The following is a 40607-nucleotide window of genomic DNA, read 5'->3' on the forward strand; positions in this document are numbered from 1 at the left end:
CCCAGCGCGCTGGTGCTGGACGATTTGTGCGACAACCCTTCGGCGCGGACGGCGCACTAAGCCCTAAGCCCTAAGCCAGCAATTGCGCGGGGTTGGCCTGCAGCTTGTCAAGGGCATCTCGGGTGGCACGCTGGGTGAGTGGCTCGGCCTCTTGCGGCTCCAGCAGACCGCCTTGCAGGTAAGCAGCCAGTCGCACCGTTTGCAGCAGGTAACTGTGCCCCACGCTGGTGGCAAACAGGTGCAAATGCCCCATCGGGCTGCGCCAGGCATATTGCACCTGAGAGGTTTGCCCGTTGAACTGCAGCGTGAACCACGCGCCCAGATCGAGCTCATGCGCCCAGGCCAGCATCACAGCACTGGCCTTGCCGCCACCTTCCAGAATCACATCAAGCGCGGAGGCATCGACATCCAGCAGCTCCTCTATGCTTTGGCTGTCCAGCGGCAGCTCTTGTGCATCGTCGTCACCAATGTAGTCTTCGAGGTTGGCCAGGCGAGCTGCCAGCGCCTGAATTTGCTCGTCTGCAATGGCTTGGGTTTTGGACATGAAGGCCTCCACCAGCACAGCACTGACACGTTTGATGTGGTCCTCTTGCTCGGCCGCAGGCATATTCAAGAGGGTCAAGCCGTCACGCAGGCATTGCAACAAGTCTGGCAAATCTGATATCACCCGTGCCCGGTCAGCACGGTTGGGCTTGGCACTGGCCGCCCAAATCAGGTCTGAGGCGGCTTTTTTCAGGACCAAAGTGTCTTCATGCTTGCTGCCTTTGCGCACCGCTGAGAGCGCCAGCACTTCAGCCCACACCTTGAACAAAAAGTCGCGAATTTCATCGCGCACTGGCATGTCTTTGAGCTGGTTGCGCAGCTCAATGGTGAATTGAATCGCCAGCGTTTCCTTTTGCTCCACCTGCTGCGCCACGCCCACCAGCTTTTGTGTCACCGGCTTGTCTGTCAAGTGCTGTTTCAGAAACGCTTGAAATTCTTCGTAGACCTTGGCATACACCTTTTGCCCGGTCTCTGGGTACTGCTCGATGACTTGCACCACGCGTTTGATCTCAGACTCCAGCGTGGCGCTGCTGATGCCACTGGCATCGAAACCCATCACACACGAGCCCATGCGGTCGATCAACAGGCGCGCCGGGTGGTCGAGCTTTTGAAAAAAAGCCGGCTCTTGCAGCGACAGCCGCAGCACCGGCATTTGCAAGCGGGCAAACCAGACCCGTACGCCAGGGGGAATGCGGTCTTCTTGCAAAATGGCCTGAAACATCAACGCCACCAGCTCGATGATGGCTTTTTCAGCCTCGGTGCTCGCCTGATTTTTAAGCGCGGCAGACTGCTGGCGCAGTTGCACCGCCATTTGTCCCACCACTTCAGGCGCCACAACTTGCCCCGCTGCGCCCGAAGACACCCAATACCCCTCGCCCAACACCGGCTGCTGCGCCACCGCCGCCAACAAGGCCTCAGAGGGTGGGCTGGCGTACAGGATGGGCGCGTCGTCGGCTCTGGGGGCTACCCGCGAGGCTGGTTGCGCCAGCGCGCGCGCCGACGGGTGGGCACTACCACCCACCCATTGGCCAATTTGATCCAACAAACCTTGCGCCCGCGCACTGCGCCAGTGGTGACCCGGTGGCAGGGGCGCATGGTGGCCTGAAGGCGCTGCGTTGCCCTCAGCGCGTGCCGACCAGCCATCCTCACCCGCCACGGGCGCAGGCGCCACCGGGCGTGCCGGCTTGGGCGCGGCGAAGTCAATCACCGGCAACACCCCTTTGTCAATCAGCAGGGTGTTGCATTGGGCGTAGGCGGCTTGCAGGTGGTGCGCCAAATGGCGCTGAACCACATCGGCCACCGACTGCCAGGCCTCTTGGCTCAAGCCACACGCAACCCAGTGCTCTACCAGCGGCAACAGCAGGGCTTCGGGGTGCACCAAGTCCTGCGCAGGCAAATCGCGTTCGCCTTGGAGTGACTTCAAGCGCTTGCGCAGGTCGTTGACCTCTTGCGCGGCGTGCTCCATCAAGTTCAAGGCCAACCGAGAGGCCAGAATTTTGTTTTCAACCACCTCGGTGCCGACCAACTCAAACACACCATCTGAGGCTGCTTTGGCCGCGTGACGGGTGGGCTGCAGGGTGTGTTGCCAGGCTGCGGCCACCGCCTCATGCCATTGGGTTTTGTGGCGCTGGTAGTGCGCCCAGGTGTCACGGCGCTGCTGCGCTTCACGCCAGGGCACAGCCTCGTCCATCAGCTCGGTCAACCGCGCTTGCACCACCGCCAACAGGCTGAGCAGGGCTTGATCGGCCAGCGCCACCAACCGCTGGCGCACCTGAAGTGCCAGTGTTTGGGCGGCTGCAGACGGTAATTTGGTCACTTCACACCTGAAAGAACTTAAAGAACTTAAACGCTGGCGCCAGCGTTGGGGTCGTTGGGATCAAGGTCTTTTTTGACCACAGTGCCCTTGACCAGGTCTTCGCGCTGGATGCCCAACCACATGGCAATGGCCGCAGCCACAAACACCGACGAGTAAATGCCAAACAAGATGCCAATGGTCAGCGCCAGCGCAAAGTAGTGCAGTGTGGCACCCCCAAACAGCAACATCGACAACACCATCATTTGCGTGGAGCCGTGGGTGATGATGGTGCGGCTGATGGTGGAGGTGATGGCGTTGTTGATGATCTCCACCGTGTTCATTTTGCGGTAACGGCGGAAATTTTCACGAATCCGGTCAAAAATCACCACCGACTCGTTCACCGAGTAGCCCAGCACCGCCAGCACTGCGGCGAGCACCGGCAACGAAAATTCCCATTGGAAAAAGGCAAAAAAACCAAGAATGATGATGACGTCGTGCAAATTGGCAATGATGGCGGCCACGGCAAACTTCCACTCAAAGCGCACCGCCAAGTAAATCATGATGCCCACCACCACAAACGCCAGCGCCTTGAGGCCATCAGCGGCCAGTTCGTCACCCACTTGCGGCCCCACAAACTCAGTGCGGCGCATGGTGGCTGAGGGCTCAACCGCTTGCAAAGCGGTCATGACCTGGGTACTTTGCTGCGCAGAACTGACGCCCTTTTGTGCCGGCAGGCGAATCAGCACATCACGCGCGGTGCCAAAGTTTTGCACCTGCACATCTTGAAAACCCAATTTGCCCACGGTGTTGCGCACGCCGCCCAGATCAACCGGCTGGGCGTAAGTGACCTCCAACAAGGTGCCGCCGGTGAACTCGACCGACAGGTGCAAGCCGCGCGAGAACAAAAAGAACACCGCCGCCAAAAAGGTCACCAGTGAAATCAGGTTGAACACCAGCGCATGCCGCATGAACGGAATGTCGCGTTTGATCCGAAAAAATTCCATGCTGTTTCTGCCTTATTCAGTCTTGAGGGCGCTGCCGCCATCGGGTCGCCAGACCGTGCCAATCGACACCGTTTTCAGGCGGTTTTGACGGCCATACCAAAAATTGACCACCCCGCGTGAGAAAAACACGCCAGAGAACATGCTGGTCATGATACCCAGCACGTGCACCACAGCAAAGCCGCGCACCGGTCCTGAGCCAAAAGCCAGCAGCGCCAAACCGGCAATCAAGGTGGTGATGTTGGAGTCAAAAATTGTGGCCCAGGCACGGTCGTAACCGGTGTGAATGGCGGCCTGCGCGGAAGCCCCGTTGCGCAGCTCTTCACGAATGCGCTCATTGATCAGCACATTGGCATCAATCGCCATGCCCAGTACCAGCGCCATGGCAGCCATGCCAGGCAGCGTCAAAGTGGCTTGCAGCATGGAGAGAATGGCCACCAGCAGCAGCAAATTGAACGCCAGCGCAATGCTGGAAAACACGCCAAACAGCATGTAATACAGGCACATGAACACTGCCACCGCCACAAAGCCCCAGGTCACGCTGTTGAAGCCCTTGGCAATGTTTTCCGCCCCCAGGCTCGGGCCAATGGTGGTTTCTTCGATGATTTCCATCGGCGCAGCCAAGGAGCCTGCGCGCAGCAGCAAAGAGGTGTCGTTGGCCTCGGTGGTGGTCATGCGGCCTGAGATTTGCACCCGCCCGCCACCAATTTCGGTGCGAATGACGGGCGCGGTCACAACCTCGCCCTTGCCCTTCTCAAACAACAAAATGGCCATGCGCTTGCCCACGTTTTCACGCGTCACATCGCGGAAGATGCGGGTGCCTTTGGCGTCAAGGTTGAGGTTGACGGTGGGTTCTTGGGTTTGGCTGTCAAAACCGGGCTGGGCATCGGTCAGGTTTTCGCCGGTCAAGATGACTTGTTTTTTGACAATGACCGGCTGACCATTGCGCTCCAGATAGCGCTCCGAGCCAAAAGGCACCACGCCCGTGCCCAGCTCGGCACTGCGCGCTTCGGCGGTTTCGTCAACCATGCGCACTTCAAGCGTGGCGGTGCGCCCCAAAATGTCTTTGGCTTTGGCGGTGTCTTGCACGCCCGGCAGCTGCACCACAATGCGATCCAAGCCCTGCTGCTGAATCACCGGCTCGGCCACGCCCAGCTCATTGATGCGGTTGTGCAGCGTGGTGATGTTTTGCTTGAGAGCCTGGTCTTGGATGCGCCGTGCCGCCTCGGGCTTGATGGTGGCGGTGAGTTTGAACTCAGCGCCGTTGGGTGCCTCGGTGACTTGCAGGTCGGCAAATTGATCCAGCACCAGGTTTTTGGCTGCGGCCAGTGTGGTGGCATCGCGCAGATTGACCTCGATGGTTTGGCCGTTGCGATTGATGCCGCTGTGGCGAATGTTTTTCTCGCGCAACGTGGTGCGCACATCCCCCGCCAGCGATTCGGCGCGTTTGGTCAGCGCGGCTTGCATGTCGACCTGCAGCATGAAGTGCACGCCCCCGCGCAAATCCAGCCCCAGGTACATGGGCGAGGCTTTCAGGCTGGTCAGCCAAGCGGGTGAACGTGTCAGCAGGTTCAAGGCCACCACATAGCCGGGGTTGGTGGCATCGGGCACCAGCGCTTTCTGGATGGCGTCTTTGGCTTTGAGCTGGGCGTCGGTGTTGGCCAGGCGCACCTTGATCGAGCCCGCATCCAGGCTGACCAGATCGGGGCTGACGTTGGCGGCTTTGAGCGCGGCCTCTACCTGCATCAAGGTGGCGGCATCCACCTTGACCATGGGCTTGGCGGCTGACACTTGCACGGCCGGAGATTCACCAAAAAAATTGGGCAGCGCATAAAGCCCGCCCACCACCAGTGCGACCAAAATGATCACATATTTCCAAACCGGGTAACGATTCATGATCGCCCTTTACACATCACATCCCACCAGACACGCCAACCCGACCGGGCTGGCACAGCACATTCGCAATTTCTGCAAGCCTTACTTGATGCTGCCTTTGGGCAACACTTGCACCACCGCGCTGCGCTGCAACATCACCTCGACACCGTTGGCAATTTCAATGTGCACATAGGTGTCGCCCAGCTTGCTGACCTTGCCCAGCACGCCACCGGCGGTGGCCACTTCGTCACCCTTGGCCAGGGCGTCGATCATGGCTTTGTGCTCTTTGGCTTTTTTCATTTGCGGGCGAATCATCACAAAGTAGAGCACCACAAACATCAGCACCAACGGCAACATGCCCATCAGGGACGACTGCAAGTCGCCGCCAGCGGCAGCAGCGGCGGGAGCGGTTTGGGCAAAGGCAGAAGAAATAAACAAGGCAAACTCCAGATTTTCAATTGAGGTAGAGGAACACACTGACCCGCAAAAACACATCGTCCAACGGCAGCTGCAAAGCCGGACATTGTATGCGGGTGCTCACAGCGCAAGCGTTGTGGGGAGTTGCTCGGTCACGCCCTGATCTGTGCCAGCAATGCCTCCCAGCGCTGTTGGGCGGCTTGCATGTGGCGCAACTTGACGTGACCAAAGCCACGAATGTCTTGCGGCACAGCCATCAATTGACAAGCAATTTGATAGCTATTCATGCTTATTTCATAAGGTCTAGAGGCCAATAACTTATATATTTCTTGCAGCGCAACCAGGTAACGCTCAAGCCAGGCGCGCTCCTGGCGGCGCTCCGCGCTGTAGCCAAACACATCCCCAACCGTGCCGCGCAAACCTTTCAGGCGAGCCAACACTTTGAACGCGGTGAGCACCCAGGGGCCAAAGCGCTGTTTGACCAGTTCACCCTGGTCATTGGTTTTGCCCAGCAAGGGCGGGGCCAGGTGAAAGTGCAGCTGGTAGTCGCCCTCAAACTGCTTGGCCAGCTTGGCGGCAAAACTGCCATCGGTGTACAGGCGCGCGACCTCGTATTCGTCCTTGTACGCCATCAGCTTGAACAGGTTGTGCGCCACCGCTTCGCTCAACGCGGTTTTGCCCAGCAAGGCATCCACGCGCTGCACCTCGTCCATCATTTTTTGATAGCGTGCGGCGTAAGCTGCATCCTGGTAAGCGGTCAAAAATGCCACACGTTTGGCGATGACATCGGCCAGGGCAGGCTTTTTGACAAACTCGATCACTTGTGCGGTCTGCAGCAGCGCCTGCACCGCTGTCAAGTCGTGCGCGCAGTGGCGACCCCACTCAAACGCCGCCTGGTTGTTGGCCACTTGCACACCGTTGAGCGCCATAGCACGCAGCAAGGCGGCACGGCTCAAAGGCACTCGACCTTTTTGCCAGGCGTAGCCCAGCAGCAAAGGGTTGGTGTAAATCGCGTCGCCCAGCGCCAGCGTGGCGACCTGCTCGGCATCGAACACGCCCAAAGCCTGCGCGCCTACATTGGCAGCAATAGCCGCCTCGCAGCCACCTTCTGGAAACTGCCACTGCGGGTGGTGCACAAACGCTGCCGTGGGCGTGGCGTGGCTGTTGAGTGCCACAAAGGTGCGCCCATGCTGCATCACATTCAGCGTCACCTTGCTGGCCGCCACAATGGCATCGCAGCCAATCACCAGGTCGGCACGGGCGGTGTCCACCTTGCTGGTGTAAATGGCCTCTGCGGTGTTGGCCACCTGGACAAAGCTCCAGGTGGCACCGCCCTTTTGCGCCAGGCCACCGGCATCTTGCGTGACCACACCTTTGCCGTCCAGATGTGCCGCCATGCCCAGCAGCTGGCCAATGGTGATGACCCCGGTGCCGCCGACACCGCCCACCACCATGCCCCAAGCCGCATCTGTGGCGGGCAACACCGGCTCTGGCAACGCGGGCAAGGCCTCCAGGCTGCCCTGCTGGTCTTTTTTGGGTTTTTTGAGCTGCCCGCCTTTGACGGTGACAAAACTCGGGCAAAAGCCTTTGACGCAGCTGAAGTCTTTGTTGCAGCTGCTCTGGTTGATGGTGCGTTTGCGGCCAAATTCGGTCTCAAGCGGCTCAATGCTCAGGCAGTTGGACTGCTCGCCGCAGTCGCCACAACCTTCACACACCAACTCGTTGATGACCACCCGTTCATCGGGCTCTGTGAGCGTGCCGCGCTTGCGTTTGCGGCGTTTTTCGGTGGCGCACATCTGGTCGTAGATGATGGCGGTGGTGCCTTTAAGCGCACGAAATTCGCACTGGATGCGGTCGAGTTCATCACGGTGTTGCACGGTCACGCCGGGCGACAACACCACGCCAGAGTATTTTTCAGGCTGGTCGGTCACGATCACCAGTTTGGCCACGCCCTCACTCACCAGGCTGGCCATGATTTGCAACACGCTGTGGCCCTCGGGGCGCTCACCCACACGCTGGCCGCCGGTCATGGCCACGGCATCGTTGTACAGCACTTTGTAGGTGATGTTGACCCCGGCGGCAATGCTCTGACGAATGGCCAGCAGGCCGCTGTGAAAGTAAGTGCCGTCGCCCAGGTTGGCGAACACGTGGGTGTCGGTGCTAAAGGGTTGCTGCCCCACCCAGGCCACACCCTCGCCGCCCATCTGGCTGAAGGTGCTCGTTGACCGGTCCATCCACACCGTCATGTAATGGCAGCCAATGCCCGCCAGCGCGCGTGAACCTTCGGGCACGCGGGTGCTGGTGTTGTGCGGGCAGCCGCTGCAAAACCAGGGCAAGCGTTCACCGGTGTCGGACTTGATGGCCAACGCGCCGCGTTCTTTGGCCGCCAGCAGCGCCAGATGCTGCTCCATGCGTTGCGCCACGTCATCGGGCACACCCAGTTTTTGCAGGCGCTTGGCAATGGCCTTGGCCACCAGACCCGGGTTCAGGTCGGCATTGGCACGCAGCAAGGCACTGCCGCCCGGGTTGGGCTGGCTCCATTCGCCACCCGTGCCATCCGCATCGTCGTCAAACTTGCCCACCACGTTGGGGCGCACGCGCCAGTGGTACAGCTCTTCCTTGAGTTGGTATTCAATCACCTGGCGTTTTTCTTCCACCACCAGAATCTCTTGCAGCCCCTGGGCGAAGTCGCGCGTGCCGCTGGCCTCCAGCGGCCAGACCACGTTGACCTGGTGCAGGCGCAGCCCGATGCGCTGGCAGGTGGCCGCATCCAGCCCCAAATCGGCCAGCGCTTGCCGTGTGTCATTGAACGCCTTGCCGCTGGCGATGATGCCAAAGCGGTCCTGGCTGCCCTCGATGACGTTGTGGTTGAGCTTGTTGGCGCGCACATAGGCCAGCGCGGCGTACCACTTGTAGTCCATCAACCGCGCTTCTTGGTCCAGCGGCGCATCAGGCCAGCGGATGTGCACGCCGCCAGCAGGCATGGCAAAGTCTTCAGGCATGACGATCTTGACGCGGGTCAGACTGACATCGACCGAGCTGCTGGACTCCACCACCTCCTGAATCGTCTTCATGCCCGCCCACACACCCGAGAAACGGCTCAGCGCAATGGCGTGCAAGCCCATGTCCAGAATGCCCTGCACATCCGACGGAAAAAACACCGGCAGGCCGCAAGCCTTGAAGATGTGGTCGCTCTGGTGCGCAGCGGTCGAGCTTTTGCTGACATGGTCATCCCCCGCCACCGCCACCACGCCGCCATGCACCGCCGTGCCGGCCATGTTGGCGTGTTTGAACACGTCAGAGCTGCGATCCACGCCCGGGCCCTTGCCGTACCAGATGCCAAACACGCCGTCGTATTGCTTGCTTTGCGGATACAGGTCGAGTTGCTGCGTGCCCCACACCGCGGTGGCGGCCAGCTCTTCGTTCACGCCGGGCTGGAACACGATGTGCTGCGCCTGCAGATGCTTGCGCGCGGCCACCAGCGCCTGGTCGTAGCCACCCAGCGGCGAGCCGCGGTAACCGCTGATGAAGCCGGCGGTGTTGAGCCCAGCCAAGGCATCGCGCTGGCGCTGCAGCATGGGCAGACGCACCAGCGCCTGCACCCCGCTCATGAAGGCGCGGCCCTGGGTTTGGGTGTATTTGTCGTCCAGGCTGACGCTGGGTTGGGCAGAGAAAGACGGGGGAAACGGTGCGTTCATGGCCATGCTAAACCCAACAAAAACGCCATCCAGAAGCCGTGCTGCTGGATGGCGTGATTCAAATCATTTATATGCGTTTTAAGCCTCTAGAGCTTATAGATAAAGCTTAAGTAGCTATTTATTAAATAGCTATTGAATCAATGCGTCAACACCTTGCGAATGGTTTGAGCCAGTTCGTCGGCAACAAATTTGGCCACATAGGCATCGGCGCCAACTTTCTTGACGTGCTCTTCGTTGGTGGTGCCTGTGAGCGAGGAGTGAATCACCACTGGAATGCCGCTGTAGCGCGGGTCTTGCTTGATGTTGCGGGTGAGTGTGAAGCCGTCCATCTCAGGCATTTCCAGGTCGGTCAGCACCAGAGCGACTTTGTCTTTGATGGTTTGACCGCGCGATTCGGCCTCGGAGGCCATGGCTTTGAGGCGATCCCACGCCTCTTGACCAGATTTGGTCATGATGAACGGCACGCCCATTGATTTGAGGCCTTGTTCAATCATCATGCGCGCCACCGCAGAGTCGTCGGCAGCCAGCACCACCGTACCGGGCGGGATATGCAGCTTGCTCTCGGAGGAAACCTCCACTTGGTGTGCTTCCGGGAACACATCGCGCAGGATTTGCTCCACATCCAGCACCTGTGCCAGGCGGGTGTTTTCAGCGTCGCCATCGAGCCGGGCAATGCTGGTGACGAGTCCGCCGCCACGGCCTTCGGCAGACAGCACTTGCTTCCACTCCAGGCGCACGATCTCATTGACCTCTTCCACGGCAAAGGCTTGCGTGGTGCGGGCAAATTCGGTCACCAACAAAATACCCAGCCCCTTGGTGGGGTTGGTGCCCACCAGCTGCGGCAGGTTGATGACGGTGATCATCTGGCCGCGGATGTTGGCCACACCCATCACCGAGGGCGGCGAGTTGACCATGGCCGTGACCTCGGGCATGACCAAAATTTCACGCACTTTGAACACGTTGATGCCAAACAGTTCGCGCTTATCGGTGCCAGGCGCTTCACCCAAACGAAACAGCAGCAGCTCAAACATGCTGTTACCGGCCAGGTTGGTGCGCTCGTCAATGTCGCGCATGGTGGATTTGTGGCTGGATGTGCTCATAGGAAATTCCGGTCAAAGGGGTGAAATAAAACCGCGTAATGGGTATGGTAACGCCATCAGCGTGGCCGCGGCCACAGCACCCACAGACGCAGCGGTTGGTTGAGCTGACCCGCCAGCTCACCCGCTGCAGTGCCCCAGCCGGCAAAATAATCGGCGCGTACCGCCCCCCGAATGGCACTGCCAGTGTCTTGCGCCAGCACCAGCCGCTGCAGCGTGAGCTGACTGCCTTCAGAGACCAGCCAGACCGGCGTGCCATAAGGAATGCTTTGGGGGTCGACCGCAATCGAGCGACCGGGCGTGAGCGGCACTCCTTGGGCACCTTTGGGGCCAAAACCACTGTCAAAGCTGTTCAAAATTTCTTCTTTGAAAAACACCACGCGTGGGTTTTGCCACATCAGCTCTTGCGTGCGCTGCGGGTTTTGCAGGAGCCAGGCGCGAATGCCTGGCCAAGAGGCATCACGCAGTTCGCCCTGGTCAAGCAGCCATCGGCCAATGCTCTTGTAGGGCTGGCCGTTGTTGCCAGCGTAGGCCAGCCGCACCCACTGCACGCGGCCATCGGCCTCGGTCAGGCGCAACCGACCCGAGCCTTGAATTTGCATCAACATGGCCTGCACTGGGTCGGCCACATAGGCTATGGCGCGCCCGTTGAGTGCGGCTTGCGCCTCAGGCCGGGTGTCGATGTCTTGCCGGGTGAACCACGGTGTGCGGGCGTTCAAGCCCACCGGGGGTTGAAACAATGGCACCTCAAAACCGCGGCTGGGGCGGCGCCGAGCCTCAAACTCTGGCTCGTAGTAGGACGTGAGCAGCCCGCTGCTGCGGCCTTGCAGCGACTCGACCCGGTAGGGCACAAACTGCGCTTGCAACCACTGCAGTTGCTCTTGTGCAGTGGCAATGCTCAAGGCGCGCACCTGTGGGCACAGCGCGGCAAACACATCGCCCGGGCGCTCACAACTTTTAAGCCAGGCGTTCCAGGCTTCAAACAGGGTGTCGGTCTGCAGGCCGGGCAGATCAGTCCACGGCACGGCCACCCAGCGGCTGCTGCCACGCTGCAGGGGTGGCAGGGTGCTGAGGTCGGGCACGTCCAAAGCGGCTTCAGGCACGGATGTGGGTGGCGCAGGCTCAGCAGTGGCAGGCACGCTGGCGGGTGGCTGCACCGGCGCGCTGCCGCAAGCCACCAGCAGGCTGGCTGCCAGTGCCAGAACCACATGCTTTGGCAGCACTTGCCAGTGTGTGTGGACAGCGCCCCTCATAGCACGCGGTGCTGCAGTGCAGGCAAACGCTTGCGGCAAGCGGTCAGGGTGGCCATGTCGAGGTCTGCCAACACCACGCCTGCACCCTGGGCTTGCTGCGCCAACACCTTGCCCCACGGGTCGACCAGCATGGCATGGCCCCAAGTGTGGCGCTGATTGTCATGCATACCGCCTTGCGCGGCAGCGGCCACATAGGCCAGGTTTTCAATGGCGCGGGCGCGCAGCAACACCTCCCAGTGGTCTTGGCCAGTGGTGTAAGTAAAGGCGCTGGGCACCAGCATCAGGTGCGCGCCAGCGGTGGCGTAATGCCGGTAGAGCTCGGCAAAGCGCAGGTCGTAGCAAACACTCAGGCCAATGCGCCAGGTATGGCCGTCACGTGAAGGCAGGTCAAACATGGTGGGGTGCTGACCTGCGCGCAGCACCAGAGACTCGTCATAGCGCTCCGTGCCGTTGTCAAACCTGAACAAATGCATCTTGTCATAGCGCGCCACACGCAGGCCTTGTGGTGAATACACCAAACAGCTGTTGAACACGCGCTCGGTGTTGCCCACACCATCGGTCTCGGCGCACAGAGGAATCGTGCCCCCCACCAGCCACACGCCCAACTGGCGCGCGGTGTCTGCCAAAAATTGTTGCAACAGGCCTTGGCTATCAGGCTCGGCCAGCGGCAATTTGTCGCGGTCGTGGTGACCCATCCAACAAAAATATTCTGGTAACACCAGCAGTTCGGCGCCCGCCTGTGCGGCTTGGCGCAACAAGGTGGCGGCCTGCTGCAGGTTGGTCTGGACGTGGGCACCAGAGACCATTTGAATGACGGCAAGGATCATGGCTTTGTGTCTTTAGAGGGGTGGGCGTGGTTGACTTTGGTGACTTGCGGGTCGGTCCAGGAGCCGGTCACATGCAGCTCCTGGGTGTTGGATTCAATCAAGGGGCGACGCAAAAAAAGCTGTGCCAAAAACGAGCCCAGCCCCACGGCCGGGTTGATGACCGAGGCAAGCAACGAGGCCGTGCCGGCATTGATCTCGGGTACCACCACCACTTTCAGGTCTTGGGTTTCACGGTCAATGTCAGCCTGGCCTTCCATCAACACGGCGGCGTTGACACCTTTCATTTGCAGGTTGTTGGTGTGGGCAATGCCTTGCACCACGGTCACGTCGCCACGCAAAAAATCAAATCTGAAACCTTCACTGAAGACATCGCGGAAATCAAGTGTCAGCCGCCGAGGCAAGGCTTGCAAGCTCAACACACCCAGCAACTTGGCAATGCCGGGGTCGGCTTTGAGAAATTGGCCGGCGGTCATGTTCACGGTAAAAGCGCCCCCCAGCGTGGGGTAATCGAGCTTGAGCGGCGAACCGAGCCAGGCCACCTGGCCTTCCAACTTGCCACTGGCCTGGCGCACCACATCTTTCATGCCCAGGCGTGCCAGCAACGCACCGCCATCAGCCACATCCAGTTTGAAGTTGAGCACGGTGCGCCGTCGCTCGCTGGGGTTGCTTGTTCTCTGGGGTGCGGTGGTGGGCTGCAGGCGTGTCCAGTTTCCGCTGGCAGTCAAGGTGGCCTCTGGCGTGTGCAAATTGAACTGGTTCAGCCGCCATTCAGGCACACCCGGTGAGGCCGGGGTGGCATTGGCCATGCGGTTGAGGGCTTGCACTTCCAGCCGCCCCATGTGTTTGCCACGCAGCTCAAAGTCGTCCACCACAATGTCGAGTGCAGGCACGCTGGCCGGTTGGGCATCCAGCATGGCTTCAACCTGGGTGGCTACAGATGGGGCAATGCTGAGGTGTTGCAGGCGCGCATAAACACGTCCGGCGCTGCTATTGGCATCTGTCCCTTGGGTGGGACGATATTCAAGGTAGCCATTGAGCTCGTTGGCATGCAGGTTGGCGCGCCACAGCGCCCCTTCCCGGCTGCCGCCCGCAACCAGCTGGTTAAAGGTGCGTCCGGCCACCTGCAACACATCGGCCTGCAGCGCCAACGTGCTTGGCAAATAAGCCATGGCCTCAGTGTGGTCACCATAGGTGGCCGCCAAGTCAGCAAACACCGCTTGCCAGGCATCTACATCCAGAAACGGCAAGTTGAGCTGGGCAAACACGCCTTGGGTTGGCATGGGCCAGGTTTCTTGCGCATTGGCATCCAGGCTGACCGCGCCACGTGTCACCCGGGCAAAGGCGCCCGAGAGGTTTCGCTCATACACGGCGCGTCCCACCCCAGCCACACTCAGGCTTAACCGGTCTGACTGCGCTGAGGCTGCGGCATCACCCGAGGGTGAAGCAGAAGTCAACTCGGTTTGAATGCGCAGTGGCAGCACTGAGGTGGCGTTTTTTTGCAGGGGTGCGGGCAAATTCAAGGCCATGCCTTGCAGGGTGCTCTGAATCAGCAGCTCCGGCTGACCCTGCCGAAATCCCAAGCGGGCGGTGTAGCTGGCGCTGCCCACTGCACGGTTTGCCAAGTGGGTGACCCAACCCAATTCTTTGGCTTGTTGCAAGCCCTCAGCGCTGACGCTGCCAGTTGCCACAATTTGGGTGGGCGCGCGCTGTGCGGTGGCCAGTGGCGAGAACACTAGGCCACCGTCCAGCAGGACATCACCCCCCAAGGCGCGCGCTTGCACACCTTTCAGGTCCAAACCACTCTGGCTAAAGTTCAACTGCCCGCGCACACGGCTGAGTTTGGGGGTGTCGGGGGTGATCTGCAGGTCGTTGCCGCTGAACAAAACACTGCCACGCACCTTGGACTGGTTCAAATGGGCGATCGGCAAGCTCAGTTGAAGGCTGGCTTGCGCCGCCCCGCTGCCTTGAGCTTGCGCCAGTGCAGCGCTGGTAAGGTCTTTCAGGGGCGAGGCGTTGATGACTCTGAGCGCATCGGGCACGCTGCCTTTGAGTACCGCATTGAGGTTGACCGTGGTGTGCAACAGGTCTGGAATCGTCACGTCTGCGCTGCTGATGTGCACATCAGGCGCTTGTGCAACGACAGCGTTGGCGTTTTTAACTTGCAGTTGGGTGCGGTCAATCAACAGCTGCCCACTGACGTCTGCCAACGTGAGCCAAGGCAATTCGTCTGCAGGTTGCAGACTGCGTGGCACAAATGTCAACGCGCCGTGCTGGATGTCAGCACTGATTTTGAACTGGCCTTGGCGCAGATCTGGCTGCGGCATGTTTTGGATATCGCCCTTGATGGCAAAGCGCACGTTGTTGGCTTGCCCAGCCGTGATGGCTTCACGGACGTAATCACGGGCACGTTCATCCATCAGCAGCGGCAGGTAGCGATGCACCTTGGTGCCATCCACTTGGTTGAGCGTGGCCTGCAGATCCAGCACGCCAGGAAAGCGGCTGTGATTGGGCGACGTGGTGGCGTCTGAGGTGTGCCATTTGACTTGCGCCGTGCCTTCGCCGTCTGCATTGGCAAAACGCACGTCATTGGCCTGCACGGCGAGCTGATCGCCCTTGACCAGCCAACGCAACTGCGCTGCAAAGCGTGACACATCCACCTGACTCTGCTGCAACACGCCTGGCAAATCAACGGTGCCTTGTTCAAGCTGCAGATCAACCTTGCCGCCGAGTTGATTCAACTCAAAATTTGCATTCAGGCCACTGACACCCGGCTGCCCATTGACAGCGGCCACGGTGAGCTGGCTCAACTGCCCCTGGGCGGTGTAACTTTGCAGAGCGCTCAAGGCGCCCTGCCAGGTCAGCGCCAGCTTGTTCGCATTGCCCTGGGGTCCATACTGAAAGAGTTGGTCGCGCCACAGGTCAGGGATGGGCAGTCGTTGCAGCAGTTGCGCCAGGGTCGCCAGATCAAGCCGATCTGCCTGAAATTCGCCCCGTGGCGCAATGGCACCTTCACCGCCCAGATACATCACATGCACGTTGCCGCCAGGCCAGTGCAACCCATCAGTCGCATCAAAGGTCAAGTTGTGCGCAGAGGCTTCAAAACCATTGGCCAGCTCGCGCCCAGCCACGCGCCCTTGGACATGTTGCACGGTTAGGGGCGGCAGATTTTTGTCGAGCGTCAAGTCAACTTCTTCCAAGGCCATGTCCGCCGTGACACCCGTGAACTGACCTTGACTCACGTCTAGCCATGCTCGCAGAGCACCCCGGCCTTGTCTGACGTCCACCTTGAGATCAACATGGCGCTGCAACGCGGAGAGATCAACCCGCTCAAACGCTGTGTACAGCTGACCCTCCCAATCTTGCCAGCGCCCGTTCTGGCGCGTGAGCAGCGGCTGCATGAATTTACCGCTCACACGCAAGCGATCTCCCCAAATTGTGGGCGGTGTGGCTTCCAGGCGCAGGTCATGGCGCCGACCAGAATTGCGCACCCACAGGTTCACATCGGTGAGTTCAATGGCATCGGCATTTCGCGTCTCGTCCGTCCAGTGCACGCTGCCACCTTGAATGGCAAATTCAATTTGCGAAAAAAACCAGTCTTGAAGTGGGGCATGCAAGGTGGAGGTGCCCGCCACATCCATGCCCGCCACGGTGATGCGGCCGTCTTTGAAGCGCCGCACTTCAAGTTGCGGAGCGTCAATGACCATTTGCTCAAACCCCAATCGCCACAGTGAGCGCACCGAAACGGCCACCTGGACTTTCGGCAGCTGGAGCACCGCACGACCTTGGTTGTCGTACAAAGCAACCTGCTCTAGCTCAAAAGATGGGATGAAACTGTTGGTTTTGGAGGCCAAACGCGCTACCCGCACCTGCAACCCTATGGCTTGCGTGGCTCGCGCTTCCAGCCAAGGACGAAAATTGTCGATTCGCGGCACAATCCACCAATGCAGTGCACCCCAGGTCAAGCCCACGACCAACCATGCCAACACCACCAAGCCGAGCATCACGTGCGTCAGAGCCGACCAGATTTTGAGTAAGTGAGACGGGGTTGGATGCACATTGAGACCATGAATTGACAACATCAGAATTATGACCCGCCCATCCCTTGCGCTGACTTCACGCTTTGCCCAGCGCATTCACCGCCGCTACGCGCAACAGCTTGATTTTTTAGCCCCTGGCTGTCCTGGCACTACTGACATTGAAGCGCTTTTTGCGTCGCTGACGCAGCAAGGACAAAGTTGTGCCAATGCCCTGCGCATCACGCGTCAGCTGGTTTTGCTCAGGCTGCTGACACTCGACTGCGATCAACAGTTAAGCCTGTCGCAAGTGACCCAATGCATGACCCATTTGGCAGAGTTCGCCTTGAATGTGGCGTTGGCAGAAGCTGAAAAAGCATTAGATCAATTGCACGGCGCCCCCATGACTTCTGCAGGCCAAAGGGCTCGGGTCTGGATTGTGGGCATGGGCAAACTGGGGGCACGTGAACTCAATGTGTCAAGCGACATTGATTTGATCTATGTTTACGATGATGACGGTGAAACCACTGGCAATTCAGAGGGGCGCAATCACATTTCTAACCATGAGTACTTTGCCAAGGTGGTCAAAGCGGTTTACGCCTTGGTCGGCGACACCACAGAACATGGGTTTGTGTTCAGGGTTGACTTGGCGTTGCGCCCCAACGGCAATTCAGGTCCGGCGGCGGTCTCTTTGGACGCGCTGGAGGAGTACCTTCACGTTCAGGGGCGCGAATGGGAGCGTTTTGCCTGGCTCAAAAGTCGGGTGGTTGCACCTGCACAGTGCGTTCCCGATGGGGCGATTCAAGCCTTGCGCAAGGTGGTGATGCCTTTTGTGTTCAGACGCTACCTTGACTACAGTGTGTTTGATGCCTTGCGCACGCTGCACAAGCAAATTCGCAGTCATGCCAGCAAGCGCAGCGCTGGGCATCCGGAGCGTGCCAATGATGTGAAGCTCTCACGCGGCGGTATTCGAGAAATTGAATTTACCGTGCAACTATTGCAAGTGGTGCGCGGCGGGCAGTTTCCAGAGCTTCGAACCCGCCCCACACTCAGTGCCCTGTTGCGCTTGGTGCGTGCCGGGTTGATGCCCGCCAGCACGGCGGAGGCACTGACACAGGCCTACATTTTTCTGCGCCAGCTGGAGCATCGCATTCAGTATTTGGACGATCAACAAACGCATGTATTGCCTGGCAATGATCAAGACCTGAACTGGATTGCGCACACCATGGGGTTTGCAGCGGCTGATCAACTTTTGGCACAGCTTGATGCCCATCGTGAGGTAGTTGCGCACGAATTTGACAAGTTGCTTGGTGGAAATGAGTCTGAATGCAAAGGGTGTCATGGCAAAAAATTTGAGAGCAGTCAAAGTTCTGTCTCAGACATGCTGCCGCAACTCGGTGAGCAGCTCAACGCCAGATTGACCGCCTGGTCCACCCTCCCGCGTGTGCTGGCCTTGCGTGACGAGGCCAGCGTGCGGCTGTGGCGCTTGATTTTGCGCACGCTTGAATGGGTGAAAGAAGGCACCGTCTCTGAAGTTTCTGCGTTGCGTTGGCTGGACTGGATAGAACCACTGCTTCGCCGTGAAAGTTATCTGGCGTTGCTGTGGGAACGCCCGCATGTGCATGAGCGATTGTTGCGCCTACTGGGTGCGGCGCGCTGGCCTGCACGGTATTTGATTCAGCATCCGGGTGTGATTGACGAGCTGGCCGCCACGGATGTTTTTTATGAGAGATTCAACGCTGATGAGTTTGAAGCCGACCTGGATTACCGCCGCTCGTCCCTGAAGGGCACCGGTGACGACGACGAAGAATCGTTGCTGAATTTGCTGCGCCGTGCACACCATGCAGAAGTTTTCCGAACGCTTGCGCGCGACGTGGATGGGCAGCTCAGCGTTGAGCAAGTCGCTGATGACCTGAGCGCTTTGGCTGACGCTGTGCTGCGCATCACCCTACGCTGGTGCTGGTCACTGCTTAAAAAAGCGCATCGGCCAGAGCCGCAAATTGGCATCATTGCCTACGGCAAACTCGGCGGCAAAGAGTTGGGTTACGGCAGCGATCTGGATGTGGTGTTCGTTTTCGATGATGAGGATGAGCGCGCCCCTGAGGTGTATGCAGCGCTGGTCAGGAAGCTCATCAATTGGTTGACGGTGAAAACGGGCGAGGGCGACCTCTATGAGATCGACACCGCGCTGCGACCCAACGGTAACGCGGGTTTGCTGGTGACCAGTTTTGCTGCCTATGCCAACTACCAGCAACAGCGCGGCAGCAACACGGCATGGACTTGGGAGCATCAGGCCATGACACGCGCACGCTGCGTGGTAGGTAACGCCAGTCTGCGTGCGCGCTTTGATGCAGTGCGCCTGGCGGTCATTGCTGCACCACGCGACGAGCAAAGTCTTCGCCAAGAAATCATGGCTATGCGCGTGCGCATGGCCTCAGCACACCCGCACAAACCTGATCAATTTGACTTCAAGCAAAGCGCTGGCGGCATGATTGACGCCGAGTTTGTGATGCAATTTTTGGTGTTGTCACAATCTGGTGCGTATCCTGAATTGCTTGCCAATGCGGGGAACATTGCGCTTTTAGAACGTGCTGAAGTGCTAGGACTGCTGCCAGAGGGTTTGGGGCACACTGCAGCAAACGCCTACCGAACCATGCGACAAGTGCAACACAAGGCGCGCCTGGACGAAACCCCCAGTTTTGTGTCACAAAATGAACTACAAAACGAGCGTCAGGCCATCTTGGCACTTTGGCACCACGTGTTTGGCGCTTAGGGGCACAGAACAGATTCAACCCAACCTCACTGATATTTTCAGCTTTGATTCCACCATGAACACACTCACAAAAATCGCCCTCTCTTTATCAGCCAGCCTGGTGCTTGTTGCCTGCGGTCAAAACCTCAAAGACACACATCCAGACCAACTGCTGACCAAAAGGCTAGCTATTTTTAAAAAATTCACCAAAGCGTTTGAGCCGCTGGGCTTGGTTGCCAGAGACAGGCAACCCTATGTCAAGGCAGACTTTGTGGCACAGGCATTGGTTTTGCAAGAACTGTCAATGCAGCCCTGGGAATATTTCAGCAAAGAGGGTAACTACCCACCCACACGTGCCAAATTGGAAGTTTGGACACAGCCTGACGCATTTAAATCTGAACAATTGGCTTTCAAGTCGAAAGTCGACGCTTTGGTACAAGTCTCAGCAAGCGCAGACATGACTGCCATCAAAGACAGTGTGGAGGCAGTGCAAAAGAGTTGTAAAAGTTGCCACGACAAGTTCCGGAATGACACGGCATCTAAAAGGTAAGAGCCGTAAAACCAGACATCAACTTATAAGCGAGGTGATGCGCGAGGCCAAAAACATCAAAAAATTGACTACCCGCTTGCATCGCAACCGATCGTCTTTCACGAAGAATGTCAGCATGTTGGAGAAGATGGGACTCATCGTCTCAAGGTAGCTGTCTAATCCCAGACACGGTTTTCAAAGGGTAGTGCAGACAGAGAAAGTAACTTTCTGGTTCACAGATCTATAGCCCAATGATCGTTACAGCGTTTTGACAAAATCCGCGGGCTACAGATGGGCTACGGATTGGCTATTTTTGGGCTACAAAGCAAAACGCCCACTGTTAGTGGGCGTTTACTTACGGGAAAAGCCCCGTATCTATTGGTTGCGCGAGAAGGATTTGAACCTCCGACCTTTGGGTTATGAGCCCAACGAGCTACCAGACTGCTCCATCGCGCGATATTTGTATTATAGACTATTTATCTGCTTCTGAGGTAACTTCAACTGAAGAATCTTCACGATCAACAAATTCAACCAATGCCATTGGGGCATTGTCACCCACGCGGAAACCCATTTTCAAGATTCGGGTATATCCACCTGGACGAGCTTTGAAACGAGGACCCAATACATTGAAAAGCTTTACAACGCTGTCACGATCACGCAAACGATCAAAAGCCAGTCGATGATTTGCCAAAGTAGGCTCTTTGGCTAAAGTAATCATAGGCTCAACAACACGGCGAAGTTCCTTTGCTTTTGGCAAAGTAGTTTTAATTACTTCGTGTTCAATAATGGAATTCATCATATTGCGCAACATCGCAAGACGATGTGATGAAGTACGATTTAATTTTCTAAGACCAAGACCATGACGCATAAATGTTCCTTTTATTTATAAAGAATAGCCGTATCAGGTACTATTCTGAGTGGGTATCTTTAATTAACGTTTTTCCAAAGCCGAAGGCGGCCAAGAATCTAATTTCATACCAAGTGTCAAACCACGAGAAGCCAAAACTTCTTTGATTTCATTCAATGACTTACGACCAAGATTTGGTGTTTTGAGCAACTCATTTTCGGTACGTTGAATCAAATCACCAATGTAATAAATGTTTTCAGCTTTAAGACAATTGGCGGAACGAACAGTCAGCTCCAATTCATCAACTGGACGCAGCAAAACAGGGTCAAATTGTGAACTTGACCGAGCCGATGAACTGACAATGGCATCCACTTCACCGCCTTCAAGTTGTGCAAACACAGCAAGCTGCTCAACAAGAATTTTAGCTGATGCGCGAATCGCGTCCTCCGCCGTGATGGCGCCGTTGGTTTCAATATCAACAATAAGTTTGTCAAGATCAGTTCTTTGCTCGACACGTGCACTCTCAACGGTATAGCTCACGCGACGAACTGGTGAAAAGGATGCATCTAAAACAAGCCGACCGATAGACTTGTTCAATTCATCCGCATGACGGCGAACAGAACCAGGCACATAGCCACGACCCTTCTCAACCTTGATCTGCATGTCAAGCTTGCCACCATACGAAAGGTTAGCAATGACATGATCAGGGTTGATGATTTCAACATCATGTGGTGTCTGGATATCTGCAGCTGTTACAACACCTTCAGAGTCTTTTCTGAGACTAAGTGTGACTTCATCACGATTGTGAAGCTTGAAGACCACACCTTTTAAGTTCAGCAAAATGTTAACAACATCTTCTTGAACGCCATCAATAGAAGAATACTCATGAAGAACGCCTGCAATAGTCACCTCAGTAGGAGCAAACCCCACCATCGATGACAAAAGAACGCGCCTTAACGCATTACCTAATGTATGGCCATAGCCACGTTCAAAAGGCTCTAAAACCACCTTTGAACGGTTATTTTCCAACTGTTCAACAGTGATAGTTTTTGGCTTCAGTAAATTAGCTTGCATATATAAACCTCTCAATACCCCCGATACGTTACATCGGTAAGGCTGATCTGAAGCTGAAATTCAGTTAAGAAACAGCAAAAATAAACAAATGAAAATTTACCGTGAGTACAACTCAACAATCAGAGATTCATTAACATCAGCAGCGAATTGATCACGATCAGGAACTGATTTAAACTTACCTTCAGCTTTGTCAGTATTGACTTCAACCCAATCAGGGAAGCCAACTTGTTGAGCCAACTGAAGTGCTTCAATCACGCGGGCTTGCTTAGCTGATTTTTCTCTCACAGTAACTGCATCACCGGCTGTAACCATGTAAGACGGAATATTCACAGATTTACCGTTAACGAGAATCGCTTTATGAGATACAAGTTGACGAGCTTCAGCTCGGGTCGAACCAAAACCCATACGATATACAACATTGTCTAATCTGCACTCTAAGATCGACAACAAGTTTGAACCAGTATTACCTTTACGGCGATCTGCTTCTTCAAAATATTTTCTAAACTGCTTCTCGAGAATGCCGTACATTCTCTTAACTTTTTGTTTTTCACGCAGTTGAACACCATAATCAGAAGTTCTTGCTCCTGATGTGCGACCATGCTGGCCTGGTTTTGAATCAAACTTCGCTTTATCGCTGATAGAGCGGCGAGCACTCTTCAAAAAGAGATCGGTACCTTCACGGCGTGAAAGTTTTGCTTTGGGACCTAAATAACGTGCCACTTGAGTTTCCTTTTATTCATCTTCCGCTGCGAAGCGGGAGCTCAAACAAGATATTGAATGAGCGGTGGGCTTAATAAATTAAATACGACGACGCTTTTGTGGGCGGCAACCATTGTGCGGAACAGGCGTGACATCAGCAATCATATTGATGCGAATGCCAAGAGCTGCCAATGCACGGACTGAAGATTCACGGCCTGGACCTGGACCTTTGATCTCAACATCAAGATTCTTAATGCCTTGATCAATGGCTGCACGACCAGCAACTTCCGAAGCGACTTGAGCAGCGAAAGGGGTAGATTTACGAGAACCCTTGAACCCCTGCCCACCTGATGAAGCCCAAGATAAAGAGTTACCTTGGCGATCGGTTATGGTGATGATGGTGTTGTTGAAAGACGCGTGAACGTGAGCAATACCATCAGCAACGTTCTTACGGATTTTTTTCCGCACACGCTGAGCAGCATTATTTGCAGGTGCTTTTGCCATGATTAACCTTCAGTGAGAATTATTTTTTAAGTGAGGCTGCTGCTTTACGCGGGCCTTTACGTGTACGAGCATTTGTCCGGGTGCGTTGACCACGCAATGGCAAACCGCGGCGATGACGAAAACCACGATAGCAACCAATGTCCATCAAACGCTTGATATTCATTGTTGTTTCGCGACGAAGATCACCCTCAATAGTGAATTTTCCAACTTCATCACGCAATTTCTCAAGATCAGCATCAGAGAGATCCTTGATCTTTTTGGAATAGTCGATGCCACAAGCTTCGCAAAGCTTGCGAGCACGGCTGCGACCAACCCCGAAAATAGCTGTTAAACCAATTTCAGTGTGTTTTTGCGGTGGGATGTTTATACCAGCGATACGTGCCATTTTAATCCTCTATTACTCTAGCTCTTAACCTTGACGCTGTTTGTGACGCGGATCTGTACAAATCACACGAACAACACCTTTACGACGAATAACCTTGCAATTACGGCAAATCTTCTTTACCGAAGCAGAAACTTTCATTGCCTTCTCCTAACAAATAAATAATAAAACTATTTAGCGCGAAATACGATTCGCGCACGACTTAAATCATAGGGTGTCAACTCGACAGTCACCTTATCACCAGGAAGAATTCGAATGTAATGCATACGCATCTTTCCTGAAATATGGCCGAGTACTATATGACCATTTTCTAACTTCACTCGAAACGTAGCATTTGGTAAGTTTTCAACAATCTCACCTTGCATTTGAATAACATCATCTTTTGCCATACTAAACTTAAGAAGCCTTAAAGTTTGCTTTTTTCAAAAGCGAGTCATATTGCTGCGACATTAAATAATTTTGAACTTGAGCCATGAAATCCATTGTTACAACAACAATAATCAAAAGTGATGTACCCCCAAAATAAAATGGGACGTTGTATTTCAAAATTAAAAATTCAGGAAGCAAACAAACTAAAGTGATGTAGATTGCACCGATAAACGTCAAACGAAGCAAAATCTTGTCAATGTACCGTGCTGTATTATCCCCAGGACGTATACCAGGAACAAAAGCTCCACTCTTCTTTAAGTTTTCAGCTGTTTCCTTGCTGTTGAAAACCAGAGCTGTATAAAAGAAGCAGAAGAAAATTATTGCTGCAGCATAAAACATTACGTAGACAGGTTGGCCAGGTGTCAAGGATCCTGCTATATCTTTGAGCCATCTCATAGATTCACCAGCACTGAACCAACCAACAACTGTTGCAGGTAACAAAATAATAGACGATGCGAAAATTGGAGGAATTACACCAGCCATATTCAACTTAAGCGGTAGATGCGAAGACTGACCACCATAAACTTTGTTACCAACTTGTCGGCGTGCATAGTTCACAAGTATTTTTCGTTGACCACGTTCAACAAAAACTACAAAATACGTAACAAGCCCCACCAAAACAACAATAACCATTGAAATTATGATGCTCATTGCGCCAGTACGCACCAGTTCGAGTAAACCACCAACTGCGCTTGGGAGTCCAGCTGCGATACCTGCAAATATCAATATTGAAATACCATTACCAAGACCACGTTCAGTAATCTGTTCACCCAGCCACATTAGAAAAAGCGTTCCTGAAGTGAGCGTAACAACTGCTGTCATGCGAAAGCCAAAACCCGGTGCAATCACTAACCCAGCTGAACTCTCAAGTGCTACAGCAATACCAAGAGATTGAAACAGTGCCAAACCCAGTGTTCCATAACGAGTGAATTGTGTAATTTTTCTTCTTCCAGCTTCACCCTCTTTTTTCAGCTGTTCGAAAGTAGGAACAACATAGCCCAAGAGCTGCATAATGATCGATGCCGAAATGTATGGCATGATTCCTAATGCAAATATCGTAAATCTGGACAGTGCACCACCTGAGAACATGTTAAACATGCCCAAGATGCCACCTTGTTGACCTTTGAAAAATTGTTGTAGCTGATTCGCATCGATACCAGGCACAGGAATATGTGCTCCAATACGATAAACAACAAGGGCAAGTAATAAAAAGATAAGACGGCGACGTAAATCACCATACTTATCTGTTTTTACAGAGCTCATTGAGCTAGAAGTTACCACTGAGCTTTTTCCAAAACGATTTATTGAAGGCTACCACCAGCCGACAGCAAAGCTGCCTTCGCACCAGCAGTTGCACCAATTCCAGTCAGAATGAACTTTTTGGAAACTGTACCGGTGTGAATAACTTTAACAACCTTGGCTATTTCATTCACCAAACCAGCCTGCTTCAAAACAACAATATTGATTTCACCAGCTTCCAACGAATTCAATGCATCTAGAGTTACTTCAGCATTGAACTTTAGCAGTGCAGACTTGAAACCGCGTTTGGGAAGACGGCGCTGCATAGGCATTTGACCACCTTCAAAACCAACTTTATGGTAGCCACCAGCGCGTGATTTTTGACCTTTGTGTCCACGTCCAGCCGTCTTACCTAAGCCTGAGCCGATGCCACGACCTACACGGCGTTTGTAATGCTTTGCTCCGTCTGCCGGCTTGATGCTATTGAGTTCCATTTTTTACCTCTTAAAGCACTTTAACTAAATAGCTAATTTTGTTGATCATTCCACGCACTTCTGGTGTGTCAATCAACTCACTTGTGCTGTGCATTTTGCGCAAGCCCAAACCACGAACTGTTGCGCGGTGAGACTCGGCACAGCCAATCGGACTGCGTACGAGTTTCACTGTTACTTTCTTTTGTGAAGTCATGTCAACAATCTCCGATTAGGCAAACAATTCTTCAACTGTTTTACCGCGTTTTGCAGCAACATTTGAAGGTGTAGTAGCGTTTGATAGTGCATTCAGCGTTGCACGCACCATGTTGTAGGGATTGGATGAACCGTGGCTCTTTGCAACGATGTCTGTAATTCCAATCACTTCAAAAACAGCGCGCATTGGGCCACCAGCAATGATGCCAGTTCCCTTGGGCGCCGGTGCCATCATGACTGATGCTGCGCCATGGTGACCCATGACTTTGTGATGGATTGAACCATTTTTGAGAGAGACTTTTGACATGTTGCGACGAGCTTCTTCCATCGCTTTTTGCACAGCAGCTGGCACTTCTTTCGATTTACCTTTACCCATGCCAACAGTGCCATCGCCATCACCAACAACTGTCAATGCTGCAAAACCTAGAATTCGACCACCCTTCACCACTTTGGTGACGCGGTTGATCGCAATCATTTTTTCACGCAAGCCATCTTCAGGCCCATCAGCCTTACCTTGCATTTTCGCTTGTACTTTAGCCATCTTAATTTCCGATCTGCTTAGAACTGCAAGCCAGCTTCACGTGCCGCTTCAGCCAACGCTTTCACGCGGCCATGGTACGCAAATCCAGCACGGTCAAATGCCACTTTCTCAATCCCAGCCGCTTTGGCTTTTTCAGCCACGCGTTTGCCAACCACTTGTGCTGCAGCGACGTTACCGCCCTTGCCAGACGCACCCAAGGCTTGACGAACTTCGGCTTCTGAGGTTGAGGCTGTTGCCAAAACTTTGGAACCATCTCCAGAAATAACACTTGCGTAGATATGCAAGTTGGTGCGGTTGACCGTTAAACGCGCTACGCCTTGATTGGCAATGCGAATGCGCGTTTGACGTGCTCTGCGAAGACGCTGCTCTTTTTTGCTCAACATAATGCAGATCCTTATTTCTTCTTGGTTTCTTTGATAGCTACTTTTTCTTCTGCGTAACGAATGCCTTTGCCTTTGTATGGCTCTGGCGGACGAATTGCACGAATCTCAGCAGCAACTTGACCAACACGCTGACGGTCAGCACCCTTGATCACCACCTCAGTGGGAGTTGGTGTAGTCACAGTGATACCTTCAGGCATCACCTTGTCAACCGGGTGGGAATAGCCAACTGTTAAGTTGAGTTTGTTCCCAGTTGCTTGAACTTTGTAACCCACACCGATCAAAGTTAGCTTCTTTTCAAAGCCCTTGGTCACACCAAGAACCATGTTGTTGACCAGTTGCCGCATCGTGCCTGTCAGGGCATCTGCATTGCGCGAGTCATTGGCAGCTGTGAAGCTGACCGAACCTGACACATCGGTGATTTTTACTAAGGCATTTTGCGCAAGTGTCAACTGACCACCAGCACCTTTAACGATGATCTGTTGCTCATCCATCTTGAATTCCACACCTGATGGAATTGAGACAGGCATTTTGGCTATACGAGACATTTGTTACTTCTCCTGAATGTCAAGTATCAAGCGACGTAGCAGAGAACTTCTCCGCCAACACCAGTTGCACGCGCTTTACGATCTGTCATCACACCTTTTGGTGTGGTGACAATTGCAACACCCAGTCCGTTTTGGACTTGCGGGATTGCATCGCTACCACGGTAAACGCGCAAGCCTGGACGACTCACACGCTCAATTCGCTCGATGACAGGACGACCTGCGTAGTATTTCAACGAAATTTCTAAAACTGATTTGCCTTCTGTTGTAGTCACTTTGATGTCATCAACGTAACCTTCATCTTTGAGAACTTGCGCAATGGCAACTTTCAATTTTGAAGACGGCACACATACTGAAGTTTTCGCAACCATTTGAGCGTTACGAATACGTGTCAGCAAGTCGGCGATCGGATCACTCATACTCATATCTATTTCTCCTACCGATTACCAGCTGGCTTTGACAATGCCAGGAATTTCCCCAGCAAATGCCATTTCACGAATTTTTGCTCTGGCCAAACCAAAGTGTGCAAATGTGCCACGTGGGCGACCTGTGATTGCACAACGGTTGCGCTGACGTGTTGGGTTTGCATTGCGTGGAAGCATTTGCAAACCTAAGCGCGCGACTGCTCGTTCTTCATCGGTGCGTTTGGCATCCGTAGAAATAGCTTTCAATTCCGCATGTTTTTTTGCGAATTTGGCAACCAGTTTGTCTCGTTTGAGCTCGCGCTCGATTAAAGCCATCTTAGCCACAGATCACCTCAGTTCTTGAAGGGGAAACGGAAACCAGACAAAAGTGCTTTGCACTCATCATCTGTCTTGGCCGTTGTTGTGATGCTGATATTGAGACCACGCAAAGCGTCAACTTTGTCGTATTCAATTTCAGGAAAAATAATTTGCTCTTTCACGCCGATGTTGTAGTTTCCGCGACCGTCAAATGAACGGCCTGAGATACCACGGAAGTCGCGAACGCGTGGCAAAGCAATTGTCACAAAGCGATCCAAAAACTCATACATCTGAGCGCCACGCAATGTCACCATGCAACCGATGGCTTGACCTTCACGAATCTTGAAACCTGCAATGGCTTTTTTCGACATGGTGACCACGGGTTTTTGACCGGCGATTTTTGTCAAATCACCAACTGCATGATCCATGACTTTTTTATCTGCAACTGCTTCGCTCACACCCATATTGAGTGTAATTTTTGTCATGCGAGGCACTTCCATCACTGATTTGTAGCCATATTTAGCCATTAATTCAGGAGCCAGTTTTTCACGGTAGATTTCTTGCAAACGAGCCATGTTCATGCCACCTTGATTTCTTCACCGCTTGATTTGTAAACGCGTGTGCGTTTGCCATCAGCAAGTAATTTGATACCAACGCGATCTGCCTTACCGGAAGCCGCATTAAAAATTGCTATGTTGGATTGATGGATGGGCATGGTCTTTTCCACAATGCCGCCCGCCTCACCCTTCATGGGGTTTGGTTTTGCGTGTTTTTTCACAACGTTCACACCCTCAACAATGAGATGTGAATCATCGCTACGCAGCGTTACCTTACCGCGCTTACCTTTGTCGCGCCCAGTGAGCACGATCACATCGTCGCCTTTGCGAATTTTGTTCATGTGATGTCCTTACAAAACTTCTGGTGCCAAAGACACGATCTTCATGAATTTTTCAGTGCGCAATTCACGTGTGACCGGGCCAAAGATGCGAGTACCAATTGGCTCAAGCTTGGCATTCAGCAGCACTGCCGCATTGCCATCAAACTTAACCAATGAACCATCACTACGACGAATTCCCTTGGCAGTTCGAACCACTACCGCACTGTAAACATCGCCTTTTTTGACACGTCCACGTGGAGCAGCTTCTTTGATACTCACTTTGATGATGTCGCCTACGCTAGCGTAGCGACGTTTAGATCCGCCCAGCACCTTGATGCACAGAACGGACTTGGCACCGGTGTTGTCGGCGACTTCGAGTCGAGATTCAGTTTGGATCATTTGTTTAATTCCCAACTTGCACTGAAACTTGCTATTTGCACAACGCAAATTTGGTTTTCAGTCAGTCTTGGGCCCGTCACACACAACATAAACCACTTACGTTGTGCATCTTGGGCAGATAATTCGCTTTAGTGCGAAGTCTTGTATTATGCATTAAAAATGCTCAGACATTCAAGTTTGTCTTGTTTTTTTCATTCATCTCCACGATCCGGCTTTGGTGCGTTGCAACGCCGTATTGTCTCTTGCACCTTGTTCACCCATTGACTCCAACTTCAGTCGTCTGCGCTTTGTTTAGACTCGGTGCTTTTAAACGCTCAATCAGTTCCCGCTGACCTATTCCTTTATGAGACAACACATTGCATTCATTGGCGGTGGCAACATGGCCAGCGCCATCATTGGCGGTTTGATCAAACAGGGCCTGAGCCCCCAGCTCATTGACGTGGTGGAGCCCTTTGAGGACGCACGCACCAAACTCCAAAGCAACTTCGGCATCACAGCCCAGCCGCAGGCCGGGGCTTTTTTGACGGCTGCCAAGCTGGTGGTCTGGGCCGTGAAACCTCAAACTTTCAAAGAAGCCGCCCATAGCGTCGCTGCCCACACCACCCAGGCACTCCATTTAAGCGTTGCCGCAGGCATTCGCAGCGACAGCATTGCGGCTTGGCTGGGGACTGAGCGAGTTGTCCGTGCCATGCCCAACACCCCTGCGCTGATTGGCCAAGGCATCAGTGGGCTGTTTGCCCGTGCCGCAGTCACCTCAACCGACAAGGCGCAGATTGAGCAAGTGATGTCAACCACTGGCCAATTTCTGTGGCTTGAGGGTGAATCCCAGTTGGATGCAGTCACCGCTTTGTCCGGCTCCGGTCCCGCCTATGTGTTTTACTTCATGGAAGCCATGACGATGGCTGGCGTGGAGATGGGCTTCACGCGCGATCAAGCGTATCAGTTGGCCGTGGCCACCTTCTCTGGCGCCAGTGCCCTTGCTCAAGCCTCCAGCGATTCACCCCAGGTACTGCGCCAACGCGTCACCTCCAAAGGCGGCACCACCTTTGCCGCCATTTCCAGCATGGAAGACAACGACGTGCGCGCCCTGTTCATTGATGCCATGTATGCCGCTCGCGAGCGTGCCAAGCAACTGGGCGACGAATTCGGCAAAGCTTGAGGAAAAAAAGACAGGGCAGCTCCGCGCCTGCAGATAAGTGCTTACTGGATTTCAGGTCAAGCCCGCAGCAACAGGCTGTTGGCTATTGAACGAAGTAGCTGGCTGCAATGCCCGCAAACACCGCAAAGCCGAGCCAGTGGTTCAGCCGAAAAGCTTTGAAGCAGCCTTCACGGCTGCGGCTACGGATCAGCGTAAAGTGCCACAGCACCTGCGCCAAAGCTACCAGAATAGCTATGTAAAACATAGCTCCTTGAGCATATGAAATAAGGGCTACAGCCCATATTGTTATAAATAACAAGTAACACAGCAGCACCACCGGCACATCCCAGGCGCCCAACGTGATGGCCGAGGTTTTGATGCCAAGTCGCAGATCATCGTCGCGATCCACCATGGCGTACTCGGTGTCATAGGCCAACACCCAGCACAGGTTACCCAGCATCAGCACCCAGGCCAGTGCCGGCACTTCGCCCTGCACCGCAGCAAACGCCATCGGAATGCCCATGCCAAAGGCCACCCCCAGTACGGCTTGCGGCATTGATACGTAGCGCTTGGCATAAGGGTAAGCCAGTGTGATGGCCAGCGCCGCACCCGATATGCCCACCGTGAGCGTGTTGGTGCTCAGCACCAGCCCAAACGCCAGCAGCGCCAGCACCGCCCCCACAGCCAAAGCCTCTTTCACCGACACTGCGCCGGTGGTCACCGGCCGCTGTGCAGTGCGCTTGACATGTTTGTCGAATTCGCGATCAGCCACATCGTTGATGCAGCAGCCAGCACTGCGCATCAAAATCGTACCCGCCACGAACACCGCCAGCAAATGCCAGCCCGGAAAACCATCCGCGGCCACCCACAGCGCACTCAGTGTTGGCCACAGTAGCAGCAGCCAACCCGCAGGCCGATCCCAACGGATCAAAGCCAAATACAACTTAAATTTGCCAGAAAAATGCATCTTTTTGAGACCCCAAACTTCACGACAAACGCGTCACACCCGGCAACTCGCAGGCGTAAATGGCGTTGCGCAGGGCGGCAATGGCTTCGTAGCGGGTAAAGCTGCGCCGCCAGGCCAGCACAATGCGCCGGGTTGGGGGTGCGCCACTGTCCTTGTCCACAATCGGCAGGTACTTCACATACGGGTCTTCGTCGCGTTTGCGTTGGGTGCTGAAGGCTTCTTTGGGCACACTCAAACGCGGCACCAGCGTCACCCCCATGCCGGCCGCCACCATATGCTTGATGGTTTCGAGAGATGAGCCCTCAAAACTTCTGCGAATCCCCTCTGCGTTGCTTGAAAAGCGGGCAAATTCGGGGCACACCTCCAGCACATGGTCTCTGAAACAGTGGCCACTGCCCAGCAGCAGCATGGTCTCGTTTTTCAGCGCCTCGCTGGTGACCTGCGTTTGCGCTGCCAACGGGTGATGAAAGGGCAATGCGGCCATGAACGGCTCGTCATACAGCGGCGCAATAGCCAGCCCGGCATCTGGAAAAGGCTCAGCCAAAATGGCGCAGTCAATCTCGCCCGTGCGCAGCATCTCCAGCAATTTGACAGTGAAGTTTTCTTGCAGCATCAGCGGCATTTGCGGTGTGCGGGTGATCATTTGGCGCACCAGATCGGGCAACAAATAGGGGCCAATGGTGTAAATCAGCCCCAGCGTGAGCGGGCCGCCCAGCGGGTCTTTGCCACGTTTGGCAATTTCCTTGATCACTGCGGCCTGCTCCAGCACGCTTTGCGCCTGGCGCACGATGTCTTCGCCCAACGGCGTGACCGTGACCTCGTTGGCACTGCGCTCGAACAGCTTCACATCCAGCTCTTCTTCAAGCTTTTTGATTGCCACCGACAGGGTGGGTTGCGACACATAGCAGGCCTCAGCCGCTTTGCCAAAGTGGCGTTCACGCGCCACCGCCACGATGTATTTGAGTTCAGTCAAGGTCATCCGGGTATTTTCACCCAGAGCAGGGCGCGGCATGCCCAGCCCTGACACCACCCTGTCCCAACAAGACGTTTCGATGTCAGCCCTTGAGTTGGCGCAAGGGTGGGTTGAGGGTCTCCACCAAGCTGAAGGTTGACGCCGGTCAATATGCGTGTGGGCTTGCTCGCTAGCATGAACGCCCGGAGGTTCCCCATGTTTGATTTACCCGTGAAAAGCGTCATGGATCGCAACAAATTCATCACCGTTTCACCCGACCACACCATCAGCCAGGCCGCCCAGTTGATGGCGCACAAACATTTTGGTGTGGTCTGGGTCATTGACGATGCGCAGCTGGTTGGCGTGCTGACTGAGCGTGATGTGGTTTTCAGGGTCATCGGCCAGGGGCTTGACCCGCATACCACGCAAGTGCAAACCGCCATGACCCACCACCCGCAGTCCATCGGTCTGGAAGACGCTTTTGGCACCGCGCTGATCAAAATGCACACGCATGGTGTGCGGCATTTGCCTGTGATAGAGCAGGGCCAGGCCATCGGCGTGGTGTCGGCGCGGCACGCCATGGACCCAGAACTAGACGAGTTTGTCTCAGAAGCGCGGCGCCGCGAGCATTACCAAACCGGGCCTTAACGCCGCGCCACATTGCCTCAAAACTGGCGCTTTATGCCTTTAAAAATTCGGCCTTGCTACCCAACCAACGCTGCACATGCTGCTCGGCCAGCGCCGGGTACTGGTCAAGCATGAGGGGTGCCAGGCGCCGGGCCCAGTCCAGCAACGCGGCATCTTCTGCCACATCGGCAAAACGCAGCATGGCATCGCCCGACTGGCGCGCGCCCATGAATTCGCCTGGGCCACGAATTTCCAGGTCGCGCCGGGCAATCTCGAAACCATCGTTGCTCTCAGCCATGGCGCGCAGGCGGGCACGCGCGGTTTCACCCAGCCGCGGCGCGTCACCCGTTGAATACAGCAGCACACAGGCCGAGGCGGCCGCGCCGCGACCCACCCGCCCACGCAGCTGGTGCAACTGGCTCAGGCCAAAACGCTCGGCGTGTTCAATCACCATCAACGACGCATTGGGCACATCCACACCCACCTCAATCACCGTGGTACTGACCAGCACGCCCATTTGGCCACCAGTAAACAGGCTCATCACCGTTTTTTTCTCGGCCATCGGCATGCGCGAGTGCAGCAGCCCCACCATCACCCCCGGCAACGCAGCGCTGAGCTGGGCATGAGTTTCGGTGGCGTTGGTCAAGTCCAACGCCTCGCTTTCTTCAATCAAAGGGCAAACCCAGTAAATTTGCCGCCCCTGCGCCAGCTGGCTGCTGATGCGGGCGATCACCTCGTCGCGGCGCGCCTCATGGATCACTTTGGTGATGATGGGGGTGCGCCCAGGCGGCAGCTCGTCGAGTGTGGACACATCCAGGTCAGCGTAGTAACTCATGGCCAGTGTGCGTGGAATAGGCGTGGCCGTCATCATCAAGAGATGGGGCTCCGGCCCGGTAGCAGGCTCACTTTCCAAATTCATGGCGCTGGCGTCTTCGGACATTTTTGACCTCAAGGCCAGCCGCTGTGCCACGCCAAAGCGGTGCTGCTCGTCGATGATGGCCAGCGCCAAATGCTTGAACTGCACCTTGTCTTGAATCAGCGCGTGCGTGCCCACCACCAGCTGCGCCTGGCCGCTGGCAATCAGCGCCAACATCTCGCGCCGCTCACGTGCTTTTTGGCTGCCAGTGAGCCAGGCCACGGTGATGCCTAAAGGGTGCAGCCAGCCGACCAATTTGGCAAAGTGCTGGGTCGCCAAAATTTCAGTGGGCGCCATCAGCGCGCACTGCCACCCGGCATCCATGCACACCGCCGCCGCCAACGCCGCCACCACGGTTTTGCCAGCGCCCACGTCGCCTTGCAACAGGCGGTGCATGGGCACCGGGCGCGCCATGTCTTGGGTGATCTCAGCCACCACGCGCACCTGGGCTTGGGTCAACCCAAATGGCAAGGCCGCCAGCAGCCGACTGGCCAGGGTTTGACTCCCCGGCGCTTGTGCCAACCGTGGTGCACGCAGCAGAGCCCGCGCCCGGCGCGCTTGCAGTTGCGACAACTGCTGTGCCAACAGCTCTTCAGCTTTGAGCCGCTGCCACGCCGGGTGCGTGTGATCTTGCAATGCGGCCAATGCCACATCAGGCGTTGGCGTGTGTAAAAAAGAGAGCACCTTGCGCATATTCCATAAGCGCTGAAGGCCTATTTCTTCTAAAAAATGCACTGGTACGGTGTCAGACAACTCAGCGCGCGCCAAACCGGCTTGCACGGCGCGGCGCAAATAGCTTTGCGGCAAACCCGCCACACTGGGGTACACCGGCGTCAACGCGGTGGCCAGCTCACCGCCGGCGGGTTTGACCACCGGGTGCATCAGGGTCAAACCAGCAAAACCACCCCGGATTTCGCCGCGCACCCGCACCTGGCTCCCCACGGCCAGGGTCTTTTGCAGCGCCGGGTAAAAGGTAAAAAACCGCAGCAAACAGGTGCCAGTGCCATCGTCCAGCGTCACCATCAGCTGGCGCTGGCCGCCCAGCTTGACCTCGGCATGGGTCACCCGGCCTTCCACCTGCGCCACATCGCCCTCGCGCACCTGGTGCAGCTTGACCAACTGGGTTTCGTCTTCATAGCGCAGTGGCAGGTGCAGCGCCAGGTCAATGGGGCGGTTCAACCCCAGCTTGCGCAACGCCTTTTGCGGGCCAGTCAAGGGCTTGGCAACTGGTGGAGTGGGGGCGGTTGACATGGCTGGATTTTGCCCACTTTGCTTGGCATGCCAAACACAGTGCACACGCACGGCAGGGCGCAACAACACTGGGGCGGTTGTGCGCAAGTCATGCTCAGACTGCGACAATGCGCCCCTCTTTCACTTGGCACGGGGCACGTTCACCCCTCAAGCACCATGCACACCCTACATCCAGACACCCGCCGCACTTTTGTACTTAGCGACTTCGACTTTGAGTTGCCCCCCGAGCTGATTGCCCAGCACCCCGCGCCGGAGCGCAGCGCCTCGCGGCTGCTCGACGGCACAGGCAGCACGCCTGTAGACCGTATCTTTCGCGACTTGCCCGCGCTGTTGCATCCCGGCGACCTGATGGTGTTCAACGACACCCGCGTCATGAACGCCCGCCTGTTTGGCGAAAAGGCCACCGGCGGCAAGCTGGAGCTGTTGATTGAGCGCGTGCTGGGCGGCAACCAGGTCGCTGCGCACATGCGTGTCAGTAAAAAGCCAGAGGTGGGCAGCACCGTGCGCCTGGTGGCTGCGCCTGGCAGCAACGACAACTTAAGCGCCACCTTGCTGGGGCGCTGGCCTGATGCACCCGGCCCGCTGTTTCGCTTTGTGCTCTCCAACGATGCGGGTGACGACCCCTACACCCTGATGGCGCGCCACGGCCATGTGCCACTGCCACCCTACATCACCCACGCCGACTCCCCCGAGGACGCGCAACGCTACCAAACCGTGTTTGCCAAAAATATGGGCGCCGTGGCCGCCCCCACCGCTGCGCTGCATTTTGATGAAGCCCTGCTGGCCGCCATTGATGCCCGAGGGGTGCAACGTGCGCATGTGACGCTGCATGTGGGTGCTGGCACGTTCCAGCCGGTCAAGACCGAAAACCTGGCCGAGCACCAGATGCACAGCGAGTGGTATGACGTGCCCGCTGCCACCCAGCAAGCCGTGGCTGACTGCCGCGCACGCGGTGGCCGCGTCGTTGCAGTGGGCACCACCAGCGTGCGCACGCTCGAATCCTGGGCCCAAAGTGGCCAGGCCACCGGTGACACCCGAATCTTCATCACACCGGGGTTTGATTTCAAGCTGGTGGATGCGCTCATCACCAACTTTCACCTGCCCAAGTCCAGCCTGATGATGCTGGTGAGCGCCTTTGCCGACTATGAACACATCATGGCGCTGTATGCCCACGCCATCAACAGCCAGTACCGATTCTTCAGTTATGGCGATGCCATGCTGCTACAGCGGGCGAGCTGACGGTTTGGCAAAGTAGTTCACCCCCGGCAAGCCCTGGTAGTCAATGTCTTGTGTCCAGAACGTGGCACCCAGCTCTTGCGCCAGGCTGTACATCATGGCATCGGCCATGGCCAGGCGGTGCGCTGCCGCCACTTGAGCCGCAGCCACCGCACGTCGGTCGGTGATCTCCAGCACACGCCCCAGACGCATCACGTCCAGGCACTGCGCCACAGCATCGGGTGGCACTTTGCGACTCAGCACCTTGTGCACTTCAAACAGGGCAATCACGGGGACGAACAAGGCGTTGCGCTGCTCAATGACGGGCTTGAATTTGGGCCCATTGGCACCGGCCAGAAAAAACTCGATCCAACCCGATGCATCAACGACGTTCATTCAAACTCCCGATCGGGTTCTTTTTCAATTTCCAGATCAGCCGGGTTCAGGTTGTACTTTTTCAGCATCCCGTAATACGCACGCATCGGCAACTCCGGCTTGATCACCAGCTCTTTCCCGCGCAACTCGAATTTGATGTGCGAACCCGCGCTGATGCCCAGTTTGGCGCGCATGGCAGCGGGCAGCGTGACCTGCCCTTTGCTTGATACAACTGCTTCAGCCAACATGATGAAATCCTTTACAAAATAATATGTAAAGTAAATCATAGTCGTAAAGCGGATGAAGCACCAACACCTCAAGCCATCAGTAGCCATCCTCGTTTGGACTTTTCACTGGGCAGGCTGTTCCGCCCCACGGCTACCAGTGACTGTGCCACTGAGAATTGGCTCGCCATCAGATCAAAGACAATACCGACCAAGCTTTTTTGAACCACCATGACACACGACCACCCCCACGATCACGACCATCCCCACGCGCACCCAACGCAGCCGGTGGTGCAGTTTGACCAGCTCCGCACCGACCCGCCCGTGCCCGAAACTGGCTACGCCGGCAGCCACGCCCGCCGTGGCACGCTCACCCTGAACCACGGCATGGTGCAAACGCCGATCTTCATGCCGGTGGGCACCTACGGCACGGTCAAGGGCGTGATGCCGTCAAGCCTGGAAGACATGGGTGCACAAATCATTCTGGGCAACACCTTTCACCTGTGGATGCGCCCCGGACAAGACGTGATGCAAAGCTTTGGCGGCTTGCACGCTTTTGAGCGCTGGAACAAACCTATCCTCACCGACTCGGGTGGCTTTCAGGTCTGGAGCCTGGGTGCGATGCGCAAAATTTCTGAGGAGGGTGTGCACTTCAGCAGCCCGGTCAATGGCGACAAGCTGTTCATGTCGCCCGAAGTGTCAATGCAAATCCAGACCACATTGAACAGCGACATTGCCATGCAACTGGACGAGTGCACGCCCTACCTGTCGGTGGAGCCCAAGACCAAAGGCCAGATCACCACCGAGGTTGAAGCGCGCAAAAGCATGGAAATGAGCCTGCGCTGGGCCCAACGCAGCCAAGCCGAGTTTGCCCGACTGGAAAACCCCAACGCGCTGTTTGGCATTGTGCAAGGCGGCATGTTTGAGCACTTGCGCCAGGAGTCGCTTGAGGCTCTGGTGGAAATGGACTTCCCCGGTTACGCCGTGGGGGGTGTGAGCGTGGGCGAGCCCAAGGACGAAATGCTGCGCATCATGGCGCACACGCCACACCGCCTGCCCTGGCACAAGCCACGCTACCTGATGGGTGTCGGCACGCCTGAAGATTTGGTCGAAGGCGTGGCGCAGGGTGTGGACATGTTTGACTGCGTCATGCCCACGCGCAACGCCCGCAACGGCACGCTGTTCACCCGCTTTGGCGACCTGAAAATGCGCAACGCCCGCCACAAGTCAGACCACGGCCCGCTGGATGCCACCTGCACCTGCTATGCCTGCAAAGGCATCACGCGCCCAAACGGCACGGTCAGCGGCGGTTTCAGCCGCGCCTACCTGCACCACCTGGACCGCTGCGGCGAAATGCTCAGCCCGATGCTGTCCTCCATCCACAACCTGCACTATTACCTGAACCTGATGCGCGAGGTGCGCGCCGCCCTGGACGCAGGTACGTTTGGCGCGTTTCGGGCGCAGTTCAAGGCCGACCGAGCGCGCGGGGTATAGGCCAATGGCGTGAATTTATCCTGGCAAAACATGGAATGAAACGCCATGTTTTGCCAAGGTGTTTTCGCTCGACCTGCTGCGCAACTTCAAGGGAATGGCCGGTCTACAGGCAGAACCATCGAACGTCTCATAGCGACCGGAAGATGGCCATCTTGAAAGTCACAAAAGTGAAATTTAATCCGGTCATGATGGAGTTTTAGCCTGCACACACCGGATACATGCCACACACTGCCACCTCTGAGATATCGCCCAACGGCTTGCGCTACACCAGCAAACAAAACGGCTCGCCGTTTCGCGGCATGAGCAGCTCTGGGGAAACCCTGAGCTGCATCCAATGCGGCCAGCACAAACTGCGCAGCAAAGGGCTTTACAAGCGTTACTTGAATGCGTTGTTTTTCTTTTGTGCGGATTGCAAACCGCGGCTGGCCAAGGGGTAAAGCCGTTTCTCTTGGCGGTTGTACTTCACGCCAACAACTCACCTATTGACTTCGCAGCTTGCTCGACCTTTCCAGACATGGGCACAGCCAGCAAAGCCACTTCGACTTGACGCAGGCCATGGCGCACTGTGGCGCGTGACAACACCCGGCCCTCTTGCTGCATGTGCCGCCACTTTGCATCGGGCGCAGGGTAAGCCAAGCATGCCACCACTCTGGGGGTGTCAAACAAACTGGTGTAGGCCAGGCACTGCAACAAATCATCACGGTGCTGCGCTTGCCAGTCATGGTGTCCTGCGCCATACAAGCCATAGCCCACCAATTGCGCGTGGCGTTTGTATTTGGCGTCGATCACCACCGTCACGCCAGGTCGATGCAACACCACATCAGGAATCAATGACCGCTGGGTGCCATACCTGGCAGGCTGCCAATGCAAGCGCACTGTGGTTTCCTGACGCCGCCCCGTGCTGAGGGTGGCACCTGTCTGGCGCGCCGCATGTTCCGCAATGGCTTCCACCCAAGCTTCAAAAAACGATGCCATGTCCATGCGCCAGGGCAAGCCAGCCAGGTCACTGGTGCCGCCCAAACCACGCTCATCTGCAGTCCACTCAATGGCCTCCAAGCCCTTGCGAAAAACCTCTGCCTGAGCCGTGCCAGACGGCACATGCCACCCAGGTGCCGGGCGCAGGGGCGCAAACTGACGCAGCACCGTGAGCAAGCTGTCGCAGCGTTGCAGCAGTTGCCGCACCACCTCATGGCGCCCAAGCTGCCCACGCAGCGCACCTTGATGACACAACACGGTCCAGTGCAACGCGGCACCCAGCTTGGCGTCTGGTAGCAGGTCTGGAAAGCGGCAAGGCACTTGCAACCACTGGCCACGGGCCACGTGTGCCGTCACGTAGCGCGCCCATTGCACTTGGCCTTTGGGCGCAGGCAGCACATCGTCTTGAAACTCAAAGCGGCGATTGAGTTGCTTGACCACAGCGGCAATTCGCATCAGCACCGTGGCACTGAGCACCCAGGGGGGAATCAGGCGGTCAGACTGCGCCACCATGCGGGATATTGGCAAAATCTCTGGCGTGATCCGAAACCCCGTGCCGCTGAGCATGTCGCCTGCGCTGCGCCAGCTAAAACGTGGCTCAATCACCAGCCCCAAATCAGGCTTGGCCGTGGCGGGCGAGAGCAGTGGCAAGGCGCCAATGTGGGTGTCGGTGTCGAGCCAGACACCCATGGCACCTTGCGATGTGCCCACTTGTCCGTGCACACCAAAGTCACGCAACAGTCCGCCGTTCATGCGCAAAAAATCTTCGCTGCGCCGCTGCGAAAGCTCTTGCACCTTTCGCGGCTCTGTTTTGGCATCCAAAAACCACGCGGCAGCCGGTACAAAACTGCGGGCACTGTCTGGCAGCCGCCGAACGGGTTGTATGAGCCCTGCGCTGGCCATGACTATTCGGGCAGGCCGTCAATGAAGGCGTAAATTTCATCGCGAAAGCCACTTACATGGCCTTGGGCGATGTACTCCAGTAGCAGGGGTTTGAGCTCGGTGTGCAGCTTGACCTTGGCACGAGCCTCATCCACTTCCAAAAAATAGGCATGCCCAGGCAACAGTTGAAAACCGTCATCTGCCGCATGCATGACAAAAATATTCAGCAGCTGTGTAAAGGTTTGCAGCATCAGCGGGCAAGCCTGGGCTGGGTCACGCAACACGGCAAGGTCTGGCCACATCGTCACAAAGGCAAACCGGCGCCGCACCGCCACATCCATCAACCCAGATAGTCCATTAGGATTTTCAAAAGAAAAGTGGTGCAAACCTCCCAGTGCAGATTTCTAATGGATACCATTAGAAATTCCGTTTGAAATCATACGGTTATCCAACAGTCTGGAGGTGAG

At 55.9% G+C, this 40607-nt stretch carries 41 protein-coding genes and 1 tRNA gene; 7 read left to right on the top strand and 35 right to left on the bottom strand.

What is annotated here, in order from left to right:
• Positions 1–70: 70 nt before the first annotated feature.
• The 9 genes from PHT20_RS11125 to PHT20_RS11165 form a co-directional block, all read right to left on the bottom strand.
• Positions 71–2359 (bottom strand): DUF1631 family protein, encoded by a 2289-nt coding sequence (locus tag PHT20_RS11125; RefSeq protein WP_301020557.1) that lies wholly within the window; start codon positions 2357–2359, stop codon positions 71–73.
• Between the two features lie 26 nt (positions 2360–2385).
• Entirely contained in the window at positions 2386–3342 is a 957-nt protein-coding gene (secF, locus tag PHT20_RS11130; RefSeq protein WP_300081736.1) for a protein translocase subunit SecF, read from the bottom strand.
• 12 nt (positions 3343–3354) lie between these two features.
• A complete protein-coding gene (gene secD / locus PHT20_RS11135) occupies positions 3355–5235 on the bottom strand; it encodes a protein translocase subunit SecD (protein WP_301020558.1) in 1881 nt (626 codons plus the stop codon).
• Between the two features lie 81 nt (positions 5236–5316).
• A complete protein-coding gene (gene yajC / locus PHT20_RS11140; RefSeq protein ID WP_300081730.1) occupies positions 5317–5652 on the bottom strand; it encodes a preprotein translocase subunit YajC in 336 nt (111 codons plus the stop codon).
• A 131-nt stretch (positions 5653–5783) separates the two neighbouring features.
• Entirely contained in the window at positions 5784–9329 is a 3546-nt protein-coding gene (locus PHT20_RS11145; protein ID WP_301020583.1) for an indolepyruvate ferredoxin oxidoreductase family protein, read from the bottom strand.
• Positions 9330–9466: 137 nt separating this feature from the next.
• Complete coding sequence (locus tag PHT20_RS11150) at positions 9467–10429, bottom strand: chemotaxis protein (protein ID WP_301020559.1); 963 nt, start codon at positions 10427–10429, stop codon at positions 9467–9469.
• A gap of 56 nt (positions 10430–10485) precedes the next feature.
• Positions 10486–11679, bottom strand: a complete 1194-nt coding sequence (locus PHT20_RS11155; RefSeq protein ID WP_301020560.1) for an MltA domain-containing protein — start codon at positions 11677–11679, stop codon at positions 10486–10488.
• Positions 11676–12506, bottom strand: a complete 831-nt coding sequence (locus tag PHT20_RS11160; protein ID WP_301020561.1) for a carbon-nitrogen hydrolase family protein — start codon at positions 12504–12506, stop codon at positions 11676–11678. The genes PHT20_RS11155 and PHT20_RS11160 overlap by 4 nt, the downstream gene beginning before the upstream one ends.
• Entirely contained in the window at positions 12503–16585 is a 4083-nt protein-coding gene (locus tag PHT20_RS11165) for a YhdP family protein (protein WP_301020562.1), read from the bottom strand. Before PHT20_RS11165 ends, PHT20_RS11160 begins: the two co-directional genes overlap by 4 nt.
• A 7-nt stretch (positions 16586–16592) precedes the next feature.
• On the opposite strand from PHT20_RS11165, the gene glnE reads away from it, so the two are divergent.
• The gene (gene glnE / locus PHT20_RS11170; RefSeq protein ID WP_301020563.1) at positions 16593–19292 is read left to right on the top strand and encodes a bifunctional [glutamate--ammonia ligase]-adenylyl-L-tyrosine phosphorylase/[glutamate--ammonia-ligase] adenylyltransferase; all 2700 of its coding nucleotides are present in this window, start codon (positions 16593–16595) and stop codon (positions 19290–19292) included.
• A 55-nt stretch (positions 19293–19347) separates the two neighbouring features.
• Positions 19348–19821: a cytochrome c gene (locus PHT20_RS11175; RefSeq protein WP_301020564.1), complete on the top strand. Its 474-nt coding sequence runs from the start codon at positions 19348–19350 to the stop codon at positions 19819–19821.
• 358 nt (positions 19822–20179) lie between these two features.
• Here PHT20_RS11175 and PHT20_RS11180 read toward each other — a convergent pair.
• The 19 genes from PHT20_RS11180 to rplN form a co-directional block, all read right to left on the bottom strand.
• A tRNA-Met gene (locus tag PHT20_RS11180) sits at positions 20180–20256 on the bottom strand.
• Positions 20257–20272: 16 nt separating this feature from the next.
• Positions 20273–20668 carry a 50S ribosomal protein L17 gene (rplQ, locus tag PHT20_RS11185; protein ID WP_301020565.1) on the bottom strand — a complete coding sequence of 132 codons (396 nt, stop codon included), beginning with the start codon at positions 20666–20668 and terminating at the stop codon, positions 20273–20275.
• Between the two features lie 63 nt (positions 20669–20731).
• Positions 20732–21721 carry a DNA-directed RNA polymerase subunit alpha gene (gene rpoA / locus PHT20_RS11190; protein ID WP_300081708.1) on the bottom strand — a complete coding sequence of 330 codons (990 nt, stop codon included), beginning with the start codon at positions 21719–21721 and terminating at the stop codon, positions 20732–20734.
• A gap of 96 nt (positions 21722–21817) precedes the next feature.
• On the bottom strand, positions 21818–22441 hold the full coding sequence (gene rpsD, locus PHT20_RS11195; RefSeq protein ID WP_301020566.1) for a 30S ribosomal protein S4: 624 nt from the start codon (positions 22439–22441) through the stop codon (positions 21818–21820).
• Positions 22442–22519: 78 nt separating this feature from the next.
• A complete protein-coding gene (rpsK, locus tag PHT20_RS11200; RefSeq protein WP_300081702.1) occupies positions 22520–22924 on the bottom strand; it encodes a 30S ribosomal protein S11 in 405 nt (134 codons plus the stop codon).
• Between the two features lie 19 nt (positions 22925–22943).
• Entirely contained in the window at positions 22944–23309 is a 366-nt protein-coding gene (rpsM, locus tag PHT20_RS11205) for a 30S ribosomal protein S13 (RefSeq protein WP_300081699.1), read from the bottom strand.
• Positions 23310–23333: 24 nt separating this feature from the next.
• Positions 23334–23447 (bottom strand): 50S ribosomal protein L36, encoded by a 114-nt coding sequence (gene rpmJ, locus PHT20_RS11210; protein WP_084795560.1) that lies wholly within the window; start codon positions 23445–23447, stop codon positions 23334–23336.
• 29 nt (positions 23448–23476) lie between these two features.
• A complete protein-coding gene (gene infA, locus PHT20_RS11215; protein ID WP_223907181.1) occupies positions 23477–23695 on the bottom strand; it encodes a translation initiation factor IF-1 in 219 nt (72 codons plus the stop codon).
• A gap of 7 nt (positions 23696–23702) precedes the next feature.
• Entirely contained in the window at positions 23703–24998 is a 1296-nt protein-coding gene (gene secY / locus PHT20_RS11220; protein ID WP_301020584.1) for a preprotein translocase subunit SecY, read from the bottom strand.
• A 38-nt stretch (positions 24999–25036) separates the two neighbouring features.
• Positions 25037–25468, bottom strand: coding sequence for a 50S ribosomal protein L15 (rplO, locus tag PHT20_RS11225; RefSeq protein WP_301020567.1), 432 nt, complete (start codon positions 25466–25468; stop codon positions 25037–25039).
• A 10-nt stretch (positions 25469–25478) separates the two neighbouring features.
• Positions 25479–25661 (bottom strand): 50S ribosomal protein L30, encoded by a 183-nt coding sequence (gene rpmD / locus PHT20_RS11230; RefSeq protein ID WP_300081687.1) that lies wholly within the window; start codon positions 25659–25661, stop codon positions 25479–25481.
• A gap of 15 nt (positions 25662–25676) precedes the next feature.
• Positions 25677–26201 (bottom strand): 30S ribosomal protein S5, encoded by a 525-nt coding sequence (gene rpsE, locus PHT20_RS11235; protein ID WP_301020568.1) that lies wholly within the window; start codon positions 26199–26201, stop codon positions 25677–25679.
• 17 nt (positions 26202–26218) lie between these two features.
• A complete protein-coding gene (rplR, locus tag PHT20_RS11240; RefSeq protein ID WP_300081681.1) occupies positions 26219–26584 on the bottom strand; it encodes a 50S ribosomal protein L18 in 366 nt (121 codons plus the stop codon).
• 11 nt (positions 26585–26595) lie between these two features.
• Positions 26596–27129: a 50S ribosomal protein L6 gene (gene rplF, locus PHT20_RS11245; protein WP_301020569.1), complete on the bottom strand. Its 534-nt coding sequence runs from the start codon at positions 27127–27129 to the stop codon at positions 26596–26598.
• A 26-nt stretch (positions 27130–27155) separates the two neighbouring features.
• A complete protein-coding gene (gene rpsH, locus PHT20_RS11250; RefSeq protein WP_300081675.1) occupies positions 27156–27551 on the bottom strand; it encodes a 30S ribosomal protein S8 in 396 nt (131 codons plus the stop codon).
• Positions 27552–27569: 18 nt separating this feature from the next.
• The gene (gene rpsN, locus PHT20_RS11255; protein ID WP_301020570.1) at positions 27570–27875 is read right to left on the bottom strand and encodes a 30S ribosomal protein S14; all 306 of its coding nucleotides are present in this window, start codon (positions 27873–27875) and stop codon (positions 27570–27572) included.
• A gap of 8 nt (positions 27876–27883) precedes the next feature.
• Entirely contained in the window at positions 27884–28423 is a 540-nt protein-coding gene (gene rplE / locus PHT20_RS11260) for a 50S ribosomal protein L5 (RefSeq protein WP_301020571.1), read from the bottom strand.
• A 2-nt stretch (positions 28424–28425) separates the two neighbouring features.
• A complete protein-coding gene (rplX, locus tag PHT20_RS11265; protein WP_300081669.1) occupies positions 28426–28746 on the bottom strand; it encodes a 50S ribosomal protein L24 in 321 nt (106 codons plus the stop codon).
• A 9-nt stretch (positions 28747–28755) separates the two neighbouring features.
• Positions 28756–29124 carry a 50S ribosomal protein L14 gene (gene rplN, locus PHT20_RS11270; protein WP_075585457.1) on the bottom strand — a complete coding sequence of 123 codons (369 nt, stop codon included), beginning with the start codon at positions 29122–29124 and terminating at the stop codon, positions 28756–28758.
• Between the two features lie 343 nt (positions 29125–29467).
• On the opposite strand from rplN, the gene proC reads away from it, so the two are divergent.
• A complete protein-coding gene (proC, locus tag PHT20_RS11275) occupies positions 29468–30283 on the top strand; it encodes a pyrroline-5-carboxylate reductase (protein ID WP_301020572.1) in 816 nt (271 codons plus the stop codon).
• Between the two features lie 82 nt (positions 30284–30365).
• Here the strand turns inward: proC and ubiA are convergent, their stop codons facing one another.
• Together ubiA and PHT20_RS11285 are read right to left on the bottom strand one after the other, a co-directional pair.
• A complete protein-coding gene (ubiA, locus tag PHT20_RS11280; RefSeq protein ID WP_301020573.1) occupies positions 30366–31229 on the bottom strand; it encodes a 4-hydroxybenzoate octaprenyltransferase in 864 nt (287 codons plus the stop codon).
• 19 nt (positions 31230–31248) lie between these two features.
• Positions 31249–32208, bottom strand: coding sequence for a LysR substrate-binding domain-containing protein (locus PHT20_RS11285; protein ID WP_300081659.1), 960 nt, complete (start codon positions 32206–32208; stop codon positions 31249–31251).
• Between the two features lie 189 nt (positions 32209–32397).
• On the opposite strand from PHT20_RS11285, the gene PHT20_RS11290 reads away from it, so the two are divergent.
• Positions 32398–32829 (top strand): CBS domain-containing protein, encoded by a 432-nt coding sequence (locus tag PHT20_RS11290; protein ID WP_301020574.1) that lies wholly within the window; start codon positions 32398–32400, stop codon positions 32827–32829.
• A gap of 31 nt (positions 32830–32860) precedes the next feature.
• On the opposite strand, the gene recG is transcribed toward PHT20_RS11290, so the two are convergent.
• Entirely contained in the window at positions 32861–34975 is a 2115-nt protein-coding gene (gene recG, locus PHT20_RS11295; RefSeq protein WP_301020575.1) for an ATP-dependent DNA helicase RecG, read from the bottom strand.
• A gap of 156 nt (positions 34976–35131) precedes the next feature.
• Between recG and queA the strand changes: the two genes are divergently transcribed.
• Positions 35132–36214 (top strand): tRNA preQ1(34) S-adenosylmethionine ribosyltransferase-isomerase QueA, encoded by a 1083-nt coding sequence (gene queA, locus PHT20_RS11300; RefSeq protein WP_301020576.1) that lies wholly within the window; start codon positions 35132–35134, stop codon positions 36212–36214.
• Here queA and PHT20_RS11305 read toward each other — a convergent pair.
• Positions 36197–36586 (bottom strand): type II toxin-antitoxin system VapC family toxin, encoded by a 390-nt coding sequence (locus tag PHT20_RS11305; protein WP_301020577.1) that lies wholly within the window; start codon positions 36584–36586, stop codon positions 36197–36199. The genes queA and PHT20_RS11305 overlap by 18 nt on opposite strands.
• A complete protein-coding gene (locus PHT20_RS11310) occupies positions 36583–36813 on the bottom strand; it encodes an AbrB/MazE/SpoVT family DNA-binding domain-containing protein (RefSeq protein ID WP_301020578.1) in 231 nt (76 codons plus the stop codon). Before PHT20_RS11310 ends, PHT20_RS11305 begins: the two co-directional genes overlap by 4 nt.
• Positions 36814–37020: 207 nt before the next feature.
• Here PHT20_RS11310 and tgt point away from each other — a divergent pair, with 207 nt between their 5' ends.
• Both tgt and PHT20_RS11320 read left to right on the top strand, forming a co-directional pair.
• Positions 37021–38283: a tRNA guanosine(34) transglycosylase Tgt gene (gene tgt / locus PHT20_RS11315; RefSeq protein WP_301020579.1), complete on the top strand. Its 1263-nt coding sequence runs from the start codon at positions 37021–37023 to the stop codon at positions 38281–38283.
• A 218-nt stretch (positions 38284–38501) separates the two neighbouring features.
• Complete coding sequence (locus PHT20_RS11320; RefSeq protein ID WP_301020580.1) at positions 38502–38720, top strand: hypothetical protein; 219 nt, start codon at positions 38502–38504, stop codon at positions 38718–38720.
• A 25-nt stretch (positions 38721–38745) separates the two neighbouring features.
• On the opposite strand, the gene PHT20_RS11325 is transcribed toward PHT20_RS11320, so the two are convergent.
• Both PHT20_RS11325 and PHT20_RS11330 read right to left on the bottom strand, forming a co-directional pair.
• Positions 38746–40161 carry a hypothetical protein gene (locus PHT20_RS11325; RefSeq protein WP_301020581.1) on the bottom strand — a complete coding sequence of 472 codons (1416 nt, stop codon included), beginning with the start codon at positions 40159–40161 and terminating at the stop codon, positions 38746–38748.
• A 2-nt stretch (positions 40162–40163) separates the two neighbouring features.
• A complete protein-coding gene (locus PHT20_RS11330; RefSeq protein WP_301020582.1) occupies positions 40164–40526 on the bottom strand; it encodes a hypothetical protein in 363 nt (120 codons plus the stop codon).
• Positions 40527–40607: the final 81 nt, after the last annotated feature.

The organism is Rhodoferax sp., from assembly GCF_028715765.1.
Classification (GTDB): Bacteria; Pseudomonadota; Gammaproteobacteria; order Burkholderiales; family Burkholderiaceae_C; genus Rhodoferax.

Coding starts and splice junctions, on each gene's coding strand:
- rplF (WP_301020569.1), bottom strand. CDS start 27,129: ATGTCTCGTATAGCCAAAATGCCTGTCTCAATTCCATCAGGTGTGGAA.
- rplX (WP_300081669.1), bottom strand. CDS start 28,746: ATGAACAAAATTCGCAAAGGCGACGATGTGATCGTGCTCACTGGGCGC.
- secD (WP_301020558.1), bottom strand. CDS start 5,235: ATGAATCGTTACCCGGTTTGGAAATATGTGATCATTTTGGTCGCACTG.
- PHT20_RS11150 (WP_301020559.1), bottom strand. CDS start 10,429: ATGAGCACATCCAGCCACAAATCCACCATGCGCGACATTGACGAGCGC.
- PHT20_RS11305 (WP_301020577.1), bottom strand. CDS start 36,586: ATGAACGTCGTTGATGCATCGGGTTGGATCGAGTTTTTTCTGGCCGGT.
- rplE (WP_301020571.1), bottom strand. CDS start 28,423: ATGGCTCGTTTGCAAGAAATCTACCGTGAAAAACTGGCTCCTGAATTA.
- glnE (WP_301020563.1), top strand. CDS start 16,593: ATGACCCGCCCATCCCTTGCGCTGACTTCACGCTTTGCCCAGCGCATT.
- secF (WP_300081736.1), bottom strand. CDS start 3,342: ATGGAATTTTTTCGGATCAAACGCGACATTCCGTTCATGCGGCATGCG.
- rplO (WP_301020567.1), bottom strand. CDS start 25,468: ATGGAACTCAATAGCATCAAGCCGGCAGACGGAGCAAAGCATTACAAA.
- rpmD (WP_300081687.1), bottom strand. CDS start 25,661: ATGACTTCACAAAAGAAAGTAACAGTGAAACTCGTACGCAGTCCGATT.
- proC (WP_301020572.1), top strand. CDS start 29,468: ATGAGACAACACATTGCATTCATTGGCGGTGGCAACATGGCCAGCGCC.
- PHT20_RS11160 (WP_301020561.1), bottom strand. CDS start 12,506: ATGATCCTTGCCGTCATTCAAATGGTCTCTGGTGCCCACGTCCAGACC.
- PHT20_RS11155 (WP_301020560.1), bottom strand. CDS start 11,679: ATGAGGGGCGCTGTCCACACACACTGGCAAGTGCTGCCAAAGCATGTG.
- PHT20_RS11320 (WP_301020580.1), top strand. CDS start 38,502: ATGCCACACACTGCCACCTCTGAGATATCGCCCAACGGCTTGCGCTAC.
- PHT20_RS11165 (WP_301020562.1), bottom strand. CDS start 16,585: ATGTTGTCAATTCATGGTCTCAATGTGCATCCAACCCCGTCTCACTTA.
- PHT20_RS11175 (WP_301020564.1), top strand. CDS start 19,348: ATGAACACACTCACAAAAATCGCCCTCTCTTTATCAGCCAGCCTGGTG.
- rpsE (WP_301020568.1), bottom strand. CDS start 26,201: ATGGCTAAAGTACAAGCGAAAATGCAAGGTAAGGCTGATGGGCCTGAA.
- rpsH (WP_300081675.1), bottom strand. CDS start 27,551: ATGAGTATGAGTGATCCGATCGCCGACTTGCTGACACGTATTCGTAAC.
- PHT20_RS11310 (WP_301020578.1), bottom strand. CDS start 36,813: ATGTTGGCTGAAGCAGTTGTATCAAGCAAAGGGCAGGTCACGCTGCCC.
- PHT20_RS11285 (WP_300081659.1), bottom strand. CDS start 32,208: ATGACCTTGACTGAACTCAAATACATCGTGGCGGTGGCGCGTGAACGC.
- recG (WP_301020575.1), bottom strand. CDS start 34,975: ATGTCAACCGCCCCCACTCCACCAGTTGCCAAGCCCTTGACTGGCCCG.
- rpoA (WP_300081708.1), bottom strand. CDS start 21,721: ATGCAAGCTAATTTACTGAAGCCAAAAACTATCACTGTTGAACAGTTG.
- rplR (WP_300081681.1), bottom strand. CDS start 26,584: ATGTTGAGCAAAAAAGAGCAGCGTCTTCGCAGAGCACGTCAAACGCGC.
- queA (WP_301020576.1), top strand. CDS start 35,132: ATGCACACCCTACATCCAGACACCCGCCGCACTTTTGTACTTAGCGAC.
- ubiA (WP_301020573.1), bottom strand. CDS start 31,229: ATGCATTTTTCTGGCAAATTTAAGTTGTATTTGGCTTTGATCCGTTGG.
- rpsK (WP_300081702.1), bottom strand. CDS start 22,924: ATGGCAAAAGCACCTGCAAATAATGCTGCTCAGCGTGTGCGGAAAAAA.
- infA (WP_223907181.1), bottom strand. CDS start 23,695: ATGGCAAAAGATGATGTTATTCAAATGCAAGGTGAGATTGTTGAAAAC.
- PHT20_RS11290 (WP_301020574.1), top strand. CDS start 32,398: ATGTTTGATTTACCCGTGAAAAGCGTCATGGATCGCAACAAATTCATC.
- rplQ (WP_301020565.1), bottom strand. CDS start 20,668: ATGCGTCATGGTCTTGGTCTTAGAAAATTAAATCGTACTTCATCACAT.
- rpmJ (WP_084795560.1), bottom strand. CDS start 23,447: ATGAAAGTTTCTGCTTCGGTAAAGAAGATTTGCCGTAATTGCAAGGTT.
- secY (WP_301020584.1), bottom strand. CDS start 24,998: ATGAGCTCTGTAAAAACAGATAAGTATGGTGATTTACGTCGCCGTCTT.
- PHT20_RS11325 (WP_301020581.1), bottom strand. CDS start 40,161: ATGGCCAGCGCAGGGCTCATACAACCCGTTCGGCGGCTGCCAGACAGT.
- rpsM (WP_300081699.1), bottom strand. CDS start 23,309: ATGGCACGTATCGCTGGTATAAACATCCCACCGCAAAAACACACTGAA.
- rplN (WP_075585457.1), bottom strand. CDS start 29,124: ATGATCCAAACTGAATCTCGACTCGAAGTCGCCGACAACACCGGTGCC.
- PHT20_RS11145 (WP_301020583.1), bottom strand. CDS start 9,329: ATGAACGCACCGTTTCCCCCGTCTTTCTCTGCCCAACCCAGCGTCAGC.
- tgt (WP_301020579.1), top strand. CDS start 37,021: ATGACACACGACCACCCCCACGATCACGACCATCCCCACGCGCACCCA.